The organism is Vibrio profundi, from assembly GCF_043642225.1.
GTDB lineage: Bacteria > Pseudomonadota > Gammaproteobacteria > Enterobacterales > Vibrionaceae > Vibrio > Vibrio profundi_A.
This window is the reverse complement of the sequence record NZ_JBHZSF010000002.1, coordinates 115,344-173,014: the sequence shown is the minus strand read 5'-3', so window position 1 is coordinate 173,014 and position 57,671 is coordinate 115,344. Positions and strand designations below refer to the sequence as shown.

Here is a 57,671-nt window from a genome sequence, read left to right as displayed (position 1 = left end):
AAAGAATTGCTTAATAAAATACCAAAAGGTTTAGCTGTGCCAGATAATGTGAAAGAAGTTCGTTGGATGATTGAAGAGCTTCGTGTAAGCTTCTTCGCACAGCAGTTAGGAACACCCTATCCGGTATCGGATAAAAGGGTTAAAAATGCAATAGATGCCTGTTAGGTATAAATATTGCATTCCGAATAGATATGACAAATAAATGGCTGTCTAACGGCAACGGTTGGCCTGATTAGACAGCTTATAGGGATTAAGAAGGTTAGTATGAAAAAGACATTATTAGCTCTTGCGCTTATCGGTGCATCTTCAACTGCGATGGCAGACTCATGGTTATATGGTGGTGTTCAAGGTGGGGAAAACTCACTGGGTAACGAGAGCGAAACTGCATACGGTGTACATGTAGGTACTGGAATTCTACCATTTATTGGCCTAGAGGCTGGTTACTGGAATCTAGGTTCATTTGATTCTGTAGAATACGGAAATGCAACTCGTACTAACCTTGATGCGTCTTCAGTATACTTTGCAGTTAAACCTAGTATTGATTTTGGCCCTCTTCATATTTATGCAAAGGGTGGCCTGCATTCTTATGAGCTGAAAGGTGATAGCGGCTTTTCTCAAGATGATATAGATGTTATGTACGGTGTTGGTGCTGAATACTTCATCATGGGGCCTGTGTCAGTTGGTGCTAGCTACCAAAACTTTAAAATGAAAGATGATGACGCTGGTGTATTTACTTTAAATGCGACAATTCACCTGTTGTAATCATATCTCCAAATACAAAAACGCCAGCATATTGCTGGCGTTTTTTTGTTTTCACTGATTAACTTTTCTTCGAGTTTAAAATCTTCTGAATACGTGGGTTTAAGGCTTGCCCATGTTTTTCTTCGTACTCTTCTCGTTTAAGGTCGTTTAGATTCTTAACAGAATGTTGAGCAAGTAAGTGTTGTGGCAGTTCAGTGTGTAACATGCCTTTTTCGTCTAACCTTCTTGCTTCTAAATAGTACTTCTTAAACAAGCCGTCGAGCTTATTTTCAGCGACCAGTTTCAAATCATACAACTTGTTTTGTACTAGCCACTTTTCAATGTTGTTGGAAGGCGTACGAGACAATACGCGAATGCGGCTATCTAACAGTTCTTCCGCGGTCAGAGCATCTTTTAAGATCCACAGTTCCCCCATTTGAGGCGGCCAGCTATTACCTAGTTGTATGCGCTCATGACAGTGCATTAATACTCGGTTTAAACCGTCAGAATCTATCGTGTTCGCAAATTCTATAAATTTACCGCTAGGCTCACTGCCGTACTGGTATTCCCATTGTGTTTCATAAACACTTAGGAATGACCCAAAGACGTGGATACACCAGTCTGAAAGCTCAGCGTCTTCTGCGGCTTGATCAACAACAGGCAGAGGAGAAGGAGACGGTTCTTTCTGAACGGCAACTTCTTGCTTGGCTGGCTCAGAAGGTAGGTTTTTTGCCTTTTTGGATGAGCTGCTGCCTGAAGCGTTCAGATGGGCTAAGCTTTTGTCTATACCCATTTCCTTGAGCTTGTCCTGCATTTCCTGAATATTGAGAGGTTTTCTGCTGTTGTCTTTCATTTTGTTTCTCGTTAATTAACCAGTACTGCAATTTGGATTCAATACGGGAAATAGGCATCAATTCATTCGCTTTAGCTTTGTACCATAAGACGAATTTTTTCCACACTAAATTGTGCTCGCCAGCAAGTCCTGAAAACTTGAATGCACGTTCTGCCCAGTTTGGAATCACTTCTTCATCTAGCTCGTGAGTTGAAATGGTATTTCCACTCATTGGTTGATGGCTTTGTGCTCTCACTGGTGCAGTAGACGTTTGCATTGGTGCGGGCGCTGGCTTAAATGTTGGTGCAGGTGCAGGTGCAGGTGCAGGTGCAGGTGCAGGTGAGTAAACTGGAATACTGTTGATAGGTTGGCTTTGCGTTTGCTCAGCTTCTATCGTCATTTTGAATATGTGGATTTCTTGTTTCCCACGGTGCTCAACTTTTACTTTTTCCAAGAAGCCGTTATCGACTAAAGACTTTAAACAATCGGCAAGTCCATAAATAGAAAGTGCAGTTAATGAGGCGCCAGTATTTAAGTTCAATGAAGTGAAACCTTCATCATCGGCATTATCGGCTAGCATCAGCAGAACCAACTTTTCTGCAGGGCTACTCGTATTAATCTTCCATGTCAGGTAGGTAAATTTAGCGCTCAATGTGATGCTCTTGAAAATGTACTACTAATAAATCTATTGTATGCCACCCCTTAGTGAATTTATAGCAACTTAGCTGAAAACGGTACCAGTAAGACAATTATTGACCATATAGCGAGAGCTTACGTGACCTAAGGTAGAGTCAAGACTACATTGAATTTGGTGGGATGTGCTAAATCGCTTAGTCAGAGGCGAGAAAGAGCGAAATCTTATCCACACATGGTTTGGGTGTATAGTGGTTGGTGTTGTTATTGTGTAACTGAATGATTTATAAAGGCAGAATACAATGATGCCAAGAGAATTGGTATGAGTGCGAAGGAGAGTCTATGCCAACAAGTGTTGAGTTTACAATGATGCCAGAGAACGGGACATCGTTTACGAAAACAGAGTGGGAACTCAAGAAAGAAGAAATAAAGAAGCGAAAGCCTGCAGTCTTATCGCATATCGATAAATCCATTCATATGTCTCAGGGCTTTCGTTTAGTCAATAATAAAACGTATCACCAAGCTTTAAGTGAACTGAAAGCCAGCTTACAAAGCCAATCTTATCGAAAGACGGAAGAAGGCAAAGTCGCAGAGTTGATGTACGCAATCCTTACCGATGATAATGCATTTAAAACTTATGTTAGCGATGAGCTAAAAGAGGGAATGGTTACTCAAACCGACGGAACAAGCAAAATTAGTGCGAAAGGGGCGAGTTTTAAAGCCAAGAGCCAACTCGCGAATGCCCAGCTCAAACGTAAACAATTGTTCATGATGTATCGAGAGATCATTCAGGCTCAGGAAGAGTTGAAGGAATTCTCTAAACACGTTGTTTCTATGTTCAATGGTAAATTATCAGTGCCACCAGGGGCTTATGGTGGAATTAAAAGTTTCAATGGAGCATTAGATAAAATTACCAACCGTAATCCGCTCGATGACGTGGGTGATCTGAAAGATTGCGCACGAATGACCATTGAATTTGATAACGTGAGAGCCATGTCTGCTGCAAAGGTATTTATCTCGCGAACTCAAGAGTTTAGAGATCTTGAGCACTACCAATCGGCATTGAAAGATCGCTATGGCTTTGGCTCTAAGCTTTCAGGGTTAGACAAATTTAATACTAAGGCTCAAAAGTCAGGATACAAAGACATCAAATTCTTTTTGAAAATGAAGAATGGCATTATTGGTGAGCTTCAGCTAAATACGTCGGGCATGTTGGTGGCGAAAGAAAAAGAACACGTAATTTACGATATTCTACGTGATGCGAAATCTGGCTCTGATTCTTTCACCATCAAGAATAAAGATGTCATCGATAAAGTGAAACACCATATGGATGAAAGTTGGTTTAAGTTTATCGAAACTCGTGTACCAAGCGTGAAATCGGCATTAGCGGTTGTTAGAACGATGGTACAGAGACTGAGCGGCACTGGGGTTAGTTCGCTTAGCGTAAGCAAAAATGAAAGTGAGTCACTTAAAACGATCAGTTTAGCTTTGTACGCTCAAGGCGAAAACGGCAAAGCGCTGCTTTAATCCGACTACAACTTTCTTATTAAATATGTCCCGCGAACATTTGAAGTGTTCGCGGGATTTTTATTTCCATTTATATCTTCATGCTCCTACCGAGCGGGCTTCAACGCTAACGACTCACTGTTAAATCTTGTCATGCAAAAGTTTAGATTTAGTCGCGGCTGATTAATTACACATTCATCAGGTGAATTTAATTTATAAAACCTCTTGATATGATCGATATTTGAGCTATTATGACGATACGTCAAAAATGACGAAGTGTCACAAAATGGTTAAGTACATGAGTTTTTAATTCGTGTTATTATATTGAGTAGGAGTGCAGTTAGGATACGGACTAAATAATTATGTTTGGCTTTGGTTGTAAAGGTGAGAAACAAGGTATCTTTGGTTGTAAGTCGGGGCTGTCTAAAAAGCAGCAGTCGATAGCCGACCGAGAAGTAGAATTAGTGATGTTGGCGAAAGACATAGTTCGAGAACAAGGGTTCGGGAACTTAACTATGGATAAGCTAACTGCGGCTAGCTCATACTCAAAAGGTACTATTTATAATCACTTTTGTAGTAAAGAAGATGTAGTTTTAGCTTTATGTATTCATTCTCTTAAAACAGAAGCGTTGTTGTTTGAACGCTCTGGTGCATTTGAGGGAAACACTCGGGAAAAAGTGATGGCGTTGCATGTTGCTTATCGGATCTATGCTCGAATGGAACCGGTGTTATCAACATGTGCAATCATGGCTAAGAGCCCATGGGTACTAGAGAAAGCATCTAGTTCTCGTGTGACAGAGCTGAATCAATTGGAAGAGTTAGTGATTAGCCAAGCAGATGCCTTGGTTAACCGAGCGGTAGAGGTCGGTGATCTCAAGTTCTCTTCTGGTGTAGGCTCAGATGCGATTGTTTTCGCTAACTGGTCTATTGCATTTGGTTCGAATGCCTTGTCTCAGAATGCGTCAAACAGCCACTGTATTAAACGCATTCAAGATCCTTACTCAGTGTTACACAACGCAAACATGATTTTAGATGGCCTGAACTGGCAACCCCTCTCAACAGATTGGGATTATCGAAAGACATGGCGTCGTGTTGAACAAGAACTTTTTAGTGAAGAAGTCGCTTACTTAGAATCCGTAGGCCGATAGCTTTACTGATAGCCCACTTAGGTGGGTTTATATTTAACCATTTATGACGATTCGTCACTAATCGTATTTTTATCAATGTAACCTTTGGTATAGATTGGATTTTTGACCGCGAATTGTGTTTTAAGTCAGTGCGAGCTGACTTTTTATGACACATATATGACGAATCGTCACAAATGGAGACTGTGATGGAAAACGAAAATCACAACGCCACAGCAAACCCCAATACTGAGCCTGGGTGGCAATCCCTTCCGACTAAACGTTCATTTATCGTTTTATTAGTCGTTTTTTCAATCATTATTTTGTCCGCGTTAGGCGCAAAAAATTTGTACTTTAGAGGAGATTACAACATCTTCTTTGAAGGAACGAACAAGCAATTAATGGCGTTTGATGAAATTCAAACGACATTTGCGAAAACCGATAACCTCGCCATTGTCATCGCCCCGAGCGATGGGAACGTTTTTACCCCTAAAACGCTGACTCTTATTCAAGATCTAACGCTTGATGCGTGGCAAGTTCCGTATTCTAGCCGCGTCGATTCTTTAGCAAATTATCAGCATACCGAAGCCGTTGAAGATGACTTACTCGTAGAAGACCTACTCTACGAAGAATACGCTCACACCCCGGAAAGAATAGCGAAAGTGAAGCAAATCGCGCTTAACGAACCGTTATTGAAAAACTCGCTAATCTCAGCCTCTGGTGATGTCACGGTGGTGAACATTACGGTGCAGCTTCCTGAAGTGGATAAGACTCGAGAAGTTCAAGAAGTGATCGTCGCAATCAATTCGATGATCGACAAGTACCAAGCTGAATACCCTGACATGACGTTCCACAAAGCGGGCATCGTAGCGATGAATAATGCTTTCATGACGTCGGCTCAGGAAGACAGTTCTACGCTTGTCCCGCTCATGCTACTCGTGGTTCTAGTGTTCTTAACCTTCATGCTGCGCTCGTTCTTTAGTGTGGTGGCGACGCTGGTGGTGATCATTTCTTCAATCGTCGTGACGATGGGGCTTTCTGGCTGGGCTGGTATGTTCTTAAGCACCGCGACTGTGAATGTGCCAACGCTTGTGTTGACGCTCGCGGTTGCCGACTGTGTGCATGTCATCGTCACCATGCGACAAGCGATGCAACGTGGAATGGGCAAAGCTCAAGCGATTCAATACAGCATCAAGCTGAACGCGCTTCCAATCCTGATTACTTCAGTCACCACGGCTATCGGTTTCTTGATGATGAACATGTCCGATTCTCCAGTATTACGAGACTTCGGAAACTTGTCTGCGCTCGGCGTCATGATCGCGTGTTTCTTGTCTGTCACCATGTTGCCTGCCTTGCTTAAACTGCTGCCGGTGAAAACCCTAAAAGCAGATAACAGCGCAGACAAAAAAGTCACGTTCATGGACAAACTGGGCGACTTTGTGGTCACCAACCGTAAGGCTCTGTTACCGATATCTACATTGGTGATCATTGTCGCGGCGGCGTTAATCCCATTAAACAAAGTCAACGATGATTCTGTTAAGTATTTCGACCAGAGCAGTGAGTTCAGACAAGCCGCTGACTTTATGGAAGAAACCATAAGTGGCATGACGAGCATCAGCATTGCTGTGAAAACTGACGAATCGCAAGGCATCGCGGATCCGGTGTTTTTGCAAGCGATTGGTGACTTTACAGAGTGGCTGCGTGTTCAACCTGAAACCGATCATGTGGCAACTTTGTCAGATGTTTACATGCGTTTGAATAAAAATATGCATGGCGATGACCAGGCGTACTACCAACTGCCATTAGATCGTGAATTGGCGGCTCAATACCTGCTGCTTTATGAAATGTCTCTGCCATATGGTTTGGATTTAAATAACCAAATCAACGTTGATAAATCGTCGATTAAGATGGTGTTAACCGTCGATAACCTTGGCAGCGTGGAGTTGGTGGAGCTTGAAGAGCGTATCTACGCGTGGTTTGCACAGCACGCACCGCAATATCAAGTATTGGCATCTAGCCCATCTCTTATGTTCGCACACATTGGCGAAACCAACATGACCAGCATGCTGTCGACGTTGCCAATTACCTTGGTTCTGATTTCCGCATTGATGATATTCGCACTTCGCTCGGCGCGTCTTGGCATCATCAGTTTAGTGCCGAATATCGCACCGGCAATCATCGGCTTTGGGTTGTGGGCGTTGATTTCAGGCGAAATTAACTTAGGGCTTTCAGTGGTGGTGACGCTGACACTCGGCATCGTGGTCGACGACGCAGTTCACTTCTTGAGCAAATACCAACGCGCACGACTTGAAGGTAAATCAGCGGAAGAATCCGTTCGCTATGCGTTTCATACCGTAGGTCGAGCACTGTGGATCACCACTGTGGTACTTGTGGCTGGCTTCTCTGTTCTGGCTATGTCGAGCTTCAGACTGAATTCAGACATGGGGCAGTTAAGCGCAATCGTAATCTTCATCGCACTAGTGGTTGATTTCGTGCTGCTACCAAGCCTATTGATGATTTTCGACAAGAAAACCCATTACACCTCTGAATCCGCGTCAACGAAAGACGACTCGACAAAACCAATTCACGCGGTTTCTGCTACCGCAAAATAAGGAAAGCCTTGGTCTGCTCAATAGGGCAGGCCAAGTACAGGAGTTAATTATGCTTAATACAAAACAATCCATTTTCTCACCTCTTATGGCTGCAGGTTTAGCGCTGAGTCTATTGTCGAACTTTGCTTTGGCGGATGAAGCGAAAGGGCTACAAATCGCGGAGCAACGTAAAAAGCTTGATTTAGGTTGGGGCGATTCGGTTGCCACAATGGAAATGCTACTTCGCAACAAACAAGGCGAAAGCAGTACGCGCCTTATGCGATTGAAATCTTTAGAGGTGGATAACGATGGTGACAAAGGGCTGACCATCTTTGATGAGCCACGCGACGTTAAAGGCACTGCATTCCTAAACCATTCGCACATCACTAAATCAGATGACCAGTGGTTGTACTTACCAGCATTGAAGCGCGTAAAACGTATCTCTTCACGTAACAAGTCAGGGCCATTTATGGGCAGTGAATTTGCTTATGAAGATCTAAGCTCGTTTGAACTAGAAAAGTACACCTTTAACTACATTGAGGATGCCAACTTAGAAGGCGTAGACACCTTTGTTTTAGAGCAAGTGCCGACCGACAAGAACTCCGGTTACACCATGCAAAAAGTATGGCTAGACCAAGAGCACTACCGCCCAATGAAAGTGGAATTCTATGACCGCAAAGGCGCACTACTTAAAACCCTGTCGTTCCAAGACTACAAACAATACCTAAACCAATACTGGCGTGCACACACCATGGCAATGCAAAACCACCAAACAGGGAAAAGCACGGTGTTAACGACGACAGATTTAGCGTTCCAAACTGGATTGAAAGACAAAGATTTCCAGAAGAATACGCTTAAGCGCGCGAAGTAGGATCAAAGTATGAAGAAAGTTGCGTTAACTGGCGCCCAGTTGTCACTCACCGTGGCCGCCACCTTAGGGTTAGCCCAAGTGTCTTTGTCTTGTCATGCTGTAGAGCTGGCTGGTCAGGTGAATTTGGAGCATCGACAATTCACCAGTACTGGTTTGCAGGGGCAGGACAGAGGGCAAACATCCGCTGTCCTGCAACCTGAATTCTATTGGGAGCAAGAAGAAGGCAATGGCAGCTTTACCTTTACGCCATTTTATCGACTCGATAGTGAAGATGACGAACGTAGCCACGGCGATATCCGAGAAGCACTTTATCTGACTTACTGGGACGACTACGAACTCAGAGCTGGTGTTGGCAAAGTATTTTGGGGAGTCACCGAATCAGCCCATTTAGTGGATGTGGTGAACCAAATTGATTCGGTTGAATCTGTTGATGGTGAAGCTAAGCTCGGCCAACCAATGGTGCAGTTCACCTCCGTTAAAGAGTGGGGCACGGTTGATGCGATGTTATTGCCATATTTTCGAGAGCGGACGTTCGCAGGGGAAGACGGCAGGCTAAGGCCAACAGTACCAGTTTCTGATGATGCTATTTACGAATCGTCAAAAGAAGAAAACCATGTGGATGTCGCGTTTCGATATAGCCAAATGTACGGTGATTGGGACGTTGGCCTGAGCTATTTAGCCGGTACGAATCGAGATCCCTACTATCGAGTTGAAGGTCAAGAACTGAAGCCATATTACGCGCAAATGCAGCATGTTGGCCTTGATATACAAGGTATTGTTGGCGATTGGCTACTCAAGTTAGAAAGCGTGTACCGTGACAGTTATGATCACCACACTGGGCTAGCCACCGGTTTTGAATACACCTGGGTTGGGGCGCTCGAATCCTTTTGGGATATTGGATTCATTGCTGAATACCTGTATGACAGCCGCGGAAACAACGCTCAGAACGTTGGTCAAAACGATGTGTTTGTTGGAACACGATTTGCGCTCAACGATGAAGATGGCACCGAAGTGTTAGCGGGCATTACTCAGGACCTAGACAACAGTGACGTGTACAGCGCAAAGTTGGAAGCGTCGAGCCGTATCAACAACAATATGAAATGGCGCTTGAACGGATGGATCTTTGAAAATGAAACGCCTGAAGATCTGTTGTATTTCGCGAGAAAGGATGACTTCATCGAGTTAGCGTTAGAATATTATTTCTGATGTTATTTTTGTGGAGTATTCGTGTTGAGGAATACTCCACCATTAGACTAATTGCCTAATTTAGACGATCAAGATCAGCTTTTTGTACACAGAAAGAGTAGGGATTTACTTACCCCATGTAGGATATTAATGGTTTTATAAGTTGCTATAACTTTCATCTATGTCTTTAACTTAAATAAGACGGTGTGAGTGCTAAGGGATCTATGAGTTCATTTACATGGGACAAAAATTTTGAGACTGGAATTTCGGATGTTGACGAGCAGCATCAATACCTAGTCGGTTTCATCAATCAGTACGGCAAGTTGCTATCTGAAAATACCATCTCAATTGAAGATATTCGGTTGGCACTGTTTGAGCTGACGCGTTATGCCGAGTTTCATTTCAAAGAAGAAGAATCTTTGATGAGGGAGCGTCGTGTTTACGAAACTCACATCGAAGAACACATCAAAGTGCACCGCATGTTCATGCAAGACATCTACAGCATGCAAGCTTTCATATCACAAGAAGATCAGTCTTCCGCGAAACAGCTTCTCGATTTTCTTATTCATTGGCTGGCTTACCATATTTTGGGAATTGACCAAAACATGGCTCGACAAGTCGCTGCGATTGAGAAAGGTGAAAGCCCTAAAGCGGCATTTGAACGCGAAGAAAAAGCGCAAGATACGTCTACCTTACCGTTACTTTCGGCGTTAAAAGGCCTATTTGAACAGGTATCTGAGCGCAACAAACAGCTATTGCGTTTTAATCAACTCCTTGAAGACAAAGTCGAAGAACGAACGGCTGAGCTACGCAAAGCCAACAAGCAGTTAGAAGACTTATCGTTAACCGATGCACTTACCAAACTTCCGAATCGACGTTGTGCGTTGAAGCGTTTGGCTGGTCATTGGCAAGACGCAAAACAAACCGATTCATCGTTAGTGTGCATCATGATTGATGCCGACCATTTTAAACGAATCAACGATACCTGTGGGCATGATGCTGGGGACTTAGTGCTACAGACACTTGCACGGGAATTGAAAAACGCGTTTCGTAGTGACGACATCGTATGCCGTTTAGGGGGCGACGAGTTTTTAGTCATTTGCCCAGACACTGACTTAAAAGGTGGCATGTACGCGGCAGAAATGACGCGCCAAAAAGTAAGCGAATTGAAAATCGAAACTGGCAACCAAGTATGGATTGGTAGCATCAGTATGGGCGTGGCCGAAATTACCCCTAAATTCGCCTCGTTTAACGAGCTGATCAAAGCCGCAGATGAGTCGGTCTATTTAGCGAAAGATTCGGGAAAAAACTGCGTTCGAGCCATTCAACTGTAATCCTCTCCAAAAATCACAAGCTTTTCGCGTCATTTTAGCCAATACGCTCCAGTATCTTGTTAAATTTGACGCGTTTTTAGTCAATAACTTCTTCTTTTGGTAATTCAATTTGGCATTAGTTGCCCGTTTGATTACTATGTGTAGCTATCTAAAAAAACTAATCATCCGATACGGACACTACCAACTGGTAGATGAGGAAATGATGCAACATCTAGAAGAGATCATTGCTAATGCAACGACTGCTATTGATACAGCAGATTCGTTAGTCGCACTTGATGAAGTGCGAGTTCAGTATTTAGGTAAGAAGGGTGAACTAACTCTTCAACTACAAAGCCTAGGTAAACTTCCACCTGAAGAGCGTCGCACTGCTGGTCAAGAGATCAACAAAGCGAAAGGTGCTGTTCAACAAGCGATCGCAGCTCGCAAAGACGCACTACAACGTGCAGAGCTTGAAGCGAAACTAGCTGAAGAAACTATCGATGTGAGCCTACCAGGTCGTCGCATTGAGAACGGTGGTCTTCACCCAGTTACACGCACTGTTGAGCGTATCGAACAGTTCTTTGGTGAGCTTGGTTTTAACACTGAGTCTGGCCCTGAGATCGAAGATGCATTCCACAACTTTGATGCACTAAACATCGCAGACGATCACCCAGCTCGTACTGATCACGATACTTTCTTCTTCAACCCTGATCTAATGCTACGTACGCACACTTCTGGTGTTCAAATCCGTACGATGGAAAACGGTAAACCGCCATTCCGCTTTATTGCTCCGGGTCGTGTTTACCGTAACGACTACGATCAAACTCACACGCCAATGTTCCACCAGGTGGAAGGTATGTTAGTTGATGAGAACGTAAACTTCGCACAACTTAAAGGCATTCTTAACGATTTCCTTTGTAACTTCTTTGAAGAAGAAGTTGAAGTGCGTTTCCGTCCTTCATTCTTCCCGTTCACAGAGCCTTCAGCTGAAGTTGACGTGAAACGTAAAGATGGCAAATGGCTAGAAGTTCTAGGCTGTGGCATGGTTCACCCTAACGTACTTCGCTCTGTTGGCATCGACCCTGAGAAATACTCTGGTTTTGCATTCGGTATGGGTGTAGAGCGTCTAACGATGCTTCGTTACGGCGTAAATGACCTTCGTGCGTTCTTCGAGAACGACCTTCGTTTCCTTAAACAATTCAAGTAATCCGGGGCAGTCGAAACTATGAAATTCAGTGAATCTTGGCTACGCGAGTGGGTTAAACCTGCAATTAACAGCGAAGAGCTAGCTCACCAAATCACTATGGCTGGTTTGGAAGTTGACGATGTAGAACCTGTTGCTGGTGAATTCACCGGCGTTAAAGTAGGTAAAGTGGTTGAGTGCGGTCAGCACCCAGACGCAGACAAACTACAAGTAACTAAAATTGATATCGGCGAAGAAGAGCTGTTAGACATCGTTTGTGGTGCATCTAACTGTCGTCTTGGCCTAACTGTAGCAGTAGCAACAGTTGGCGCAGTACTGCCTGGTAACTTCAAAATCAAGAAAGCAAAACTACGTGGCGTTCCATCGCACGGCATGCTTTGTTCTTTCTCTGAGCTAGGTATCGACGTAGAGTCTGACGGCATCCTTGAGCTGCCTGAAGGCACAACGCTAGGTATGGACGTACGTGAGCTTCTTGAGCTTAACGACGTAACTATCGACGTAGACCTAACAGCAAACCGCGCAGACTGCTTCAGCATCCGTGGCCTTGCTCGTGAAGTTGGCGTACTAAACCGCGCAGACGTTACAGAGCCAACAGTTGACGCTGTTGCAACAAGCATTGAAGACACAGTATCTGTTGAAATCAAAGCAACGGATGCTTGTCCACGTTACCTTGGCCGTGTGGTTAAGAACGTAAACGTAAAAGCGGAATCTCCAATCTGGATGCAAGAAAAACTGCGCCGTTGTGGTATCCGTTCAATCGACCCAGTTGTAGACATCACAAACTACGTGATGTTAGAGCAAGGCCAACCAATGCACGCATTTGATCTAGCTAAGATCGAAGGCGGTATCGTGGTTCGTCTAGCAGAGCAGGGCGAAAAGCTAACACTTCTAGATGGCAACGAAGCTGAACTAAACAGCAACACGCTTGTTATCGCTGACCACAACAAAGCACTAGCAATCGCTGGTATCTTTGGCGGTCAAGATTCAGGTGTTACGACTGAAACAACAGACGTACTTCTTGAAGCGGCATTCTTCGCACCGGATCACATCCGTGGTCGCGCACGTGCTTACGGCCTTCACACAGATTCTTCTCTACGTTTCGAACGTGGTGTTGATTCAACACTTCAAGCAGCAGCAATGGAGCGTGCAACACAGCTTCTAGTTGAAATCTGCGGTGGTGAAGTTGCGCCAGTAAACGGCAGCGAATCTGAAGCTGATCTTCCTAAAGCAAACGTAGTTGCTCTACGTCGCGCTAAACTAGACAGCCTACTAGGTCACGAAATCCCATCTACAGACGTAGTGGAAATTCTTACTCGCCTAGGTTGTGAAGTTGAGACGACTGAAGCTGGGTGGACGGCAACGTCTCCATCTTGGCGTTTTGATATCGCAATCGAGCAAGACCTAATTGAAGAAGTAGGTCGTATCTACGGTTACGATAACATTCCAAACCAAGCGCCTAAAGCGGCACTTAAAATGAATGACCACAAAGAAGCTGACCAACCGCTTAAGCGCGTTCGTGACCTTCTTGTAGACCGTGGCTACCACGAAGCAATCACATACAGCTTCGTAGAACCAGAACAGCAAAAACTTGTTGTACCTGGTGTTGAGCCGCTAATCCTGCCATTCCCAATCTCTGCGGACATGTCAGCAATGCGTCTTGGCCTAATCCAAGGTCTTCTAAACACAGTTGTTCACAACCAGAAGCGTCAACAGTCTCGCGTTCGTCTATTCGAATCAGGCCTACGTTTCATCCCTGAAGCAACTGCTGAAAACGGCATGCGCCAAGAAATGATGCTTGCGGGCGTTATCTCTGGTACTCGTGGCGAAGAGCACTGGGACATTGCAACTAACACTGTAGATTTCTTCGATCTTAAAGGTGACCTAGAAGCCGTTCTTGAGCTTTCTGCAAACGAAATCGCATACAGCTTCAAAGCAGCTAAGCACCCAGCACTTCACCCAGGTCAAACTGCGGCTATCGTAGTAGACGGCAAAGAAGTGGGTATCATTGGTACTGTTCACCCAGAACTAGAGCGTAAGTTTGGTCTTAACGGCCGTACTATCGTATTCGAAATCGAATGGGCAGCTATCAACACTCGCGTGCTTCCAGAAGCAGTAGCCGTATCTAAGTTCCCTGCAAACCGTCGTGATATCGCAGTAGTTGTTGACGAAGCAGTCGCTTCTGGCGACATCGTAGAAGCGTGTATCGCAGCGGGTGGCGAATTCCTAACAGGCGCTAAACTGTTCGACGTATACGTTGGTCAAGGCGTTGAAGAAGGTAAGAAGAGCCTAGCTATCGCACTTAGCCTACAGTCTGTAGAGCGCACACTAGAAGATGCAGACATCGCTGGTTCAGTAGATGCTATCGTAGCTTCAATCTCAGAGAAATTCGGCGCAGCACTTCGCGACTAATCTCTTCTGATAGATAGAAAAACCAAAGGCCTCGCATTGCGAGGCCTTTTTTGTTTTTGGTGCAAAGGAGTAGGGGCTAGCTCATTATTGGGCATTTCTGATATTGTAGAGGTCAACTAACATTGACTACGGTTTTGTAAGTTCAGAATGTTCGGGTTACTTGTACGCCAAGTAGAGCACCTAGGTGGCCAAATAGTCTTGGCCACTAGACTTGCACTAATTAATAACTACCTTTTCAAATTCGGGGAATGTTTCCAATAGATACTTTTCCTCATCACTAGTTACTACTTTGACAACAGTCAAATTCTTTATCGCTCGTGAACATGCTACATAAAACAGCTTCATGCTAGAAGGTGCAAAGGCGCTACAACTTTCTGTTCGATCATAGCAGAACTGAAACTTGTACTGATTCCAAAAATACTCATCAAGGACAACTAAAACGTTTTCAATACCTGATCCTTTCGTCTTATGCATAGTGACATAATCGCATTCTTCATTCTGGTATCTGTAGTAGTTTACTGCCTCCTTAAAGGGGAGCGACTCAGAGAATAATTCTTCGTAAAACCTCTCCTTCTTAAGAGAGAATTCGAGCTCATCGAATGTTTCTTTAGCCATTTCAGGGGCAATTTTTGCAATCTTGGTGAAGGTATTGGTTCCCGATTTGTACGCCTTTTTGAATTGTTGGTATTCGGTGTCAGCTTTCAATTCAGTTAGAAAAGAGTCCTTGCGATCAATATATGCAAGGTAACTGTCTGATTTGCAGATAATATTTTCTTCAAAAGCAATCTCTAGAGTTTTAGCTATGCTTAGATCCTCCGTAGTGAGCATATCAAATGCAGCGACTATCTTTTCTTTCGCCTTCAGATTGTTAAGTACAAACCCCGACTTCTTTAGTTCGGATAGTATGAAGTTGTACCTCTTTTTTGAACCGCCATAAGCTTCACATAATTCTACTATATCAATCACTTGAGTGCTTAAGAGAACCTTTTCTAGCTCATCTTTGACTTCCGTATATCTATCAGCAAACACCTTATACAAAGAAGCAAATCCAACTTTGCCTGCAATCGACTTGTTTGTAAGCATCAGCTTCTTATGAGAGGCTTCTTCACCATCAGCCAAGTCAATTAATTTGTCGACGAAATTAAGGTAGGCATGCTTTTGTTCAGGAGTACTCCTAGAATGAGGTTTGTTACTATCCCAGATTGCATAAAGCAACCTAACCTGACCTTGCCTATCTTTTAGCGTTTCTTTGATGCCATCTTCTTTAAGCTTAAATGCTGGTTCTTGCTTAAGAGCATCCTCTCTCAGAGTATTTACAAAGTTGATCACCTGCTCAGAGCATCGGTAGTTATCTTCCTTTGGTATCTCAACAAGATCACGTGAGTCGATATAAGAACGCACATCCCCAATGCCATCCGAGTATATGCTTTGCATTGCATCACCAAACAGTCCAATTGTGGTCTTTTTATCACTAGGTAGATGTTTTAAGAACACTTCAACTATGTCTTCATGTGTATCTTGGTATTCATCTATAAGAATAAAATCGTACTTATCGCACAAGATCCTTCCTAGCTTTGGGTAGCGCACAAATAGCAAATTTGTAATTTTAAGTAAGCTATCATGACCAAATGACAGGTCCTTGAATCGGTCAAAACGCGAGTCATTATATTTTATGTTTCTGTGATCCTTACCATCAATGATCTCACGAGCTTCAGCATTTAATTTAGCTATTCTTTCATTGAGTGTCTGACTGTATTCATTGGGCGCTTTGTCATAGTCTCTTTTACCAAGCTCTTTGGGTGAAGACTCGCCTTTGATGGTATTTTTTAACTTTGCATACTTCTTATGAGCACTTTTGTAATTTTCATGATTAGCTTTTTTGAGGTCATTACCAGTTAATCCTGAACTCTCTTCAGTTTCAATTTCTGCCTTATCCACTATAAATATCTCATGTATAACTTCGTGGATTGCTTTGGTGTAGTTTTTGATTAGGGCGCCAAGAAACGAATGTATTGTGGATATTTTGTAACCTTCACCTACACGATCGATGATTTCATTGACCGCTAAGTTGGTATGAGTGATACATGCAATTCTATTCTTGGGATAATCTTTGGACAGGAACTGTAGTGTTTGCTTTAGTGTTTCAGTCTTTCCACAACCAGCACCTCCCTGTAAAACAAAGCTCTTTTTTCCGGCAATACACTCTTTAATTTTTTGCTGTGGTGTTACTTTTACTTGGAGATCCACTTCAGCCCCTCCTCGATATATGGCGGGGTATTCCACTTGAGCTGCTCATTTGAGAGTGCCAGATAGAGGATAGATGATGCAAAGCTAGACTTTCCTTTGGTATCAAGCATTTCTGCTACAAATTTGTCGGGATCAGACTTGCATTCATTAAACTTATTTTTGTTTTTGAGTCCATCTATATCACGCAAATTAGTACCTATGAGCTTCATATTGGCACTTACAAATGCTTCCTCAAAGCTTCGTCCTTGATAGCCATCTTGAACATCCTGATAAGCAACTTTAATCAATGATGAAGGTTCATCATGGGTATGGTCTTTTAACTTCTCCATCCATGTAGGGAAGTTTGTCGAATTAAACTTCGGTGATTTAAAGTAATGTCGCAAGGTAGCGTTACTAGTATGTGTACCAACTTTGGCTGGGCAGGCTTGATAAGTTTTTCTTTCCGTTTTACCCACATTTTCTTTAGTTGTATCCAGATCTGTAATGATGAGTGTCTTTATCTCAAGGAAGTCGATAAAGTGTTTGAATGCTTTAGCGTTTGCCCCCACCTCTAGAATTGATATGTTCTGAGAAGTAAGCGCAACATCCCCTTTATCACCTATGCCATCTTTATCAAATTGATTGATGAAGTATGGAAGGAGCATTTTTTCAGACGTTCCTTCGATAAAGATTATCTTTTCTGCAAAGAATAGTTCCGAGGATTCAATTGTTAAGTATTGGTTGAGGAATTTGAAATTTTTCTTTTCTACCTTATCGATATCAGCATTCTTTTCATGAGCATATCTTGCTTGTAACTCAATGTAGAAATTCAGTATCTCTGTATTAGATTTGTCCTTTGAGGAGCGAAAGTAACGAATATCCTTGAAATTACATTTCTTGACGATATGCGCAGAATGAGTGGAGATGAAAGTTTGAAGCCCTTTAATTCCTTTCAGAGTCTTTGTAATTTGATCAATAAAAACATACTGTAATTGTGGATGGGTGTGAGCTTCAGGTTCTTCAATAAATAGAAGGTTTATATCCCGCTCGGCCTTATCAAAATCAGCCTTCTCAATTTCTATGTTTAGAAGAAGGTATAGTATGTTCATATACCCTAGACCATTCTGATGTTCCGGAAGTTCAGAGCCATTATTCCCATAGGTGATCTTAGAATGACTTCCCATAACCTCTTTAGACTGGAGGTCAGATACAACGTTTAGGTCGGTAAGTCCTAGAAAAGACTTGGCGTTCTCAAGGAATGGCTTAAAGAATGTTTTGTAATTATCACTAAGCTGCTCGTCCGCATTAATGATAGATGAATTAATCCCTTCTAGTTCATCATGAGAAACCTTGACTTTGCTATTGTAGAATTGAGTTGTTAGGTGTGAAAGAATTTTTCGTTCTTGAGGCTTTGCATCAGAGCTTGTTACATTTCTATTTGCTTGAATTATTTTTAAGTTGATTAGGTTATTTACATCAGATGAATCTTTTTTGATTAGGTTCGAGCGATGACTTAGCTCAAAATCACTGTAATCATTAAAGATGTAGTAACTGACTTGGATGTATTCAGAAAGGTTTTTTTTAATGAATTCGTCTTTTCTGTTAGTAATTACATCAAGATCTTTCAGTAGTCTTGATTTGTCGATCGTTGCTTCAAAGGAAATTCGTGCTGTGTTGCATTTTGGGTCAAGGTCTACGATGAATTCAGAAAGGTTCTGTAGGTTATCTTCTTCACCATACTCAATATTAAGAGATAGCCTTATTGCAAGTGAATACTCATCAGTATCATGACTGAGCTTAAGGATACTTTCACGCATGCCCAATGGGAAATCATCAAAGTAAAATTTTTTTGATTTCAGAAATTTTTCAAACAGTACAACAAAAGATGTTTTACCAGAGTTATTTTTTCCTATCAGTAGAGATAACTCATTATTTAACTCATCTTCGAGCTCTAATGTAGTATCTTTCAGTAACCTGAAATTCTGTATTCGTATATTACTTATGTGCATCTGTACTCTATATGGAAAGAGAGGCGTTGTAATTCCTGTCTCTCCGAACACTTCAATCGTTAGTATAATTCCTAAATATACGTATAAAGTTTCATATTTTCAGTGAGTTAAATCAAACTTAAATGTAACTTCTCTGCCCTCGTTAAGTGATCTCAAGAAAAGGGAGAGTCGCCGTAATTAGTCAGGCGGGATTACGTTTGCAAATGTAGGTCAAATCATGACAAATGAAGTGTCGCCCAAAACTTGATTTAACACAAAGCCGCGTAGAAACGAGTCAATTGGAGTGGGCTCTTGCGTTCTTCAACGTTAATTCGGCTATCTTTAGAACAGTATTGACCCGTCTACTGCTTCACACTTTATAGTGACTATATTGATTGAGAGGGGCGCTTGCTGTGTTCCCTCTAAAGTAAGTAGAGAGACACTATGAAACGTTTAATTCTTAACATCACACTCTTGGTATTCATGGCGCTTGGTAGCTTTAATGCCATGGCTCATGATTCAACGGTTAAGTACGGTATTGCGATATCTCACGATGGTGAGCAAATTGCGTATGGCAAAAGTGGCAGTGGGGAGACGGCGCTGATCTTCATTCACGGTTGGAGCTTAGACAGCAGGCTGTGGCAAAACCAAGTGAGTGAGTTTTCAAAACAGTACCAAGTGATCACTATGGATTTAGCTGGGCACGGTAACTCATCGTTCAACCGAGAAGAGTACACCATGATTGCGTTTGCTGAAGACATCAAAGCAGTCATCGACAAAGAACAGCTCGAATCTGTCATCTTGATCGGACATTCCATGGCAGGTGGTGTGATTGCAGAAGCCGCTAAACTGATGCCGAAAAGAGTGAAGGGCATTATTGGTGTCGATACATCGCAAAACGTCGCACTAGCGGTTTCACAAAGCCACCTAGATGCAATGACCAAACCATTTGAAGCAGACTTCCAAGCGGGTATCACTACGTTCGTGAAAGACTCGCTACCAAAAGACGTAGACGCGGATTTACTTTACTGGGTAACGCAAGACATGGATTCAGCACCACCAGCTATCGCGATAAACCAGTTCCGCCATTATCTAGGCCAATATGTTACAGGCGAAGCCCACCGCGTGTATGAGAACGTGAATGTGCCAGTAATATTGGTTAATGCTCGCCTATGGCCAACGGATTCAGAAGCGAACAAGAAACACATCAAGGATTACAGCATTTACTACATTGAAGACTCAGGCCACTTCCCAATGCTAGAGCAACCACAGCAGTTCAACACAACGTTGATGAAAGCGGTTAAGTCAGTGAAATAGGGTGCTGTCGTTGTTAAAAGATGGATGTAACCGTTGATAGAAAAACTAAGGCTTCGCGTGTACGAGGTCTTTTTGTTAGTTGGAGGTTTTGCTAGCTACATTCATTTCAATTTGCGAGTAATGATCGCATCGTTCACTCATTTATGGTCCTTAAACTTGTGCCTCATAGTTATATAAATGCTCTACCAACCACCCCTAGATACGTAATCAGCAATACTGTTATTAGTAAGGGCTGACCAAATCTAGTGGTGCTTTCTACTGATGATAACTTTAACTATGTGTTTAGGACGTCCTGCTATGGCTAAGAAAATAATATTCATTCATGGTCGCGCTCAAAAGCCCGATAAAGCTCCCCTGCAAGCACTCTGGTACGAGGCTATAGAACATGGCTTGCAGCGAGATTGTGGAGACTCAAGTTCATTACAAGCTTTTAAAGATGTCGATAAACGGTTTGTCTATTACGGTGAACTATCAAATACATTGTTAGAGAAACCAACGGAAGACCCTGCAAGTCGACAGCAAGCGTTGTCTGAACTCAAAAAATACAAGACAAGCCAGTTCAATAAAACAATCTATAACAAGGTATCCAAAATTGGTTTTCTAAAAGAGGCGTTAGCAGATACTTTTTCATCGCTATTTGGAAAACTGGGTGTGGCAGAGACACTCATAACGAAGGTCGCGCCGGACATGGCGCATTATTGGAATGAAGATACCTATTTCGGCAGTGATGTCAGGTATAGGCTAATGGTTGAACTGAAGGAAGCGCTTGATAATCAAGATGATGTGATGATCGTATCACACAGTCTCGGGTCGATGATCAGCTATGACGTGTTATGGAAGTTGTCTCATTACGGTGAGTATAGACACGACTATGGTGCAGACAAGAAGGTCAACTTATTGCTTACGCTTGGGTCACCGTTAGGAGATGAGAACGTAAAAGACAGGCTAAAGGGGAGTCGCTTGAAAGGTGAGAAGAAGTACCCTTTAAACATTGAGCAATGGATAAACATATCGGCAGAAGACGATTTTATCTCTCATGACAGCAAAATTAGAAATGACTTTAAAGATATGCTCAAACTGGATCTGATACCCGGCGGAATGAAAGATATCCACCCGATTTACAACCTCAATATTCGCAACGGAAAAAGCAATCCACATGCTTCTATCGGTTATCTAATTAACCCTAAATTCATTGCAGTACTGGATGAATGGCTCTCTAGTTGATTGGGTTGTACCATCGTAAATTGCTGTCTACTCGTTGGTTGAAACTTAGATAAAACAAGGCCTCGCGTGTGCGAGGCCTTTTTGTGTTCTGTAGAGCGAAACAAAGTGGCAGATACATGTGAGAATTGGCTACAAATCTCTTGCTAGCCTCCCCTTGGTTTACATCTCCAATCTCTTGTTGGTAGCGGGAAGGGGGGTAACTGAATACCGATCGTTGCCAGTGGATCTGTATGTTCAGTGAAAAATAACAATCTCAAATGAATTTCTCAAAGAAGTAAAATCTCTCTGAATACTTACCAATCTCAAAAAATAACATTCTAAAAATGATCGTTTAACAATTTATTAACGAGTTGTATTGTCTCTGTGTTCTTTGTCTTAGTTGCATATCGTACCAAGCTCAGAACATACCATTATTTTTGAGGATCTGAATATGAACGGAAAACTAAGGACGGCTTTATTCATGCGCGATCATATTCAAGACTTTCTTTTAGAATCGGCGGCTTAAATGACTCTCTGGCTTAGGATTTTAACATCGCGGAGCTCATTCACGATGTTGGTTATCATCGCTATCGCGTCAGTGATAGCGAATACGGGGTGGCGAGTCGTGATGAATAACTTCGCTGTCGATACTGTTGGTATGACGGGTGCTGATGTGGGTGTATTGCAGAGTGTTAGGGAAATCCCAGGCTTGCTCTCATTTACTGTTTTGTTTCTGTTGTTCATCGCTTCAGAACAAAGAGTCGCGGTATTGTCGGTAGCAACATTAGGGCTCGGCGTAGCAGTGACGGGGTATTTACCTTCGATCTATGGCTTCTATTTCAGCACGACGATCATGTCTATTGGTTTCCATTATTTAGAAGCGGTGAACAAATCACTCTCAACACAGTTGTTAGCGACTGAGAACTTCAGTGAATCAATGGGGAAAATTCGCTCTGCTGCCTCGTTTTTCTCGATGGTGACTTTTCTGTGCATTATGGTCGCGAGCTATCTTTTTGACGTTTCAGATAAGGCGATTTTCTTTACGTGTGGAGCAATATGTTTTTGGCTGGCAGTTTACTTGGTCACGTTTAAAAATACTCATACAGAGGTTAAACAACACACCAAACTCATTGTTCGACGTGAATACACGACCTATTACATTCTTACTTTTTTGAGTGGGGCAAGAAGACAGATCTTTGTGGCATTTGCTGGTTTACTGATGGTGACTAAATTTAATTATACGATTGCGATGATGGCCACTTTATTCATGGTATCCAGCTTAGCAGCGACTCTTGCTCTACCTTATGTTGGGATATTTATCGATAGAGTAGGAGAGAGACAAGCTTTGATCATTGAGTATGCCGCGTTAGTGTTGGTGTTCCTATCTTACGCATTTGTGGATGATCATTATGCGGCCGCGGGGCTGTATGTTATCGACAGTATTATTTTTAGTTTTGCGATAGCTTTAAACACGTACTTTAAAAAGACAATTAGGGAAGATGAAGTGGCTTCAACGGCGAGTTTGTCGTTCACCATCAATCATATTGCAGCGGTGTTCCTACCATTTTTGTTGGGAATTATCTGGATGTCTGGTTATCAATGGGTATTTGTTACAGGAGCAGTAATTGCTTTGATTAGCCTGTTGGTATCGCTGACCATGGGCACTACGCTGCACCAGCGGATTAATGGGTTTGATAAGCTACAGAAACTATAGCGGCACTCATTAAGAGCTACAGTATTTACTAAATTGAAGACTCAGAGCACTTCCCAATGCTTGAGCAACCTGAGCAGTTCAACACAACGTTGATGAAAGCGATTAAGGTCAGTGAAGTAGGGCAGTTGCACGTGAGAATAGGTTGATAATCCCCTCCTAACCTCCCCTTGGTTTACATCTCCAATCTCTTGTTGATAACAGGAAAGGGGAGGAACTGAATACCGAACGTGATAAGTGCAGCTATATGTTTAACCGCAAAGAATGTTGAAATTGGCAAAGGACGAATGTAAACGCACCAACTCGGTGCTCTTGTGTTGCTATGCGCTCACCAACATAGAGCAGAGAAAATGTAAGTTTAGCTAAACCATATAAAAACCAATGAATTATAAAATGGTCCAATTCTTGATGCTTATTTGAGTATATCCCTCAAACGTTAAATCAGAATCAAGGATGACGACTATGCAAGATGCACTCACAATAATACTTGCCGGAGGTATGGGCTCTCGCCTGTCTCCGCTTACCGATAATAGAGCAAAGCCTGCGGTACCGTTCGGTGGTAAATACAGAATCCTTGATTTTACTTTATCCAACTGCCTCCATTCAGGTTTGCGACGTGTACTTGTTCTCACTCAGTACAAATCGCATTCGTTACAAAAACATCTGAGAGATGGTTGGTCTATCTTCAACCCTGAACTTGGAGAATATATTACAGCCGTACCTCCGCAAATGCGTAAAGGTGAAAATTGGTATGAAGGAACGGCAGATGCTATTTACCAAAACTTATGGTTACTGGACAGAAGTGAAGCCGAATATGTGGTGGTGTTATCTGGCGACCATATCTACCGTATGGACTATGAACCTATGCTTGCTCAACACAAAGCAACGGGGGCCGATCTTACTATTGCGTGTATGGAAGTCTCTATTCGGGAAGCGAGTGCGTTTGGTTGCGTTGGCACCGATAGTGAACGAAAAATTGTGGCCTTCGAAGAAAAGCCAGAAAACCCACCAGCGACACCGAAGGACCAAACCAAAAGTTTAGCTTCTATGGGGATCTATATTTTTTCAATGAAAGCGCTGGTTGAAAGTTTAGAGTTAGATGCAGGGAATGATTTATCTAGCCACGATTTTGGCAAAGATATCATTCCTAAGCTCATCGATAAACAGTCTGTTTATGCCTACCAATTTGGTGACGCACAAGGCCGCGTTAGTAGAGACTCTTATTGGAGAGATGTAGGAACTATCGATTCATTCTATCAAGCAAACATGGATCTTTTGGAGGCCGCTCCCCCAATCGATCTTTATCAGCCTAATTGGCCAGTGAGAACCTTCGAACATCAATACCCACCGGCTAGAACCGTGTCATCAGATACGGGAAATGAAGGTATCTTTATTAACTCTATTATTGCTAACGGTGTCGTGAATTCTGGAGGTTCGGTTCATCGTTCCATTCTATCCGCTAACGTGAGAATTAATGACGGGGTAACCATCGCTGACTCCATCTTATTTGATGGTGTTCAGGTCGGAAAAAATAGCCAACTACAAAACTGTATAGTGGATAAACACGTGATCATCCCACCTAATACTAGAATTGGCTTTAATCCTACTGTCGATGCTCAGCGTTTTCATATTTCAGAAAGTGGGGTAGTCGTTATTCCTGAAAGCTACCGTTTTGATTGACCAAAAAACGAATCAGTAGAAGAGAGTTTTCTTTTGGTTTCGTTAAAAATCGAATAGCATGTCGGAAAAGAGCTGCCTCGATTCTGAACTATTGTCACGATGTGTCACGTATTCGACATGGTCGTCCGCACTTGCTGATGGTGACAGCTTTACGCTCCATAGTGCGTTGAATTGATTTGGTACCATTGAATATCGTACATCTATGATATGTAGCTCGTCGTTAGGGGAGCTCGCTAGAAAGCCGTTTGAAAAGTGTCTGAAACGTTCAATGTCTTTGCCTTGTTGGGAATTAAGGTCGAGCCAAGGAAAATCCCGGCTTAGGTTTAGCTTTGCAATGGACTCGCCGGGATATGTTTTTATTGAACGAGACACTCGAACGGCATCAACATGGTAGTCCTCCTCCGTTTCGTAAATGACCTTCCAAACCAAAATATTCGCGAAAGTCGGCTTGGCTTCTAATCGAATCGGTACGTGTTGTCGTTCTTTCGCAAGTTGCCATCCTACCGCCTCTGCTCGGTCTCTTTGGATCATACCGAGTGTGGGATAAGTGAAAGCCCAAACAACGGCAATACGTGCCAGCCAAGCGTTTCGTTTTAGCATAGAGAATACGAGTAATATCAATATGGGAAGGGTGAAGGCTGGGTCAACCACAGGCACGGCGTTCCAAGCGTAACGCTCATTGGTTAAAGGCCAAAACAGCTGAGTACCATAAGAGGTACAAGCATCTAGCAATGCATGAGTACTATAACCCAGTGCGCTATAAAACCAGCTCTGTTGAAATGATAGTTGGAGTTTTTTGCCAAATAGCGGGTATAAAAGCAGAGCACATAAGAAACTGCCAAAAGGGATGAAAAAGAGTGAATGGGTAAACTGTCGGTGGAACTCTAAAAAGAGCAAAGGATCGCTTTCAGACCGGATGAAAACATCAAGGTCTGGCGTCATTCCAGCGACTAGCCCGAAAAAGCCGGCGACGAGTAAGTGCTGTTTTTTGCTCGTCGATAGAGAGAGGGACGCGCCCAGTACACCTTGCGTTAGTGGGTCCATCATTAACTCATTGATTATGTATTATTTAATAGTAGATGATTCGCTGGGCTTCACCACCCAAATTGCCAGTAATGCTAGAGCAACGTTAGCAGTTCAATGAAAGTTTTTGAAAGCGGTTAGGTCAATGAAATAGAGCGGATGTAACCGTTGGTAAGGTAAAGTTAAGGCTTCGCGTGTGAGAAGCCTTTTTGTTTCTGTACGTGAAATTGTCCATTCGCTTAGGCCGAACAGAAATCGGTTCGGTAATATGCCCGGCTAAGAGAGTTTTTTAGTAAAGAACTCCAGTGTACGAGCCCATGCTAACTCTGCTTCTTCCTCGGCATATCGGCCAGTGGAATCGTTATGGAAGCCATGGTTCACACCATCGTAGATATGAGCGGTGTATTCAGCTTTAATCTCTTTGAGTTCAGCCTCATAGTCTGGCCAAGTCGCATTCACACGTTTATCGTTTCCAGCAAATTGGATGAGCAATGGCCCCTTAACGTTCTTTCTTAAATCAGGTGCAGCAGGAGTACCATAAAATGGAACCCCAGCATTCAGCTGGTCTGGCATGACCGCCGCTAACATATTCACGACATAGCCACCAAAGCAAAACCCGACTGCGCCCAGCTTGCCGTTACTTTTCTCATGAGATTTCAGAAAGTTCGCTGCCGCTATAAAGTCTTCTTCAATTTTTTCTCTGGATAATGATTTCTGCATCGCTCGACCTTCATCATCATTACCGGGATACCCGCCAAGTGAATAGAGAGCATCAGGTGCAAACGCAATAAACCCTGAGGCCGCGAGTCGTCTTGCTACGTCCTTTATATAGGGATTTAAGCCTCGATTTTCATGAACAACTAAGACAACAGGCGCATTACCCGCTAGCTCTTTTGGGACCACTAAGTATCCACGGCCTTCTCCGTGTCCTTTAGGTGAAGGGAATGTCTCATAGGTTGCTTTGATAGAAGGGTCATTGAAAGAGACTTGCTCTGCCTTCGCATAATTAGGAATAAGAGCAGAAGTTAACGTGGTCATGGTGAATCCAAGTACTGCTAATCCAGATAAGCGCGCCATGAATTCTCTGCGGTCAATTAGGCCATGAGCATATTCGTCATACCAATCAAATGCTTCTTGAGGAATAGACCGAGACGGTGCTGATTGAGATTCAGTATTTTGATTCATAACGTTTCCTTGTAGTGAATGGTTTACCCAATCAACTATAGTGGAAATTCAAGAGGTTCGAAGGATCGCTCAATAGCTCACTTTTGTATCAAAGCAAAAACGAAAGGACAGTGAGACAAAACGATAACTTTAAAGTGATACCCCAATCCATTATTTCTGGGCGCTGCAAGTTGGCCTAGTGAATGTAGCATATGGCACAGAGGTACTGCTTTGAATCACTCAATTTCTCCAACGTATTGCCACTGATAATGATAGAATCCCTGCATCAGAATTATCGAGAAACTAGGTATTTATAAACAATGTTTATCCATCATGTTAATGGTATTGACTGGCTGGTGATTACCGCTTTTGAAGAACTGAAACCGATGTTTATCGAAGATGCCGGTCCAATCCCATCTTATTTCTCTGCCACCAGTGAGTTGAGCCTGATCGATCAAGCTAAGCGCTGCTATGGATTTTTACCGACACTTCGTGGCGTGATCACCGACACTGGCACGTATCAAAGTAAAGATCTTGAAGAAGATCTAAACCCGCAGCTCGCGTGTATCGTTGAGGGAAGAGGGCGTGTGTTTATCTATCACGGCGACTATGTGGCTTTTGTCGATGACGAGCAAACCTTTATTACCCGAATGGACTGAAGATTATTAAAAATGAAGTGATATAACTTTTACCCTAAGAACTCACGATTTAAAGGATTCATACGATGGCAAAAACGATCTCTCTTGTACTTGGCAGTGGTGGAGCAAGAGGCTTAGTTCACGTTGGAATCATCCGCTGGTTAACTGAACATGGCTATCAGATCAAATCTATCTCTGGCTGTTCAATTGGCGCACTTATCGGTGGTGTTTACGCTGCGGGTAAGTTGGATGAATTTGAAGAATGGGTCACGAGTATCAACCAAACGGATATGGCTATGATGTTGGACTTTTCATGGCAATCGAGTGGTATGTTCAAAGGGGACAAGATCATCGACACACTACGTGAGCTGATCGGCGATATTTCAATTGAAGAGCTGCCTATCCCTTATACCGCAGTAGCTGCCAACGTCGCCGATGAAAAAGAGGTGTGGTTGCAATCGGGTTCTCTGTTTGATGCCATTCGCGCCTCTATATCTTTACCATTGTTCTTCACGCCTCATGTCATCGGAGGTGAAGAACTCATTGATGGCGGAGTGCTCAATCCTGTACCGATTGCTCCTACTTTTGGAGACAAGACAGACTTCACGCTGGCTGTGAACTTAGGTGGCGAACCTGAAACGATTAAACCGGAATCGACACCAGCTTCCCTGCCAATCAAAGAGAGTAACCTGCATGAGAAGGTTGTCCATTTCATCGATAATTTAGGGAGCAGCGTAAAAAGCAAAATGACCTTCAATTTTGCTGCCTACGACATCGCCAACCAAGCGTTTGATGCGATGCAATCGACCATTGCTCGCCAAAAATTGGCAGCTTATCCTGCCGATATTACACTTGAGATCCCACGCAATGCCTGCGGTACCTTAGAGTTTGAACGCTCACAAGAAATGATAGATAGAGGCTACTATTTGGCACAGGCTAAATTGGGCAACCAGCTTTAATGCGTAGAGCACTGACTTGACGAGTAAGGTATTTATACAAACTGAACTCAAACCACTGTTCGAAGAAAGGCCTCGCGCAATTGCGAGGCCTTTTTGTGTTCCGACCAAAACTTAATCATAGGAAGAGTCAAATATTCAATAAATCTTATCTAGAGGTTAACGAAAGCTTGGGATAATCGCTGGTATCCCTGGTAGAAGGCCAACCAACGCCATCACACTCGTTAGCACAATAAACATGATGCCAGGCAACACCCAACGGCTCATTTTACTTAGTTCGCCACTACGTTCTTTACAACCTACCAAGCCTAAGTTGTCCAACAGCATAGTGAGAGACCAACCAAACGCAGGGTTAACCAGCGCTGAAGAAAAGACAACAATCGCTGCTGACTGGGTGGTTTTCCCTTCACGTGTCATTTCCATTCCCGCTTCTAGTAATGGAACAAATACCCCAACAACAAGCGCAACACAAAGTACCGGTTGCCAGATAGCTAAATCCATTGGGTAGCCCCAAATAGCAGCGATGATACAGAATAGCGCCGTTAATAAAGCGCCTGCAGGAATAGGGCGTTTAGCAATCGCGGCTGGCACGATGTAAGTACCCCATGAAGACGTAAAGTTAGTACCGCCAAGCAGAGAACCGAACGTTTGACGAATGGAAGCCGTGGTCATGGTGTCGTCGATGTTCATGTGTACTTTTTCGGTTCGGTCTGGATAGCTGATTTTTTGAAACACTTGATGCCCTAAGAAATCTGGCGACCACATCGCCACCGCTAAAATAGCAAACGGCAATACCACCATGAAATGTTCAATCGTTGGTAGGCCTAGCATCCAGCCTGTATTTTCTCCCCACCAATACATAGGGTTCATATTGGGTAAACCAGGCTCGGTTTGGAAAGAGAATGGAGCACCCATGGCGAACGCTAACGTACCACCTAGCAAGCAACTAAGAGGAACGGCTAGCCAACGCTTACGGAAATGTTCCAATAACGCATACAAAATAATGGTGCAGAAGATCACGACAAAAGCGATATGGCTCATTCCGATCCCTTCAGCCCATGCGAATAGCTTTTTAACTTGAGAGACGGTTCCAACAAAGCCAAGGTAAAGCAATAAACCGCCACATACGCCTTTACTGGTGAGGTTAGCCAACATGCTGCCACCTTTACTGATGGCCAAGAGTAAACCAAACGCGCCGATCAACAAGCCAAAGGCCATAGGGTGTCCGCCGGCAGCAACTACGATAGGGATCAAAGGGATAAGTGGACCGTGTGTACCCGCGAGGTTTGCGGTCGGCAATAAAAAGCCAGAGAAAAGAATGATGAAAACAGAGGCGATAAGTAGCTCATAACGGACATTTTCTAAAATAAAGCCTTCATTTAGCCCTAGCGCCCCGGCAAAGGTGGCTGCAATGGCGCCCACCATCACCACTTTACCAATGGTAGCGGCCATCGCTGGAATAGTGTCTTCTATCTCAAATCGATAATCTTTAAACGGCAAGTTGGGACGCCAGCGTTTAGGCGACATGATCTGCAATTCGTGCTCTAAATATTGTTCTCGGGAATCAAATTCCGATCTTGGTTTATGTTGTTGTTCATAGGTGAGTTCATCCTCATTGGCTTGAGGCTTATTTGTTCTTATATCTACGGACTCTAAAGTACTGCTCATTTTGATTCCTTTCGTTCACACTCTAAGGTGTGTTATTCCATCACACGTTATTGACTCTCGGCACGAATATTTAGCTATATATTTCTGCCACAAAGAGCTCGATAGCTCTATTTTATTTATAAGTAAATTTATTATTAATAAGTTAAGTTAGCTCGCTACTAAATAATAAGAGCGAATTAACCTAGTTCTCAAAATAGTCACTGAAATTCAGTTGCTAGTACCTTATATCAAGCGAAAAAAAACAAACAGTCTCAATTGGTTAGACATTAGTCGTAGTGTGCGAGGGCTAGTGTGAGAAACGGTCGATAATATTTATCAATACATTTATAAATAATTCATTTCAAGAATGGTCAAATAAGGTTCTAGATGAAGCAGTGTTTTGAAAGTGGACTTATTAGGGCCGGAAGAAAAATAGATTAGTTAAAAATATTAACTCGATACATGGCTAACTCGAATGAATCGAGTTAGCCTTTTCCCAACTGTCTAGCAGGCTGCTCAACGAACTCAACTATTTATTTGTGCTAGAGGTCATGCACAAATATCAAGGTTAATAATCATCTAGTTATCGTTCTGTTGTACCTTCATAAGATAAAAATATTTTAGAGTGCATGTCGAAAACGGCGAAGCGCAAACGTCCTTGAGTATGAAACAATAAACAAGAAGGAAATTTAAGATGAAGTACATGCTTTTACTCTACGCGGCACCTGATCAAGAACCGGTATTTGGTACCCCTGAGTTTGACAAAATGATGGAAGATTTTGCGGCTACAACAGCGACTTTCGAAAAAGATGGGGTATTCGTTGGTGGTGAGGGGTTACAGGAAACTGAAACTGCGACTTCACTGCGAATTAAATCCGGTAAGGTAGAAACAATGGACGGCCCATTTGCTGAAACGCGCGAACACTTAGGTGGTTATTACATCGTTGATGTTCCTGATCTGGACGCAGCTCTGCGATGTGCAGAAATTATTCCTGTGGCTAAGTTTGGCACGATTGAAGTCCGCCCTTTACTGGATTACAACGAAGCAGGTTAATGTATGAATAATGCCTCGTCGAAAGCAATCGCTGTTAGCCATGTTATTAATGATGTCTTGAGTAAAGATAGAGGACGGCTTTTGGCTGGGCTTATTTCACGCCTTGATGATTTCCAAATAGCCGAGGACGCTCTACAAGAAGCATCAATTTCCGCGTTGAAGCACTGGGTACGATCTGGCCCACCTGACAACCCTACAGCTTGGCTACTAAGAGTGGGTTTAAATAAAGGGATAGACCAGTTTCGAACCGTGCAACGAGAGCAACGCAAAGCAGAGGATCTCGCTAGTTTTTCTTGCGATAACACGGTGTATGACGTTCCTGAAACGATTCCGGATGAACGCCTGCGCCTTATCTTTACCTGCTGTCACCCAGCCTTGGAAGAAAAATCGCGTATTGCTTTAACTTTGCGTACGGTCTGCAATTTAACCACAAAGGAAATTGCTGCCGCTTTTCTTGATAACGAACAAACCATGGGACAGCGTTTATATCGTGCAAAGGCAAAGATTAAAGCCAAAGGCATTCGCTTCTCTATCCCAGAAGCAGATAGATGGAATGACAGGTTAGATACGGTGTTAAAAACGGTGTATTTGATATTTACCACTGGTTACATTGTGGAGGCTGAGTGCTCGCGCTCGTTATGCCAAGAGGGTATTTTTTTGGCCAGACTACTTATAAAACTGCGACCTAATGACCCAGAAATTGAAGGTGCACTTGCATTAATGTTGCTTACTGATGCGAGAAGCCATGCTCGAATAAATAGAGATGGAGCCATGGTGCCCGTTGAAGAACAGAACACTTCTCTATGGCAGAAAAATAGTATTGATGAAGCTCAGCACCTCCTTTCCAATGCGTTAGAAAAAAGAGAACCGGGACCATTTCAGATCAAGGCTGCTATTGCAGATTGTCATATGGCCAAGCCCGCCCCGGATTGGCATCAAATGTCTCTACTTTATCAATCCCTATGGCAATTCGAACCGACGCCAATAGTCGCCTTGAACTGGGCTGCCGTGATTGCGGAAACAGGGCACCCAAAACTTGCGCTTACGAAATTGGACGAGTTAGAAAAAGACCTTAAAGATTATCAACCTTGGTATGCGGCACGTGCGCATATTCTCAGAAAGTTAGGACGAAAAGCAGACGCTAGAATTTTCTACAAACTGTCAATTGAGAAGGCGGCAAGTACAGCAACACGAAAACTTTTGGAATTGAGATTAGTAGAAGTCACCAGTTAATTTTAATTTCGGTTAACCTTCGATAGAGAAAACTAAGGCCTCGTATTTGCGAGGCCTTAGTTTGGGTGATTACGATAGTCCGAACTCGAACTAAATATTGAGCAACAGCCTTACTCGAGTGTCACCAAATGGCAATTAAAGCGCTTTGTGGGTAGGTAAGATGGCATCAGATTTCAGAGCACCACTACTAACTAAGAGAGTATTTTATGTTCAAGAAAACACTGATTGCCGCTTCTTTGGCGATGACAGCCACTCGGTGGTTGTAACTGGCAACAAGAACACCGCCATCACTAAAGGCGAGGCTGACATTCCAACGGGCGCGGAAGTGATTGACGGTGAAGGTCGTACATTGATGCCAGCATTGGTTGACGCGCACATGCACCTAACCATTCCAGTGGTACAAGATCCTTTGATTCAGAAGAAACTCGCATCGGCACAAGCGGCGTTTGGTAGCTACCAGAAAGAGATGAAAGCGGGGGAAGAGGCTGGGTTTGATCGCCGTGCGTTTAACGTAGACTGTGTCGGTGTTGCTGATACGTGTGCTAAGCAAATAGCTCATGAAATTTGGTGAACGCAGATATGTTCGGTAACTTCTCGGCTCTGCGTGCCATGACATCGACATCGGGTCGTATCTCTGCTGAGCTGATGAAACCTTGGATTGACCCATATTCAGACGCGAAACTAGGTGTCATTGAAGTGGGCGCATACGCGGATATCCTACTTATCGACGGTAACCCATTGGAAGATATTACACTTTTTGGTGGTCGTGGTACGTGATTCGGTGAAGCGAACGATGCGAAGAAAGATGGTTCTCACCTGACGGAAATGGATCTCATCATGAAAGACGGTAAGATCTTTAAGAATGAAATTTAAGCGCATTTCTTCAGATTATTTTTCAGATTGAATGCTTTAAAGTCCGGCGGATTCGCCGGACTTTTTGTCTTTGATCTGGTTAACGAAGCGTATGATTATCTTTGTCTAATCTCGGTAAAACGCTTATATACATAGCGTTGCGAATACTTAAAAATATGACTTTATTTTTTCTCTCAGCCACATATTGGATGGGCTACGTCGTTCTCGATTATGGGTTAATAAGCGATACCTGACTGGCTTAGATGTAAATGGGCAATCTAACATTTGTATATCCAGCTTATCAGCAAATGCTGTTGCGATACTTTCGGTCACCATTGCAATGCAATCGCTCGCTGCGACCATCGACATCAATGACACTAGAGATGTACATTCTGCTGCGACTTGCCGTTCGCTGAGGCGTTCCTCAGTAAAATAATCGGCCATGTAGGTATCTTCACGGCGTAGTTTCAAAGTAATGTGTTTCTCACCATAAAACTGCTCACGTGTAACACTGCCTTTTAGTCTTGGGTGTCCTTTTCGGGCAATAAGCCGGAGCTGATCATCAAACAGATCTTCGGTAAAAAACGAGCCCGTAGAATAGTTAGATATTTCAATGGCAAGATCGGCTTGATGTTGATTGAGTGCCTGAATTAGGGCTTCTTCATTAGAGTGGGTTGGCTGCAACTCAATCGTGACATTACCCAAGGTGCTGTCTGCTTCTAACTTAGGTAGCAGCATTAACATGACCGGTTCAGATGTGTATATAACAAACTTACGTGGGTACTGGGTCGAAAAACCTTCCAACCCTTCGAGTGCGTTGTTGATTTGCGCCAATGCAGGCTCAACATGACGAATTAATTCTTGTGCATGTTGGGTGGGTGTGATCCCTCGGCCAGATCGAATGAATAGCTGGCTTCCCACTTGCTGCTGCAAACGCTTAAGTAAGCCGCTGACTCCCGGCTGAGTTAACCCCATCTCTTCCGCAGCCAATGTAATAGATTTATGGCGATAAACCACCACAAACACTTTTAACAAGTTTAGATCTATGTTCGACACTACTTCCCCTTAAACATAACAATTCATTATGTGTTAAATACAGTTTCATGGATGTATTGCTATGTGTCAATACGCTAAATTAACCCCATACCAAATACGAATTCCCAAGAGGTTCCCTATGAAAACTCGTTTTACTCCTTCAATTCTTTCCCTTGCAGTCATGGTGTCGTTCGGCGCTGTCGCTAATGATTATGCATCTATTGATACTTACGAGGGAAAACCGGCCTCAAAGTTCACCGAAAGCGCAAATGCAGCTGTGGCGAAAACGCTTCCTTGGGAAGATACATCGGCGTTTGAACGTACTAACCGTGGCCTTATTGCTGAGTTTGGTACTCACGAAGCAGGCGAGCTAAAAAACCGCTTTGAATACATGGCTGACAGATCGGTAGAAGATTTACCACCCTCTGTTAACCCATCAATTTGGCGTCAAGGAATGCTAAATTATGCGGCAGGCGGTCTATACGAAGTGACGGATGGAGTCTATCAAATTCGTGGCGCTGACTTATCAAACATGACTATCTATCGCACAGACAACGGTTATGTGATTCACGATCCGCTATTATCGCGTGAAGCGGCTGCCGCTTCTTGGGAATTTGCGAAACAACATCTACCTGCTATCAATGGTGAACACAAAATTACAGGGATGATTTACTCACACATGCATGCTGACCACTTTGGTGGGTCTCGTGGCGTGTATGAATCAGGTGATTTTGCGAAAGGTGCTGAGATCTACGCGCCAAAAGACTTCATAAAAGAACTGGCTGATGAAAACGTCATTGCCGGTACCGCAATGGGTCGCCGTGCAAACTACCAATACGGCACGACGCTAGACAATAACGCGAAAGGTATTGTTGATAACGCGCTTGGCTTAGGTACGTCTCGTGGTGAAGTAACACTCGTTGCTCCAACAACAGAGATTCAAGAACGTGAAAAGGTCATTAACATCGATGGGTTAGAGTTCCATGCGATTAATATGCCTGGCGCAGAAGCTCCTGCAGAAATCGTTCTATACGTGCCGGAATACCGCTCGCTGAATACCGCAGAACTGACTTATGACGGTATGCACAACATCTATACATTCCGTGGGGCAAAAGTTCGCGATTCTCTTGTTTGGACTAAATACCTAACTGAGCTAAAAATGCGCTTTGTGGACAGTGGCTTAGTGGACAACATTCACGCCGCACACTCCGCGCCAGTTTGGAACAACGCTGATACTGACGTGAATGAAATTTCTGATTACATGACACTACAGCGTGACAACTACGGATTCATTCATAATCAGTCAATGCGCCTAGCCAATCACGGTGTTACCATCCACGATGTGGGCCGCCAGATTGAAGAGATCGTTCCGCAATCTCAAATCGATACATGGCACACCAATGGTTATCACGGCTCATACAGTCACAACGCACGTGCGGTTGTTAACCTGTATCTTGGCTACCATGATATGAACCCTGTGAACACGAATCCTCTACAAACTAAAGATAAGTCGTGTGTGTATGTGAATGCAGCAGGGGCAGACGTGCTATACAAAGCTGGTATGAGTCACTTTAATGCAGGTGAATACCAAGAAGCGTCTCAGCTGTTTAACGACTTAGTTCAATGTGACCCAAGTAACATTGACTACCGTTTTGCACTAGCAGACAGCTTTGAGCAGCAAGGTTACCAGTCTGAAACGATGGCATGGCGTAACAGCTACCTGCAAGGTGCGGTTGAACTGCGTACTGGTGAAATTCGAGAGTCAATTAAGCTTGCTTCATCTGACGTAATTGCCAACACACCAACAGGCCTGTTCTTAGACTTTATTGCGGTTAGTTTGAATGCGCCAAAAGCGGAAGCAGCGGGTCTTGACTTCAACTTCGGTGTTTACCACCCAGATCTTGAAGAGCGTTACTACGGTGAAGTGTCTAATGCGAATATGTCTAACATTGAAGTAGATAAGCTACCAAAGGTCGACTTTGAGCTCATCATCCATAAAACAGACTTTACTAAAGTCGTGCTTGGAGAAACGACATTAGAGGCACTATTCAAATCTGGTCAAGCAGGTGTGAAAGGCGATGCATCGCTACTGGGACAATTGGCTGGCACATTAGATAAGTTTGATGGCATGTTTGAAATCCTACCAATGCCAAATAAGTAAATCTCTTTAAATGATAAAACCTCCCTTTACGGGAGGTTTTTTGTTTAAAGCTAAGAGTCGGAATTGGGAAGGCATTATTGCTCAATTTGGACCTGTGTATTGGTCATCATCGCGATGATTTTCGCCACTCGTTTACGCATATCACGCCTATCAACAATCATATCTAAAGCGCCATGCTCTAATAGAAACTCGCTCTGTTGAAAATCGTCAGGCAATTTTTCTCGTACCGTTTGTTCAATCACTCTTCGGCCCGCAAACCCAATTCGTGCTTTGGGCTCACCAATGTTGATGTCGCCAAGCATCGCAATACTTGCCGAGACACCGCCAAAGGTTTGGTCGGTTAGCACTGAGATATAAGGCAATTTTGCCTCAGATAGCCGCTTTAATGCGGCACTGGTCTTCGCCATTTGCATTAACGCCATTAGCGACTCTTGCATTCGCGCGCCACCGCAAGCAGAAAAGCAGACTAGCCCACAATTGGCCTCAATGGCCGAGTTAACCGCATCAACAAAGCGAGCGCCCACAACGCTGCTCATTGACCCTGCCATAAAAGAAAACTCGAAAGCGCAGGCTACAACAGGTAACCCCAATAGTTCACCTTTCATCGCGACTAATGCATCTTTCTCGCCCGTACTTTTTTGAGCAAGTGCGAGTCGCTCTTTATAGCGTTTCTGATCTTTAAAATTGAGTAAGTCTTGTGGTTCGTGCTGGTGGCCGATTTCAGTCCGCGTACCTTTATCCAGAAAGCTGTCTAAACGATAGCGCGCTGTCATCCTCATGTGGTGATCGCACTTTGGGCAGACTTCCAGATTTTCTTTAAGTGCTATTCGATATAAGACTTGATCACAAGAAGAGCACTTGGTCCATACTCCTTCGGGAATGGAAGCTTTACGGGTACTGATTAAGTTCTTCTTATTTAATAGCTTTTCTAACCAACTCATGCTGGAACCTTATTATCGTTACTCTGATGATGAGTATTGTATAAGCCAGATATTGGTAATAAAGTGTCTAAAATTGGCTTTATAATCCAACTTGATGGGATTATAAGGGGTGGCAGGATTAATGAGTATGCTTGAAAAGATTGACCAACAATGGCTAAAAAGCTTTCACTGCGTTTATGAGAACAATAGTTTTAAAAGAGCCGCAGAGTTCTTGTGCTTGCCGACATCAAATGTTAGTCGCCATATAGCGCTATTAGAAGAGCAATTAGATGCTCGATTGTTTGATAGAACAACTCGCCGTATTGCTCCGACAGAGGCAGGGGAGCGCCTGTATTTACGTACTCAACCTCTGTTGGACAAACTTAATGACGCGCTTACGGAGGTGACCCAACACTCTCGCCAGGTGATGGGGCAGCTCAATATTCTAATGCCAGATTCGCCAGAACTCGCCCAAGCGGTTGTTTCCTTTTGTACGCAACACCCTTCTATTTCATTGTGCTGCGATACAAGTATCAGCCCTAAAGAAGACTTACTCGATGGGTTTGACGTTATTTTGAGTTTTCATCGAGGAAAGCTAGAAGACAGTAACTGGATAGCGAAAGAAATTAAGCGTTGGTCGAGTGTTGTTGTGGTTTCCCCAAAGCTTCTTGAAACAACCTCCAAACCTTTTCAAGTTACGGATTTGAAACATGTGCCGTGTATTAATAGCTTTACCGCATTAAATGGTACGCCTTGGGTGTTTAAGAACAAAGCAGGAGAGCTGGTCACTCAAAGGGTACAATCGGCCTTTAAAGTAAACAGCGGACAGCTCGCGAAAACTGGTGCATTGGCTGGATTAGGGTTTGCGATACTCCCAACGGAGTTCTGTCGTGATGAGATTGAGACAGGCAAGCTAGAGGTTATCGAACTTGAATATCAACCAGAAGACTTAGTCTTATACGCTTTTTATGCATCGAGAAAGCACATAGCGAAAAAGGTTCCGGCACTCATTGAGCACTTACAGCACCAAGCGAACTAATTTGCAGCAATAACAGAAAATGAGCGGAGCTAAGGCCTGGGTAGATGAGGCTTTGTTTGTACGGTAGTGCTATTTTTCTTTCTTTATACGATCGAGCACATCTCTGTTCCGCTAGGTATATACTTCAACATAGGGTCAAGCGACCAATCAGTAACGGCTTAGTTCGAAACTGAAACACTCACCACCTTGGTTACCGACTGAAAAATTGCATGACAAAGCACGATGGTTCATGAGTAAGAGGAGCAGGTATGGTTTTTACAGAAAAGGGAAAGGCAAATCTCAATGTGATGAATAATCAGAGTCGGCTACCGCGCTTTTAACATGAGATGTAGGTTCGGCCACGCGTTCAACCGTGGTGTATTAAAGCCAATGATGAAGCTGATTACTTTGTTTTTGTTTGCTGTTAGCTTCGGCTCAAAAAGTGAAGTGATCAACATTTATACTGAACACTTTCCTCCTTATAACTTCCAACATGAGGGAGAAATGGCTGGCGTTTCGTTAGAGATCATACGTGAAGTTATGGACTCGACAGGCTTTGAATACCAAATCATGTTTAACCCTTGGATCAGGACCATGACGGAAGCTCGTAGAGATCCAAACGGTTTGATATTTTCAATAGCAAGGCGAGAATCCAGAGAAAAGCAGTTTGTGTGGGTATCAAAGCTGGTACCTGCGACTCAGTCTGTGTTTGCTTTAAGTGAAAGAAACGACATCGTCTTGGAAACTATCAGCGACATTTCAAAATACAGCGTGACAACCGAGATTGATGACTCCCGAGAAATTCTGCTTAAAGAGCAGGGCATCGACATTGATCAATTTATTCGGCTCTCAGGGCCCAACGCTCGGTTCATTCAATATGAGTTGCTAAAAAAAGGCAGAGCCGAGCTCTGGCCTATACCTGATGCCGTGGCGTTCTATATCGTAAAACAACTTGGCGAACCTTCTTCTAGCATTGCAAAAAAGTTAGAACTCGACGGTGACGGTGATTATTACTTGGCGGCCAATCTTAAGTTCCCAGAAGATAAGTTAACGGTCATAAAGGATTTATTGGAGTCTTATAAACAAACGGAACAGTACCGAGCGCTATTGAGTGAGTGGGGGCTAGAAACTACTGACGAAAGATGACTTCCAAGGTGGGATTAGGGTACTTACGCTCGCTGTTGCTGCTAGTGTTTAAGCCAGTGACGTTGCATAGTGTTCAACCATGTAAATAAAATTAAGGCCTCGTGGTGACGAGGCCTTTTTGTATATCGTAGTTTTAGCTTGCTTTCACAGCAGCGTGTTGTTCGGCGATGAATGCTATTGCATCATCGTTCAAGTACGACTTACTGATGTATTGGCGTTGGTTACCAATATGGATGATAAAGCCTAGATCGGTCTGCTCAAGTTGGTCGATTTGATCCCACGCAATAGTGTTAGTCGCTTTATAGTTTTTGTAGCTCACGCCATTTGAATCAGCTTTAAAAACCACCTTGCTGCCTGCGCCAGAACTAATTCTTTGTCGCCATAGCCACCAGGTTCTTTTGCAGTACACACTGAACGCTTCAATAACACTTAAAACAATAAAGAACCAACCAACGTAGCCATTGGGCAGTAGTTCAAACTCCAACAGAGTCACACCAAAAATAAGAAAGAGTATTCCTTTGTAGTAGGCATTTGGAAATTTAACTGGCTGACTAGTTTGATCATAACACTCGGCAAAAAATGCCTTATCGAGGGTGTATTCAAAGGTGAAACCGGAATCTTTAGACATGTGTGGCTACTTTAAGGTTTTCTGTGAGTGGGTTTTCCATGCTGCATTCTAGCAACTCAAGCATTGTATCGTTTCTTCGCGACTTTCTTTAGCGATTTTGTTCCTGATTTGTAAATCAATACTACCGACAATGCCGACTTGTTACTTAGGGTGTCATTCGCCAATTTTCCGGTATTCACTGGGAGTCATCCCCACAATTCTTGAAAACTCTCGGTTAAAATTAGACTTGGTTTGAAAACCCGAATTCATAAAAATCTGTGTGATTGTGTCTTGTGAAGTACTCAAAGAATGTTTGGCATGTTCTATTCGATATTCATTGATGACTTTAGAAATATTTTGTTTATGCGCGAGGTTCACCGCTATCGAGATCTGTTTCGCTGGAATACCTAACTTCCGCGTTAGCTTAGATAGGGTTAATTCAGGATCGAGGAAGAGTAAGTCTTGTCGAATTTTAGTGTCTAGCATCGATGCGATTGCTTTTGCTCGCTCGTTTGTCATGGTTGGCGAGTTCGTTGGTTCATCGCCAGTGTTCGTCACTTGGCTTGGTTTTGGATCTTCAGTACTTGGAGTATTGATACCCGCTAATACCACCGCTAACGATAACACTGGCAATAGAATTAAATGTGCGCCCGTCAGTATATAAGGAGAGAGTTGACCTTGGTTGAAGGTTAAATCCAACGACATGAAAGCATCAACGAACGCAGAAAAGATCAACATCCACCCTGCGAGCGTCTCTGCTTGCTTTACTGCTTCCCAATTCCCTAGTGAGACGTTAATAAATACCGTTTCTTTTGATGAAATTCGGATCAGTGCAATTCCATAAAAGACATAGATCAAGGTCAGGACTTCATCTAATGGTAGCGCGAACCATGATTGAGTGGCTGCGCTAATTAGGATAAATAGTGGTGCAGCAAAGTGTTTAATTGGCAACGACCCTAAGTCGCGACGTGCGTGTACAAACGCATACCAAGCAGCAATCGGGATAGTGGCTGCCATAATGGGTTGTGCGATGATGAAGACGTCAAGTTCAAATGTCCAACGTAAACCAACCATCGCGGTTGTCGCTGAGCATAGTGCTAAAAACATGCCAGCGACACGGGTTTGTTGAGAGAACCGGACGTAAAGGGTTATCGCCAGTAACCCTAACAACATAGAAACAATAAACGGAACGGGAATCGCAAGCATAGCTGGTCCTAGATGAGCACTTAACTTAGGTCGAACCAAGTGTAACTCGATGAAATATAAATAAAAAGTGAACATAGGCCAAAACCCATTTTAGAACGACCTAAAACCTGTTTTGGGACGCTTATTACCCAAGGGGCGTAGCAAAATGTCACCATCAATTCGTTATTGTGGAGACATATATGAAGTTCTATTTTCAAGCTTGGAGACGAAGCTTAGACTTTTCCGGCCGATCGTCCCGTGAAGAATTCTGGATGTTTATTTGGGTGCATACATTGGTGACGATAGGGTGTATTGCAATAGATATCGTCATGGGTATGGCGACCTGGTTTGACGCTGTTTATGGTTTGTTAAGTTTGATTCCTATGCTTTCCGTCATTGTCCGGAGGCTGCACGACATAAACAAATCTGGCTATTGGACTTTTGTGTTTTTCATACCTGTCATTGGTCCATTTTGGTTAATCTACTTGTTAGTGCAATCGACTCATAATGGCGCTGATGGGGAGGCTCTCGCATGAAAAAATCCACTCTTTTTAATGTGTTTTTATCGGCTTTTGTCTCGGCATATAGTGTGGCAGGAACAATATCGCCTGCAGGTTCACTTGGCACGCTTACCCTAGATAATATGACACAAGGGCAGCTCTTTTGGTTAAAAGGAAGGGTAGGGGAAGCGAATTATATATTTACTCGTCAGGGTGAGAAGGTATGCAGTGTAAAGGTGCCTGTTGCGGTGGGCAGCTTCTCGGAGCCAGATTTGGGATTCAGTGAGACGACGGGGCTGACAATCTTTGTTATCAGCCGACGTCTCAATGATGCTCTTATTGAAGGGGAAAGGATAAGCAGTCGAGACTGGCGTTTTTCAACAAAAGAAAATGTGCCAAACACCGACGGACTGATAGCCAGTGGTATCAGTTTGAAAGAGGGCTTCGTTTTAAACTCGAAACGAAAATGGGTTTCTTGGTTCCTAAGAGAGAAACCAAGCGTTGTTTGTCAGTAAATTCATCGTCGGAATATAGAAGCTCATTTGGGTATCAATGAGCTTCTAGTCAGTCATTCGAATGTCGGTCCGTGCTAATAAAACTGTCTTCGACTTTACATAGTGAAGACTGGAGACATGCCGCTACTTTGCCCGTTCATCAACAGCAGGCCGATCAAGACGAGTAAAATGCCGCCGAGTAGCTGTAAGTAGTGACCTGAGGCTTTTAAGGATGCGTTGCTGTTCTTGCTACCTGCCGTTAAGTAGCGCTTCACTAAATGTTTACCTGTAAGTGTCATCATTGCGATTAATGAGGTGGTTAAAGCTGTGCCGATTGCCATTGCAAAAGCGCTAAGAACCCCCATCCAATAAAGACCAACCATATTAGCGAAAAGTAAAACCATAATGGCACCCGTACATGGCCTAACTCCAATAGTGACGATGATCCCCGCATACTCACGAAGCGTTGAGGCTTTATTTATCGCGTATGCATCGGCGACGTGTTGATGTCCGCATCCGCAGTCAGAATGAGAGTGCTCTGCTGGTGGTAATCCACGACTAGATGCGAGTATCGGAGACACGTCAGATAGCGATGAGCGAAGAGGCATTGTCGAACGAGTAGCTATAGGTGAAGGTGAATTGGCCGCTAATGTGGTAATAGTATTCACTTTGAGTGTTGGTTTGCGTCGCTTATTTTTACGGAGTGACCTGTAGATGTTTCGTAGTGCTTTCCAACAGATCAATGAGCCTACCAGTGCAACTAAGGCGAAACTTAACGACACAAACAGGTTGGCTTTGTCATTAACCACTCGCATTGAAGCACTAAACCCCCACAGCAAGACACTTACCAATAAGATCGCTACCAGTGCCTGCAATAAAGCAGAGACAACAGTAAGCACTAAACTGGCTTTCGCTTTAGTTGGGTGAGTCGCTAAGTAAGTAGACACGATAACTTTGCCATGTCCTGGACCGAGTGAGTGAAGCATGCCATAGATGAAGCTGAATCCGATTAGGTAACCACCTGCACTCCATGGGTTAGATTTTGCTTGATAAAGAAGATCGGCAAGCTCTGAATTGACTTCTTTTTGCCACTGTATGCTGGCCATAACTAAAGATGGCCACATTACCCATAATTGATATGCACCAATTGCGATCAGTATCAGAGCGGTGATAGCGATGAGGGCTTGGGATGATTTGAATTGATTTTTCTGCATTTAACAAAAACCTGTATCAGAGTTCATTCATATAGTGAGTAGAAGGTTTAATGAGCTGGGACGTTTAATCGTGAAACCTTACATAGTCGAATTCAGCTGTTGTGACTAAGAAGCCGGAAGCGCAGCACAATGAAGCTTGACCGATTGAGTAAAAAGTTGCCCTAGCGTGTTATCTGGATCTGCATCGGCGGGGAGAGAGATCGCATAGCTCATTTGCTCTGGGGTCGGGTTGGGTTCAACGAGTTCTAACTGACACTGTCTCGCTAAGTCGGTAGATAAGCTGACATCGTTATTCGACATCCATGACATGTCGACGAAGTAGCTTGGGTCAAATATCAATACGCGAAGCGTGTCACGTGTGACTGGTTTTGGTTGTGAAAGCGGTAAATCAAACGTGAGTACCATCTTGGCTTTATCTCGTTTAAATGACGCATGCTCAGCTACCTGATATTTGATTGGTTCTTCGCCATCATAGAAATACGTGAAGTAGTGCTCGTACATCATATTTTTGATGACTGAGGCCGCAAGATTTTTGAATGTCTCAGTCTCTTTTTCCGGAGATACGTCTTCTCCATCGAGCATATACATTGATGTCATCGCATCGAAAGACCACTCCATAGAAAAACCGGTGATCATGCCATTTTCTCCCTCTATGTGGGTTTTCATTTCGACCCAAGAGTGGGGGTGGGCAGATATACTCGGAGCAAAAGCCAGCATTACCAACCCAAAAGGCACTTGTGCAAAAGAGCGCCAACTTGAGGGAAAAATGTGTACATACCATGAAGAGAGGTGGCTGAATGTGTTGGCTAGAAGAAATCGCTGTTTCATGAGGGCTGATGGTTAATTAATGTAATGTTATAATATAACAATTATATTTCTTGTTCACTTCAAAATTGCTGTGTTTTTTGTGCCTTTCAACCATACATGCTCTTTCTAACAACTCTGTTTATTGATTTCTTGCCTGACATTGAGTGGCATGATGTTAAGCCAATCATCGGAACCTGATGATTGGCTTAGGGGGGACACATAGAACCGGGTTACTTATCTGCTAGAACGCACCAATGTTGCTAATATTGCCATCGCGCTACATGCGATAAGGGAAACACCTAAATGTTGCACTGCGCCCACAAGTGCAAGCCCTCCACCAATCATCAGGTAATACATTAGCCCGAATAACGCGCCGGCACTTCCTGCTTGCTGTTTATAGTTCACCAAAGCGACACTTAAGATATTCGGTATTGCGATACCAAACGACATGACCACTAACATCATCGGTAAAATAAACCAAATGGAGTTGATCATGAAATAAACCCCAATGGCTCCGGTTGTTAATAGCAGAGCCGATAATCGTAATAAGGTACTCTGTAGGACGTTTTTGGAAAGGCCGTGTTTGTTAACGTAACTGCCAAGTAGTGTACTAAGGCCGAGTAAGATCCCACTGTAACCAAATTGTTGAGCGTCCAAGCCCAGATCGATAAAGATGAATGAACCCAGTTGGTAATAAGAAAACAGTGCAATGTTGTACATCGCGACCAGTAACGCTGATAACCATATTTGGCTATCTTTCAACATACGAATGCTTAATGAGTGCAGCCGTAAAGGTTGGGTTTCTTTTTGCGTTTCTGGAAGCTTAAAGAAGTTATAGATAAACATGACTAACGCAATGACAAAAAGGGCAAGGAAGACAAAGTTATGCCCCCCAAATGATGTCAGGTAGCCGCCCAGTAGCATGCCGATGACTGGACTTATCGAGATTCCCATTCCCATCAGGCTAAACACTTTCGCGAGCTCTTCGCCATTGAATGCATCACGGAGCATGGTTTGGGTCACGACCGAACCTACGGCAATGCCAAATGCGCTTAGGATTCGAGCGACCATCAAGATCATGAAGCTCTCTGTTTGCATAGCAATGAGTGCAGCGCAGCCATAAATAAACAAGCCAGCGATCATGGTTGGTCGTCTGCCAAATTTGTCCGCCAGTATGCCCCAAGCGACGACGCCAACAGCAAATGCTAGAAAATAAACAGACAGGGTTTGAGCCGCTTGTGCATCTGCCACTGAGAATGATCGAGCAATTGACCCGAGGGCCGGGCTGTAAATAGTTTCGACGATTTGCGGAAGCATGAGCATGATGATCATGAGCCATAAAGAAGGTTTGGTATTCATGTGGAGTCCTCAATATGAATTTACTTGGCACGCAGTGTAAATGGGACTATCATTTTCTTATTAACAACATAAAAACCAAAAACATCAAAAATCGGACAAATGGCGCTAATTAACGAACAAACTCAATTTGAACCTGATCACTTAGCATCTTGTGTTGTAGGAATTGCCGCCGACGTTGGTCAACATGATTCAGGTTTGCATCAGCACGAAAAAGGGCAGTTGTTGTTCGCTCCTCAGGGGTGTATGAGCTTTGCATTAACGGATTCGATTTGTATATTGCCCCCCACTAAAGCGGTATGGATCCCTGCGCGCACCCCACACCAAGTGGTGATGACCAATGTTGTCGCTTATCGTTCTTTATACTTTGATTGTGCGGCATTTGAGTGCCCAAGCGAGATGACAACGATTGAGGTAAATGCATTGTTAAAAGCCTTGATTGATAAAATGGCAATGTGGGGATGGGATAAGCCGGAGCATGAAATGAGGGCGACCATCGCTCTTTTCTGGGAAGAGTTTTATGCGGCTAAGCGAGAATCCTTTACCTTACCCTTGCCTTTGAACCGTCGGTTTGAATCGCTACGAAAACAAATGCTGCAAGAGTCCTATCTAGTGCCAAAACTCACCGTATTGGCCCACTCGATTGGGGCGAGTACAAAAACGGTTACGCGCATTTTTAAAGAAGAAACCGGTATGTCTTACCAAGACTGGCGATTGCAATGGCGCTTGTTAAAGGCGATTGAATTGCTCGCTAGAGGTATGCAAGTAAGTGAGGTTGCTTGTTGGTTAGAGTTCTCATCAGACAGCGCCTTCATCGCTTTTTTCAAAAAACAAACCGGTCAGACGCCTTTAAATTTTAGAAACCATTCGTCTGCCATATCTATATGAACGGGTGTTGATTCGTTTCATTCAACGTCCGACTTCTCGAAAGAACAGGGGTGACATAGATACTGGCTTTCGTGGCTTTGGACTGATACAAAGCCACGAAAGTAACAGGCTCACGCGTACTAATTGCGAGTTGGGTTTATGGTCAACGGCTCTAACGTAGATACGGCATTGCCGCTTGCTGCTGGGTGGTCGACGTAAGAGGTGTCTTGCATCAAGGTGTAATAGACATCGACAAAATCGTCATCATTGGTGAGCGCGCCATCTGGAATCGCATCGATGATTTTCCCTGTAATTTGTGGAATGATCGCGTAAGCCTGAACTTCTGGATCAGGAATGGCTTTTAATACTTCCTCCGCTACCTGAACGAGCAGTTTTGCTAGTTGCTTGTAGTCGGTGCCATCATCCTGCTCCATTAAAATCATATCGGCAGCGCCCCAACGGTAGCGAGACCAATGGATCACCACTTGGTTTGGGTAGTAATCTTGATTGTCATAATCTAAGTAGGGCATTTCGACCAAATCTAAGGTCGGTTCGTCTCGGCTTGGGTTGACTCCGTTTACAATCGCGTAGACTTCTGCCTTACCGGAAATCCATGGTTCTTGATCGTCGGCTAAACGAATCTTTTTTAAGACCGTGGTTGAAATGGGCGCTACTTCGACAGTGGACTTGCTCATTGAGCGAGCACTCATTTCAGATGAATCATTATAACGTTGAATGGTTGTTTGCTGCCCTAGTGAACGCATTTCAGCTTGCATGGCTTTCATACCAGCTTGTAATTCAAGTTCACTATTGTTGTCGACGACGATGACAGGCACATCGGGCATCTGATACACGTCTAACTGGTGAACCTGACCATATACGTCGTAGGCTTCAATGTATTGCCAGTTTTCATCATCCCCTGTTGGTTCGAACGCGAATAGAGGGGATTGGCCTTCTTGCCAATCTTCTAACATGTCAGACGAGGCTAGACGCAATTCTAAGAGCTCGTCGGTATAGTCTGAAATGCCTTTCCATTGGCGAATTTGGCTGTCTGCGGTAATTAACCTCTGGCTAAATGCAGCAGTGGGTTGTTCAGCTGTTAACTTGGAAATAGGGACGGATAGGGTATCCGCTGCGATGTTGTCTTTCAGAGTGGACTCGATAGACGAGTAACTTTCGCTAAGCTGTCTTGCAAGCTCTTGCTTAGTTTCTGAAATGTTCCCAGCATTTGCGTTGGCAATGCTGGTGGTTTCTGCTTCTTCTGATTGGCAACCGACGAGTACAAATGCACATAACGCCGAAAGAGCGACTGTATTCTTCATTATGTAACCTTATTTTATTATGAATGTTATTAGAGCTTAAACTCTACATTTTCATAAATACCCCAGAGGTTACACATTGAACAAGTTGATTTTATAAATTTGATTCATTGTTGCCAGCAAGATCAATTCATCCATAAGCAAACCCTGATGGATGAAATGTCTGTGACGTTGTTTTCTCTATTGGTTGGTCGTGATAAGTCAAAAAATTAAAGGCCTCATCAACATGAGGCCTTTACAGAGTATTAGTGGTTTGAACCTTTACTCATTGTAAGCGAAAGCATGATGAGGATAAGTTTTGAAAACTTCTTTAAATCTCTATATAGAGCCGCAGCATATCCTTGTGCTGTATTCCGTTTTCAAATATTGGCTCGGGATAATTTTGTAAAAAGTGATCTTTAAGGACAGAATCAACACGAAACCCCGCCCGTTGATAATAAGTCAGCTGATAACCAAATGTACCTGTACCAAGCTCAACTCTGTTAATCCCTTTACAAGGCAATTCGGAAAGAACGAACTTCAGCAGCTTACTGCCAATCCCTTTGGCTTGATGGACAGGAACGACCGCAAGGTTATAAATTTCAGCCAATGTTGAGCTTAAAGGTTTTACGACGCACACACCGACGATCTGGCTTTGCTCCACGGCAACAAAGCACCAAGAATTGGGCAAGTACGAGACAATACTTTGCTCTGAAGGATCGGCTTCAAGAAGCAAACTTAATGGAACGTCACTACTATCTATTTGTTTAAAATCCATAATCTACCATTAGAAGGTTAGGCGTGTGTTTGACTTATAGGTCGGTTTTATAGCGCCCTTGTACTGCGAGATCCGTTTCCCGAATAAACGATTGGTCCGCGTTGGTGTTGTCTGCGATTTCTTTGCCAAAGGATACTTTTAACGGTTCTTGATGCGTTGAGTTGTCCCATGCTTTACTGCGTAAAAACGCTTTACCGCAGTGGAAATAGGCGTTTTGTACCGATATCTCGAGCACCATTAATGCACGGTGGGTTGAACCAGAAACTTCGTCACAGATGCCGCCTTCGATGAGTTTACAGCTGCCGTGTACTCGCAAAGTTTCGACGGTTCCAGGACGCAGAAAAATCAGGCCGACCTTGTTATTTGATGCCACAATATTTTGAAGAGAAAATGCCAATTTATTTCCACGTAACTCGGGCAATAAGAGTGTATTTTCGTCATTCACTTTTACAAAGCCTGGTCGGTCTCCTTTTGGGGAGATAGTCGGGAAACCTGCTTCATCAACAGTGGAGAGCATGGCCAACGGAGAAGTGTTAATAAACTCCTGCATTCTACTGTTTAACTTCGTATAGATTTTCTTACTGGCGAGAGGGTTTGGTTCACCAATAACTTCTTTAATCTGCTCTAACGAGGCTAACTCGTTCATGATTCTTCCTTGAAGTCATTATGTTACAAGAGGGAACTAAGCGTGTGCTTTCACGTACTTTTTGACTTTCTTCATGGCCATTCTTTGCTTTAACGGTGATAGATAGTCAATAAATAGGTTGCCTAGTAAGTGGTCAATTTCATGCTGCATGACAATGGCTAGAAAGTCATCGCTTTCAATGATTATAGGTTTTCCATCGCGATCTAAAGCAGACACTACAACAGAAGTGAACCGCTCTACATCCGCGTAGTAATCGGGAACGGATAAGCAGCCTTCTTGGCCTAACGCTTTATTGGAACCATTAACTACTTCTGGGTTAACTAAAATCAGTGGATCGTCTCGACTGTCAGAGAGATCGATAATTACCACGGCTTCCTTACGACCGACCTGAGTAGAAGCTAAACCTATACCATTGTCTGTGGCATATAGGGTTTCAAGCATATCGTCGATTAACGTTTGTATTGTTGATAAATCCTGCACTTTTTCTGCCTTGACCTTAAGTCTCGGATCGGGCGCAGTTAGAATTTCTAAAACAGCCATATGTTCCTTTGTTTGGTTCTATTTCATTTAGGTAAGTGTTTTCAATGAGGTAGGGACGATGAGTTTATGTATCGGGGCTACTACAAACATGTAAGCTTTGCCAAACCAATTATGTACATGCACGACGGTGGTAGCGTGAACATTGACTTTGTCACCTTCGATGTCTAGAAGAAACGACACTCTGACATCTAGGTGCTTGTCACTGTCCTCTAATACTATTTCAGTCGCGCTATTGCTCAGCAATGTGAAAATGCCAATTCGTTCACCAATCGTGACGTTTGTGTGGTTTTCTGTAGAAGTTGCGTCCTGAAGTCGACCTAAATGCTTTAACCCAAGCATGGATACAATTCTGTTTCTCGTGGCCATCAAGAAAGAGACCCAAGCTGGTGTCTGCTTTGCAATCTCGAGGTAAACATCTAGTGCAGTTTGATTTTTATAGGCAATTTTTCGTGAGAAGGTATCGGCGAAGTAAGCGCCTTTAGAATAATCAAACAGTTTGGAGTGTTTTGGAATAGCCATCTATTTTCCTCAATGTGGTTAAGCAAAAACAACGAATACGATTGGACTTAAGCTAGTATGTCACCTAAATCTCACTCAAATCCTGGATGCCAAGCATTATAATTCTTTCACTGTGTTTATTGCGGTACTGTTCTCATTAACGACTGAGCAAATTCCTTCATGTGTAGGGCATTGTTCGCTGTTCCCTCATCGCCACAGGCTTTGCCATAATATTTGATGTGTGGAGATGAGTAGACAGGCAACGACTTCTCTGCATACGTCATTATCGTGCCAGCCTCGCGGCACAGAGCACCGAAAGCGTAAGGTTTGATATGTTTGTGATGCTCCGATAACAGTTGACCTTTAAGCCAATGTTGCGGCGTATCATTGTGCCAAGCCCACGCAAGGTGGCCCAACTCATGCTCTAACACGTGAACTTCTGCATCCTCAGATAAAACCAAGAAACTGCGACTGAAATTAACGTGGGCTGTTCCGGCTGCTCCATCTTGTGAGAAGGGGTGTGTTGTGGGTAGCACAAGCACATAGTAGCTCCCATCACGCTGCATTGGTTTTAGCGTTGACTCTCCGACATTGTTGATGAGATGTTGATGCAACTTGCCACTACTTTGACCGTCAAAATTAGAGAGGTCGAGCTTAGTGATACCGGCTAAGGTTCGCTTCATTGGAACGCAAGAGTTCTCAAGAACAAGGTTGGAATAGTTTAACAACTCGTGAATTTGATTATCGTTAAACGATTCTCCGACGAAGAAGTGGATAGGTGTTTCAACCGTTTTAGCGATATTACATGCTGGCAGTGTTAGCTCTTCTCCGGTACGTTTCCCAATAAAAAATAGGCTGATAACACCTAACAGCGTAAAACTAACTATCAGTTTTTTGTTCATTAAGTTTCCCGCGATATAGACTCAATAGCTTGATGAATGGACGTGAATTGTATTTTTGTGAGACACATCTGTGCCTTTGAAAACTCATGCTCTTGAATAAACTGGGTAATGAGCTCTAGTGAGAGTGGGGAACCTTGTTGTTCGAAAACATACCCATCTTCCGTTGAACGGACGATATAACCTTGCCCTGTACTATCAATCAAGCGATCTAAACTATCCCAAATGAGATCGTCTAACTCGATATAGAGTTGAGGTTCGGCGGCGAAAAACATGAGCTCCGCATCACCGTTTAACTTGAACATACATGGCCACTGAATCATGTTCTTCCTTTAAAAATTTCATATTGGCTACGGTTGTTACCGAGGACTGACTGATTCACTACACTAGCGACTCTTGATAATTATTGATAGTGCCGGACTTGTAGGTTAGCGCTGAACGTTTTGCCTCGAAGTTAGTGCCTTCGGACTTCATTGAAGATTTCACAAGAGATTTGATAGTTATACTGACGGGCTATTTTCTGAGAAAAAAACAGTTGTGGTAGCTCATAAATAACGAGCAATACAAGAATGAAAAGCGCACTAGAGTGATCGAGGAAAAGGCCAATTACACTCACGATTAATAGCGTGATTTCGATTACGAATAATGCATACTTGCGTAAATAACAATGGTGGAAACCACCTAGAAAAAACCAGTTTAACGTGGCGTAGGTATCTGGGTCTTTCAGCATTTTTGACTGACGGTGATAGAACTCTTTTTTTTGGCTCTCAGGTAACGCATTTACCTGTTGCCTTAGTAGCTCTTCGTTTTGTTCGAGTTGTTCAATTGGTTCAAGTATGCGCATTAGGGTACCTCATCATATATTTTTTCAACGAGATCGGGTTGATTGCATCGCTTGATTCGTGCCAAACCAAGTTTCCAACCTTTTAGCGCCCCATACTTCGTAATACATTGTTTTGTGTACTCTGAGCAAGTGGGCTCAAAATTACATTCGATATTTAGTAACCGTTTTGAGCCACCGCTAGCTTGATAGCGGTGGATCAACTTTAAAGAGATAAACTTAATCAAGCTTAACGACCAAGCGTAATGATCACAGCTTCTCTTTTCCAAAACAGCATAAAGCGTTTTTGTTCAACAATCTGAAACACTACTTGCCAGCCGTCTTGCACGTACTTATTTAGCTCGGCTTCCATTTTTTGTACTGGTAAGCCACTTGCGCCGAGTAAGATTGTTCCACAGCCGCCTTCTACAATATGGACGACTTTATATTCTGAAAACTTTGTCATTTTTTAACCAACTAATTTAATAAAAACAGCATGTTACATTGATAGTGGTTATGCATCAAGGTGTGTAGTGGTATTTTTTATAAAAGAGAAGTGCTTTGTAAGGAGAGGGCGGCTTGCACCTACATGAAGAGTATCTTCCCAGCGTGACGATTAGGGCAAGTCCCTTAATTTACGCGCTGGGTTCCCTGCATAGATAGCCTTTTCGGTAATGTCTTTTGTTACTACGCTTCCTGCACCAATAACTGCGCCGCTGCAAATGTTCACCGATAAGATGGTGGCGTTTGAACCTATAGTTACGTTGTCGCCGATAACGGTACGCCCCCAACTTTCGGGATTTGGTTCGGGACGGCCGTCCTTGAAAAGATCGTTGGCAAACATAACCCCATGACCGATGAAGCAGTCGCTGCCAATGGTGACGTATTCGCAAATAAAACTGTGTGATTGAATCTTTGTTCTTTCACCAATTATTGAGTTTTTTTGAATTTCAACGAACGGACCAACAAATACACCGTCTTTGAGTTCGCATCCATAAATATTCGAAGGTTCGATAATGGTGATGTTGTCGCCGCATATTAAGTCTCTAATTTGAGCTTTTAGGAGCCGTGGGTTTTCCATATTACCTCTGAACGTTCAGTGCGTTACTAAAGTGATAGCCGCACCACTGAATATTTGTCCTTCAGTTATTGCTGCGACAACGGTGGGCGACAGGCAGAGGTCGAAAGTATTAGTTCGAACTTGCTAGCAAAAACATATGCATTTCTCAGGGCTGAAAAACACTACATGGACACTAGGTTGCACATAATGTAAATCAGTTCACAGGGAGCGTCACGCGATTTCACGCTTTAACAGAACTTATCGATTGTATTTGGCTTTGTTTAAAACCTCTTTTAATTCATGGGTTTGCTCAAGGTCAATACCGTGAATATTGGCAAGGGCGCAAACATAATAGAGAACGTCATATAATTCTTCGGCTGCGGAACCTTTGAGTTCACCTAGCGTCGGCTGTCCAGTTTTTCCTTTGCGAAGCGCTTCAGACAACTCACCGACTTCTTCTATAAGCTTTAAAAAGTAGTGTTCGGGTTGCTCTGGAGCGTGGTCAAATTCTTTAATGTGACTTTGTAATTCAGATAGTTTCATAATTTTCGGTTTGTATTATTTTTCCGTTGGCGTGATACGCCCTTCAGTGTAAGCGGGGAGGGCAGGCTGCAATTCACACCAGTTAGCTTTATCGCCAGTGAAAATCTGCGCATCGACTTTTACTGGAATGTCGGTATCAAATGTCGATATTGCGAGCTCGACTCTTTCTAGCGGTTCATCTTTTACTCTGAACCCTAAACTGGAACCGCAGTGGGAACAGAATGTTCGTGTCGTGCCATTCTTGGCAACGAAGTGTTTAAGTAAGTCCAGCCCTGAAAGCCAAGCTAACCCTTGAACTCCGACGAGCGTACCGAAGGCTGCTCCGTGAAACTTCCGACACATGGAGCAATGGCAATTGGCGACATTTTTGCTGAAACCGTCTACGGAAAAGCGAACCTTTCCACATAAGCAAGATCCCTTAAATTTTATACTCACCCTGAGTTTCTCCTTAGTGCAAGCCCCGATAAGACGGACCTGAGTAGGAAGTTACATGCCTACTCAATGAGCGTATGAACATAGTGGTAATATCTACAAACTTGTTATTGCTCTACCAAATCAGATGTAATTCTTTTCTTCGCGGTAGGCTTCTTTTTCCATCGGTGCATTTTCGTATCCGTAGATAAATAGCTGTATCAGGTATTGCCTCGTCTGCTCCTTTAACCCCATTTTTTCTGCTTGTCTGACGTGAATCAGTTCGTGTGATAACAAAACTTGATTGCCCGCGCCAACTCGCTTGATCCAAATACCATAGCCATAGGTATAGGCAACCATAAGTGGTGAGCTATATCCGTATTCTGTCGCTAATTTGGCGAGTTCTGGATCTTCAGGAAATGGCAACGTATCAACATAATACAACCTGACCTTTTCAGGGTGCTTTAGACCTACTCTTAACGCCAACTTCATCTGCTCTTGATTGAGCTGAATGCCGCGCTCTAATGCTACTTGTTCATTTTCAGAAACGAATTGCTCAGCGGCTGGAAGAATTTGATCTACGTAATTAATAAGTTCAGCAGGAGGGTTGGCGTAAATTTCGTCTCGATTTATGCAGCCGGAAATAAGAAAAACCAATAAAACTAAACTGAAAACTCTTTTTAACATTCCGTGTTTCCTAAAATTTCATCCTTTGCACACAGTGAATCCGTATACAGTAAAAGTGCCACGTCTACTGATTCGCTATGTGTTAGTGAGTTGCTTTTTTATTGAGGCGCCTGTCTATTGAGGTGCTTTAATCACAAAACCTTTCTCAATACCGGATTGAAAGCCCACTTTTTCATACAGCCTATGAGCTGAAGTTCGAGTTTCTCCAGAAAGCAGGACAACTTGATAGCAACCTTTGCTCCAAGCTAGTGTAAGGGCTTCTTCTAGAACCTTTTGGCTGAGACCTTTACGGCGGAAGTTTTCACTTGTAATGACATGCTCTACGATTCCAAATGGCTTTCCGGCATTTGTTACCGTTGGTACTAGGGCCAATTGGCATGTTGAAGCCAAAGTCCCATTTACCTCTGCTACAACCACCAAAATATCTGGGTTATGTTGCATTTTTTCCCATGCTGTAGTGAGTTGCTCTACTGTTCTCTCTGGGTCGTTTCCACGTAGTTCTTTATAAAGTTTTAATACACCAGCGAGATCATCCTGATTAGCGATTCGAATAAGTTCCATTTTACTCTCTTTAGTTTGCGTTTAATTGTGGTGTTTAGTGAACTCCGCAATAAGGCGTGAGTAACACGAGTTATTTGTGCGGATTGTTGTTAGGGAGTGAGAAGTGGATAGAAAGTGACCCATTCCATACCTTGGTAGTTCTATAAAACTCGCCTTGATTAGTCAAATCAAAACTACCTAAAGTTCGTAATAACAGACACTTATTACTAAGCCCAATCAAAAGTAAGGCAAGTTCGCCAATTTTGTATTTGGTTAGCTACAAATTGTTATGTTATAACATTGCAAATTGCCGTTTGATTTAAATGGTTATCGTAGAGAACAATAGCAATGAGCGAGGAAAAATAAGCGATGAATGCAGCATTGGCGGAACAGAGAGCTCCGAATACCATTAGTGATTTTACTCCAACCCGTTTTTGTAGTTCGGCTGAACACCCAACGGTGTTGGCGGATATTTATGAGAGCGATATAAACATCGCAATTTGGAGACGCAGTTTCAGCCAGGAACTGACCGATTCTATTAGCCAGTTCATTGCAGCTAACCCAAGTTTTAGTAAGTCGCTAAGCCTTACCCCTGAAACGGCCTACAAGAAATTGGAAAATGCGATAGATGACCCTGATTTTAAACCGCTGATAGAAAACATGGCGCAGCTTGTCGATATGTTTTGCTGCTTATTCGACCTCGAACATGTCGGGTTACGCTTAGCTGTGCTGAATGAAGCGATGTGCCCAAGATACCATTTCGATCGAGTCCCTTGTCGGCTAGTGACAACGTATCATGGTGCCGCAACGCAGTGGTTGCCGAATGATGTGGTTGACCGCTCGAAGCTTGGCCATGGAAGTAATGGATTACCCGATGCTACTTCCGGCTTGTATCTCCACGAATCCGATGTGCAGCGGCTTGCGTGCGGGGATGTGGCTCTTCTTAAGGGAGAGCTGTGGGAGGGTAATGAAAACGCCGGATTGGTTCACCGCTCTCCGGAGTCGTCAGCACTTAACCCAAGATTAATACTTACTTTAGATTTTGGATAATCGATAAAGATTAGTAACTTCGGTAAGTGTTTACCTGTGTTGCTTACGAGCTTTTGTTTGAACTGACACTACTCTAGCACTCTATATATTTTCCGTACGTCGTATTTTAATGTTACGATTGCTATGTGTGAATTGGGGTAGCAAAGTGATGAAAGCCGATCGATTGAAAAACGCGAAAGATGAAGCGATAACTGTATTAACACAATTGCATGGTAGCCATGTATTTAAAGACATTGAGTCAGCTAAGTTAGAATTGGAGGCGATCGAAAAGCGCTACGCTTTTGATTTGCCGCGTATCTACAATGATTACATTGAGGCTGTCGAGAGCTTCCGGAATGATGATCTGGAAGCCGCTTTATCACAATTTGAAGCATGCATAGAGATTATTGATGAACCATCTTTAGAAGTGCTAGAAGCTTATTGTTGTGTTTACCTAGGCACTATTCATTCCGCGACACAAGACTTTCACCACTCATTACATTATTTCTCTCTGGCTGAAGTAAAACGCCGCGAACATGACCATAAGCTAGCGCTGTTCCTTAATGTAAATTTGTCCGCTATTTATTTTGGCTTGGGTAATTATGAAAAGGCTAAAATATGCAGCGAAAGTGCGATTTCTCATGGTAACAAACTCGAAAGCCCACCAACTTATGGAATAGCGTTGTGTAATCTCGCGTTGGCTCAGGTCAATCTTAATGACGTTTCCGCTGCGGCTGTAACCATTGAGCAGGCGATAGCCTATTCACGAAAACACGGTTTTGAACGAGCGCTAGCTTACGCGCTTTTTTATCATGCACATATCACTTCATTAGCCGGCGATATCAAACAAGCATTTATACTTTATAAGAGCGCGTTTGAGGCGGTGAAAAAGCACGACGACTCGTACTTACGAGGTGAGTTTTATGAGTATTACTCTGCTTTCTTACTCAGTGTTGGGCATTTTGAATTTGCTATCAAATTTTGTAGAAGTGCTTTGAATTCCGGTTTGCTTGAACGAAATAGTAAGGTGAAAACAAAGATCTATCAGATCATCGCGGATAGTTATCATCAATTAGGTCAAGTGAAAGAAGAGGCGTTTTTCTTACGTAAAGTGAGTGAGCTTTATCAAGCTAGTTTAGCGCAATGTGAACAAAAGGAAGCGTACTATATTGAGTCGGTGCTCGACTTAACTCGAGTGGGGAATCAGGCTAACTCTTCGGAAATCTTCACCGATAGCCTTCAGCAGCTCAATGCGATAGGGCAACATTTAATGGGGTTTGACGGCAATACTTCGACAGTATTAGAAACCTACCATTTAATTTCTGACTTGATCCCGTGTAGTGCAATGAGCTTAGCCTTCTACCATCAAGATACGAACTCTTTGGAGTATCGTTACCTAATCGAAGAGGGAAATCTAGTCGAAGGCTTTGAGATTTCTTGCGATGAAATATCGCGTATTGGCGTGTATTGCGCAGTAAATCAAGAAACCGTTCTACTTGATACGTCGACAC

Annotated in this window: 56 protein-coding genes and 1 pseudogene (2 of these 57 cut by a window edge); 28 read left to right on the top strand and 29 right to left on the bottom strand. The window is 43.3% G+C overall.

What is annotated here, in order from left to right:
• On the top strand, window positions 1-165 hold the 3' end of the coding sequence (gene hrpA / locus ACHUFI_RS04300) for an ATP-dependent RNA helicase HrpA (RefSeq protein ID WP_394247125.1). Its footprint begins 3,789 nt before the window's first position; the window shows 165 of its 3,954 coding nt (coding positions 3,790-3,954); the start codon falls outside the window, past its left edge; it ends in the stop codon at window positions 163-165.
• A gap of 99 nt (window positions 166-264) precedes the next feature.
• Complete coding sequence (locus tag ACHUFI_RS04295; RefSeq protein WP_394247124.1) at window positions 265-762, top strand: outer membrane beta-barrel protein; 498 nt, start codon at window positions 265-267, stop codon at window positions 760-762.
• Window positions 763-820: 58 nt separating this feature from the next.
• Here ACHUFI_RS04295 and ACHUFI_RS04290 read toward each other — a convergent pair whose 3' ends face one another.
• Both ACHUFI_RS04290 and ACHUFI_RS04285 read right to left on the bottom strand, forming a co-directional pair.
• Entirely contained in the window at window positions 821-1,534 is a 714-nt protein-coding gene (locus ACHUFI_RS04290) for a hypothetical protein (protein ID WP_394247533.1), read from the bottom strand.
• Window positions 1,455-2,225, bottom strand: a complete 771-nt coding sequence (locus tag ACHUFI_RS04285; protein WP_394247123.1) for a hypothetical protein — start codon at window positions 2,223-2,225, stop codon at window positions 1,455-1,457. Before ACHUFI_RS04285 ends, ACHUFI_RS04290 begins: the two co-directional genes overlap by 80 nt.
• 323 nt (window positions 2,226-2,548) lie before the next feature.
• Between ACHUFI_RS04285 and ACHUFI_RS04280 the strand changes: the two genes are divergently transcribed.
• The 8 genes and pseudogenes from ACHUFI_RS04280 (at window position 2,549) to pheT (ending at window position 14,409) form a co-directional block, all read left to right on the top strand.
• Window positions 2,549-3,733 carry a hypothetical protein gene (locus ACHUFI_RS04280; protein WP_394247122.1) on the top strand — a complete coding sequence of 395 codons (1,185 nt, stop codon included), beginning with the start codon at window positions 2,549-2,551 and terminating at the stop codon, window positions 3,731-3,733.
• Window positions 3,734-4,074: 341 nt separating this feature from the next.
• Window positions 4,075-4,860 (top strand): TetR/AcrR family transcriptional regulator, encoded by a 786-nt coding sequence (locus ACHUFI_RS04275; protein WP_394247121.1) that lies wholly within the window; start codon window positions 4,075-4,077, stop codon window positions 4,858-4,860.
• Between the two features lie 185 nt (window positions 4,861-5,045).
• The gene (locus ACHUFI_RS04270) at window positions 5,046-7,448 is read left to right on the top strand and encodes an efflux RND transporter permease subunit (protein ID WP_394247120.1); all 2,403 of its coding nucleotides are present in this window, start codon (window positions 5,046-5,048) and stop codon (window positions 7,446-7,448) included.
• 121 nt (window positions 7,449-7,569) lie between these two features.
• Window positions 7,570-8,298: pseudogene (locus ACHUFI_RS04265) on the top strand (outer membrane lipoprotein-sorting protein); the annotation flags it as partial.
• A 9-nt stretch (window positions 8,299-8,307) separates the two neighbouring features.
• Window positions 8,308-9,504 (top strand): hypothetical protein, encoded by a 1,197-nt coding sequence (locus ACHUFI_RS04260; RefSeq protein WP_394247119.1) that lies wholly within the window; start codon window positions 8,308-8,310, stop codon window positions 9,502-9,504.
• A 203-nt stretch (window positions 9,505-9,707) separates the two neighbouring features.
• Window positions 9,708-10,817 (top strand): GGDEF domain-containing protein, encoded by a 1,110-nt coding sequence (locus tag ACHUFI_RS04255; RefSeq protein WP_394247118.1) that lies wholly within the window; start codon window positions 9,708-9,710, stop codon window positions 10,815-10,817.
• A 202-nt stretch (window positions 10,818-11,019) separates the two neighbouring features.
• Window positions 11,020-12,003, top strand: a complete 984-nt coding sequence (pheS, locus tag ACHUFI_RS04250; RefSeq protein WP_004741591.1) for a phenylalanine--tRNA ligase subunit alpha — start codon at window positions 11,020-11,022, stop codon at window positions 12,001-12,003.
• An 18-nt stretch (window positions 12,004-12,021) separates the two neighbouring features.
• The gene (gene pheT / locus ACHUFI_RS04245) at window positions 12,022-14,409 is read left to right on the top strand and encodes a phenylalanine--tRNA ligase subunit beta (protein WP_394247117.1); all 2,388 of its coding nucleotides are present in this window, start codon (window positions 12,022-12,024) and stop codon (window positions 14,407-14,409) included.
• A gap of 216 nt (window positions 14,410-14,625) precedes the next feature.
• Here the strand turns inward: pheT and ACHUFI_RS04240 are convergent, their stop codons facing one another.
• Together ACHUFI_RS04240 and ACHUFI_RS04235 are read right to left on the bottom strand one after the other, a co-directional pair.
• Window positions 14,626-16,656 (bottom strand): UvrD-helicase domain-containing protein, encoded by a 2,031-nt coding sequence (locus ACHUFI_RS04240; protein ID WP_394247116.1) that lies wholly within the window; start codon window positions 16,654-16,656, stop codon window positions 14,626-14,628.
• Complete coding sequence (locus ACHUFI_RS04235) at window positions 16,641-18,644, bottom strand: ATP-dependent nuclease (RefSeq protein WP_394247115.1); 2,004 nt, start codon at window positions 18,642-18,644, stop codon at window positions 16,641-16,643. Before ACHUFI_RS04235 ends, ACHUFI_RS04240 begins: the two co-directional genes overlap by 16 nt.
• Before the next feature lie 423 nt (window positions 18,645-19,067).
• Between ACHUFI_RS04235 and ACHUFI_RS04230 the strand changes: the two genes are divergently transcribed.
• From ACHUFI_RS04230 to glgC, 4 genes are all read left to right on the top strand, one after another.
• The gene (locus ACHUFI_RS04230; protein WP_394247114.1) at window positions 19,068-19,940 is read left to right on the top strand and encodes an alpha/beta fold hydrolase; all 873 of its coding nucleotides are present in this window, start codon (window positions 19,068-19,070) and stop codon (window positions 19,938-19,940) included.
• A gap of 297 nt (window positions 19,941-20,237) precedes the next feature.
• Window positions 20,238-21,164, top strand: coding sequence for a hypothetical protein (locus tag ACHUFI_RS04225; protein ID WP_394247113.1), 927 nt, complete (start codon window positions 20,238-20,240; stop codon window positions 21,162-21,164).
• A gap of 550 nt (window positions 21,165-21,714) precedes the next feature.
• A complete protein-coding gene (locus tag ACHUFI_RS04220; protein ID WP_394247112.1) occupies window positions 21,715-22,857 on the top strand; it encodes an MFS transporter in 1,143 nt (380 codons plus the stop codon).
• Window positions 22,858-23,307: 450 nt separating this feature from the next.
• Window positions 23,308-24,534, top strand: a complete 1,227-nt coding sequence (glgC, locus tag ACHUFI_RS04215; protein ID WP_394247111.1) for a glucose-1-phosphate adenylyltransferase — start codon at window positions 23,308-23,310, stop codon at window positions 24,532-24,534.
• Between the two features lie 42 nt (window positions 24,535-24,576).
• On the opposite strand, the gene ACHUFI_RS04210 is transcribed toward glgC, so the two are convergent.
• Together ACHUFI_RS04210 and ACHUFI_RS04205 are read right to left on the bottom strand one after the other, a co-directional pair.
• Entirely contained in the window at window positions 24,577-25,578 is a 1,002-nt protein-coding gene (locus ACHUFI_RS04210) for a metal-dependent hydrolase (protein ID WP_394247532.1), read from the bottom strand.
• A gap of 255 nt (window positions 25,579-25,833) precedes the next feature.
• A complete protein-coding gene (locus ACHUFI_RS04205) occupies window positions 25,834-26,742 on the bottom strand; it encodes a dienelactone hydrolase family protein (RefSeq protein ID WP_394247110.1) in 909 nt (302 codons plus the stop codon).
• Between the two features lie 299 nt (window positions 26,743-27,041).
• Here ACHUFI_RS04205 and ACHUFI_RS04200 point away from each other — a divergent pair, with 299 nt between their 5' ends.
• The gene (locus ACHUFI_RS04200; protein WP_394247109.1) at window positions 27,042-27,380 is read left to right on the top strand and encodes a cytosolic protein; all 339 of its coding nucleotides are present in this window, start codon (window positions 27,042-27,044) and stop codon (window positions 27,378-27,380) included.
• Window positions 27,381-27,445: 65 nt separating this feature from the next.
• The gene (locus tag ACHUFI_RS04195; RefSeq protein WP_394247108.1) at window positions 27,446-28,318 is read left to right on the top strand and encodes a patatin-like phospholipase family protein; all 873 of its coding nucleotides are present in this window, start codon (window positions 27,446-27,448) and stop codon (window positions 28,316-28,318) included.
• A gap of 156 nt (window positions 28,319-28,474) precedes the next feature.
• Here the strand turns inward: ACHUFI_RS04195 and ACHUFI_RS04190 are convergent, their stop codons facing one another.
• The gene (locus ACHUFI_RS04190; RefSeq protein ID WP_394247107.1) at window positions 28,475-29,983 is read right to left on the bottom strand and encodes a DUF3360 domain-containing protein; all 1,509 of its coding nucleotides are present in this window, start codon (window positions 29,981-29,983) and stop codon (window positions 28,475-28,477) included.
• Window positions 29,984-30,656: 673 nt separating this feature from the next.
• On the opposite strand from ACHUFI_RS04190, the gene ACHUFI_RS04185 reads away from it, so the two are divergent.
• The 4 genes from ACHUFI_RS04185 to ACHUFI_RS04170 all read left to right on the top strand — a co-directional run bounded on the left by ACHUFI_RS04185 (window position 30,657) and on the right by ACHUFI_RS04170 (window position 33,026).
• Window positions 30,657-31,016, top strand: a complete 360-nt coding sequence (locus ACHUFI_RS04185; RefSeq protein ID WP_394247106.1) for a YciI family protein — start codon at window positions 30,657-30,659, stop codon at window positions 31,014-31,016.
• Window positions 31,017-31,019: 3 nt separating this feature from the next.
• The gene (locus tag ACHUFI_RS04180; protein WP_394247105.1) at window positions 31,020-32,249 is read left to right on the top strand and encodes an RNA polymerase sigma factor; all 1,230 of its coding nucleotides are present in this window, start codon (window positions 31,020-31,022) and stop codon (window positions 32,247-32,249) included.
• Between the two features lie 160 nt (window positions 32,250-32,409).
• Entirely contained in the window at window positions 32,410-32,820 is a 411-nt protein-coding gene (locus ACHUFI_RS04175) for a hypothetical protein (RefSeq protein ID WP_394247104.1), read from the top strand.
• A complete protein-coding gene (locus ACHUFI_RS04170) occupies window positions 32,817-33,026 on the top strand; it encodes a hypothetical protein (protein WP_394247103.1) in 210 nt (69 codons plus the stop codon). Before ACHUFI_RS04175 ends, ACHUFI_RS04170 begins: the two co-directional genes overlap by 4 nt.
• A 243-nt stretch (window positions 33,027-33,269) precedes the next feature.
• On the opposite strand, the gene ACHUFI_RS04165 is transcribed toward ACHUFI_RS04170, so the two are convergent.
• The gene (locus tag ACHUFI_RS04165) at window positions 33,270-34,157 is read right to left on the bottom strand and encodes a LysR family transcriptional regulator (protein WP_394247102.1); all 888 of its coding nucleotides are present in this window, start codon (window positions 34,155-34,157) and stop codon (window positions 33,270-33,272) included.
• A 118-nt stretch (window positions 34,158-34,275) separates the two neighbouring features.
• On the opposite strand from ACHUFI_RS04165, the gene ACHUFI_RS04160 reads away from it, so the two are divergent.
• Window positions 34,276-36,297 carry an alkyl/aryl-sulfatase gene (locus tag ACHUFI_RS04160; RefSeq protein ID WP_394247101.1) on the top strand — a complete coding sequence of 674 codons (2,022 nt, stop codon included), beginning with the start codon at window positions 34,276-34,278 and terminating at the stop codon, window positions 36,295-36,297.
• Window positions 36,298-36,371: 74 nt separating this feature from the next.
• Here ACHUFI_RS04160 and accD read toward each other — a convergent pair whose 3' ends face one another.
• Window positions 36,372-37,238, bottom strand: coding sequence for an acetyl-CoA carboxylase, carboxyltransferase subunit beta (gene accD / locus ACHUFI_RS04155; RefSeq protein WP_394247100.1), 867 nt, complete (start codon window positions 37,236-37,238; stop codon window positions 36,372-36,374).
• Window positions 37,239-37,359: 121 nt separating this feature from the next.
• Here accD and ACHUFI_RS04150 point away from each other — a divergent pair, with 121 nt between their 5' ends.
• Together ACHUFI_RS04150 and ACHUFI_RS04145 are read left to right on the top strand one after the other, a co-directional pair.
• A complete protein-coding gene (locus ACHUFI_RS04150) occupies window positions 37,360-38,256 on the top strand; it encodes a LysR family transcriptional regulator (protein WP_394247099.1) in 897 nt (298 codons plus the stop codon).
• Window positions 38,257-38,577: 321 nt separating this feature from the next.
• Entirely contained in the window at window positions 38,578-39,381 is an 804-nt protein-coding gene (locus ACHUFI_RS04145; protein ID WP_394247098.1) for a substrate-binding periplasmic protein, read from the top strand.
• Window positions 39,382-39,514: 133 nt separating this feature from the next.
• On the opposite strand, the gene ACHUFI_RS04140 is transcribed toward ACHUFI_RS04145, so the two are convergent.
• Window positions 39,515-40,009, bottom strand: a complete 495-nt coding sequence (locus tag ACHUFI_RS04140; RefSeq protein ID WP_394247097.1) for a YcxB family protein — start codon at window positions 40,007-40,009, stop codon at window positions 39,515-39,517.
• A gap of 153 nt (window positions 40,010-40,162) precedes the next feature.
• Window positions 40,163-41,194: a helix-turn-helix domain-containing protein gene (locus tag ACHUFI_RS04135; protein WP_394247096.1), complete on the bottom strand. Its 1,032-nt coding sequence runs from the start codon at window positions 41,192-41,194 to the stop codon at window positions 40,163-40,165.
• Between the two features lie 179 nt (window positions 41,195-41,373).
• Here ACHUFI_RS04135 and ACHUFI_RS04130 point away from each other — a divergent pair, with 179 nt between their 5' ends.
• Together ACHUFI_RS04130 and ACHUFI_RS04125 are read left to right on the top strand one after the other, a co-directional pair.
• On the top strand, window positions 41,374-41,709 hold the full coding sequence (locus ACHUFI_RS04130; protein ID WP_394247095.1) for a DUF805 domain-containing protein: 336 nt from the start codon (window positions 41,374-41,376) through the stop codon (window positions 41,707-41,709).
• The gene (locus ACHUFI_RS04125) at window positions 41,706-42,188 is read left to right on the top strand and encodes a hypothetical protein (protein ID WP_394247094.1); all 483 of its coding nucleotides are present in this window, start codon (window positions 41,706-41,708) and stop codon (window positions 42,186-42,188) included. The genes ACHUFI_RS04130 and ACHUFI_RS04125 overlap by 4 nt, the downstream gene beginning before the upstream one ends.
• Before the next feature lie 95 nt (window positions 42,189-42,283).
• Here ACHUFI_RS04125 and ACHUFI_RS04120 read toward each other — a convergent pair whose 3' ends face one another.
• The 3 genes from ACHUFI_RS04120 to ACHUFI_RS04110 form a co-directional block, all read right to left on the bottom strand.
• On the bottom strand, window positions 42,284-43,381 hold the full coding sequence (locus ACHUFI_RS04120) for a nickel/cobalt transporter (RefSeq protein ID WP_394247093.1): 1,098 nt from the start codon (window positions 43,379-43,381) through the stop codon (window positions 42,284-42,286).
• Between the two features lie 105 nt (window positions 43,382-43,486).
• Window positions 43,487-44,098, bottom strand: a complete 612-nt coding sequence (locus ACHUFI_RS04115; RefSeq protein WP_394247092.1) for a DUF1007 family protein — start codon at window positions 44,096-44,098, stop codon at window positions 43,487-43,489.
• A gap of 324 nt (window positions 44,099-44,422) precedes the next feature.
• A complete protein-coding gene (locus ACHUFI_RS04110; RefSeq protein ID WP_394247091.1) occupies window positions 44,423-45,547 on the bottom strand; it encodes a multidrug effflux MFS transporter in 1,125 nt (374 codons plus the stop codon).
• 99 nt (window positions 45,548-45,646) lie between these two features.
• Here ACHUFI_RS04110 and ACHUFI_RS04105 point away from each other — a divergent pair, with 99 nt between their 5' ends.
• Window positions 45,647-46,432, top strand: coding sequence for an AraC family transcriptional regulator (locus tag ACHUFI_RS04105; protein WP_394247090.1), 786 nt, complete (start codon window positions 45,647-45,649; stop codon window positions 46,430-46,432).
• A 119-nt stretch (window positions 46,433-46,551) separates the two neighbouring features.
• Here the strand turns inward: ACHUFI_RS04105 and ACHUFI_RS04100 are convergent, their stop codons facing one another.
• The 15 genes from ACHUFI_RS04100 to ACHUFI_RS04030 form a co-directional block, all read right to left on the bottom strand.
• Complete coding sequence (locus ACHUFI_RS04100) at window positions 46,552-47,733, bottom strand: DUF3103 domain-containing protein (protein WP_394247089.1); 1,182 nt, start codon at window positions 47,731-47,733, stop codon at window positions 46,552-46,554.
• 307 nt (window positions 47,734-48,040) lie between these two features.
• A complete protein-coding gene (locus ACHUFI_RS04095) occupies window positions 48,041-48,487 on the bottom strand; it encodes a GNAT family N-acetyltransferase (protein ID WP_394247088.1) in 447 nt (148 codons plus the stop codon).
• Between the two features lie 34 nt (window positions 48,488-48,521).
• On the bottom strand, window positions 48,522-49,133 hold the full coding sequence (locus ACHUFI_RS04090) for an MSMEG_1061 family FMN-dependent PPOX-type flavoprotein (RefSeq protein WP_394247087.1): 612 nt from the start codon (window positions 49,131-49,133) through the stop codon (window positions 48,522-48,524).
• A 36-nt stretch (window positions 49,134-49,169) separates the two neighbouring features.
• Window positions 49,170-49,673, bottom strand: a complete 504-nt coding sequence (def, locus tag ACHUFI_RS04085) for a peptide deformylase (protein WP_394247086.1) — start codon at window positions 49,671-49,673, stop codon at window positions 49,170-49,172.
• 27 nt (window positions 49,674-49,700) lie between these two features.
• Window positions 49,701-50,192, bottom strand: a complete 492-nt coding sequence (locus tag ACHUFI_RS04080) for a DUF2867 domain-containing protein (RefSeq protein ID WP_394247085.1) — start codon at window positions 50,190-50,192, stop codon at window positions 49,701-49,703.
• 116 nt (window positions 50,193-50,308) lie between these two features.
• Window positions 50,309-51,073 (bottom strand): hypothetical protein, encoded by a 765-nt coding sequence (locus ACHUFI_RS04075; RefSeq protein ID WP_394247084.1) that lies wholly within the window; start codon window positions 51,071-51,073, stop codon window positions 50,309-50,311.
• A complete protein-coding gene (locus ACHUFI_RS04070) occupies window positions 51,073-51,393 on the bottom strand; it encodes a DUF4144 family protein (RefSeq protein WP_394247083.1) in 321 nt (106 codons plus the stop codon). Before ACHUFI_RS04070 ends, ACHUFI_RS04075 begins: the two co-directional genes overlap by 1 nt.
• Before the next feature lie 131 nt (window positions 51,394-51,524).
• Entirely contained in the window at window positions 51,525-51,914 is a 390-nt protein-coding gene (locus ACHUFI_RS04065) for a hypothetical protein (RefSeq protein WP_394247082.1), read from the bottom strand.
• Window positions 51,914-52,114 carry a membrane protein insertion efficiency factor YidD gene (yidD, locus tag ACHUFI_RS04060; protein WP_394247531.1) on the bottom strand — a complete coding sequence of 67 codons (201 nt, stop codon included), beginning with the start codon at window positions 52,112-52,114 and terminating at the stop codon, window positions 51,914-51,916. Before yidD ends, ACHUFI_RS04065 begins: the two co-directional genes overlap by 1 nt.
• Window positions 52,115-52,140: 26 nt before the next feature.
• Complete coding sequence (locus ACHUFI_RS04055) at window positions 52,141-52,356, bottom strand: DUF4177 domain-containing protein (protein ID WP_394247081.1); 216 nt, start codon at window positions 52,354-52,356, stop codon at window positions 52,141-52,143.
• A gap of 150 nt (window positions 52,357-52,506) precedes the next feature.
• The gene (locus ACHUFI_RS04050; RefSeq protein WP_394247080.1) at window positions 52,507-52,971 is read right to left on the bottom strand and encodes an acyltransferase; all 465 of its coding nucleotides are present in this window, start codon (window positions 52,969-52,971) and stop codon (window positions 52,507-52,509) included.
• A 237-nt stretch (window positions 52,972-53,208) separates the two neighbouring features.
• Window positions 53,209-53,493, bottom strand: a complete 285-nt coding sequence (locus tag ACHUFI_RS04045) for a MazG nucleotide pyrophosphohydrolase domain-containing protein (RefSeq protein ID WP_394247079.1) — start codon at window positions 53,491-53,493, stop codon at window positions 53,209-53,211.
• A gap of 15 nt (window positions 53,494-53,508) precedes the next feature.
• Window positions 53,509-53,928: a GFA family protein gene (locus ACHUFI_RS04040; protein ID WP_394247078.1), complete on the bottom strand. Its 420-nt coding sequence runs from the start codon at window positions 53,926-53,928 to the stop codon at window positions 53,509-53,511.
• 120 nt (window positions 53,929-54,048) lie between these two features.
• Complete coding sequence (locus ACHUFI_RS04035; RefSeq protein WP_394247077.1) at window positions 54,049-54,591, bottom strand: hypothetical protein; 543 nt, start codon at window positions 54,589-54,591, stop codon at window positions 54,049-54,051.
• Window positions 54,592-54,705: 114 nt separating this feature from the next.
• Window positions 54,706-55,152, bottom strand: coding sequence for a GNAT family N-acetyltransferase (locus ACHUFI_RS04030; protein WP_394247076.1), 447 nt, complete (start codon window positions 55,150-55,152; stop codon window positions 54,706-54,708).
• Window positions 55,153-55,500: 348 nt separating this feature from the next.
• Between ACHUFI_RS04030 and ACHUFI_RS04025 the strand changes: the two genes are divergently transcribed.
• Window positions 55,501-56,181 (top strand): DUF1826 domain-containing protein, encoded by a 681-nt coding sequence (locus ACHUFI_RS04025; protein ID WP_394247075.1) that lies wholly within the window; start codon window positions 55,501-55,503, stop codon window positions 56,179-56,181.
• Between the two features lie 148 nt (window positions 56,182-56,329).
• On the top strand, window positions 56,330-57,671 hold the 5' portion of the coding sequence (locus ACHUFI_RS04020) for a diguanylate cyclase domain-containing protein (RefSeq protein ID WP_394247530.1). Its footprint extends 797 nt past the window's final position; the window shows 1,342 of its 2,139 coding nt (coding positions 1-1,342); it begins with the start codon at window positions 56,330-56,332; its stop codon lies beyond the right edge, outside the window.

Excerpts from the sequence above, each read along its gene's own strand:
- ACHUFI_RS04295 (WP_394247124.1), top strand. The coding sequence starts at position 265 with ATGAAAAAGACATTATTAGCTCTTGCGCTTATCGGTGCATCTTCAACT.
- ACHUFI_RS04290 (WP_394247533.1), bottom strand. The coding sequence starts at position 1,534 with ATGGGTATAGACAAAAGCTTAGCCCATCTGAACGCTTCAGGCAGCAGC.
- ACHUFI_RS04280 (WP_394247122.1), top strand. The coding sequence starts at position 2,549 with ATGCCAACAAGTGTTGAGTTTACAATGATGCCAGAGAACGGGACATCG.
- ACHUFI_RS04275 (WP_394247121.1), top strand. The coding sequence starts at position 4,075 with ATGTTTGGCTTTGGTTGTAAAGGTGAGAAACAAGGTATCTTTGGTTGT.
- ACHUFI_RS04270 (WP_394247120.1), top strand. The coding sequence starts at position 5,046 with ATGGAAAACGAAAATCACAACGCCACAGCAAACCCCAATACTGAGCCT.
- ACHUFI_RS04260 (WP_394247119.1), top strand. The coding sequence starts at position 8,308 with ATGAAGAAAGTTGCGTTAACTGGCGCCCAGTTGTCACTCACCGTGGCC.
- ACHUFI_RS04255 (WP_394247118.1), top strand. The coding sequence starts at position 9,708 with ATGAGTTCATTTACATGGGACAAAAATTTTGAGACTGGAATTTCGGAT.
- pheS (WP_004741591.1), top strand. The coding sequence starts at position 11,020 with ATGCAACATCTAGAAGAGATCATTGCTAATGCAACGACTGCTATTGAT.
- pheT (WP_394247117.1), top strand. The coding sequence starts at position 12,022 with ATGAAATTCAGTGAATCTTGGCTACGCGAGTGGGTTAAACCTGCAATT.
- ACHUFI_RS04235 (WP_394247115.1), bottom strand. The coding sequence starts at position 18,644 with ATGCACATAAGTAATATACGAATACAGAATTTCAGGTTACTGAAAGAT.
- ACHUFI_RS04230 (WP_394247114.1), top strand. The coding sequence starts at position 19,068 with ATGAAACGTTTAATTCTTAACATCACACTCTTGGTATTCATGGCGCTT.
- ACHUFI_RS04225 (WP_394247113.1), top strand. The coding sequence starts at position 20,238 with ATGGCTAAGAAAATAATATTCATTCATGGTCGCGCTCAAAAGCCCGAT.
- ACHUFI_RS04220 (WP_394247112.1), top strand. The coding sequence starts at position 21,715 with ATGTTGGTTATCATCGCTATCGCGTCAGTGATAGCGAATACGGGGTGG.
- glgC (WP_394247111.1), top strand. The coding sequence starts at position 23,308 with ATGACGACTATGCAAGATGCACTCACAATAATACTTGCCGGAGGTATG.
- ACHUFI_RS04210 (WP_394247532.1), bottom strand. The coding sequence starts at position 25,578 with ATGGACCCACTAACGCAAGGTGTACTGGGCGCGTCCCTCTCTCTATCG.
- ACHUFI_RS04205 (WP_394247110.1), bottom strand. The coding sequence starts at position 26,742 with ATGAATCAAAATACTGAATCTCAATCAGCACCGTCTCGGTCTATTCCT.
- ACHUFI_RS04200 (WP_394247109.1), top strand. The coding sequence starts at position 27,042 with ATGTTTATCCATCATGTTAATGGTATTGACTGGCTGGTGATTACCGCT.
- ACHUFI_RS04195 (WP_394247108.1), top strand. The coding sequence starts at position 27,446 with ATGGCAAAAACGATCTCTCTTGTACTTGGCAGTGGTGGAGCAAGAGGC.
- ACHUFI_RS04190 (WP_394247107.1), bottom strand. The coding sequence starts at position 29,983 with ATGAGCAGTACTTTAGAGTCCGTAGATATAAGAACAAATAAGCCTCAA.
- ACHUFI_RS04185 (WP_394247106.1), top strand. The coding sequence starts at position 30,657 with ATGAAGTACATGCTTTTACTCTACGCGGCACCTGATCAAGAACCGGTA.
- ACHUFI_RS04180 (WP_394247105.1), top strand. The coding sequence starts at position 31,020 with ATGAATAATGCCTCGTCGAAAGCAATCGCTGTTAGCCATGTTATTAAT.
- ACHUFI_RS04175 (WP_394247104.1), top strand. The coding sequence starts at position 32,410 with ATGGCATCAGATTTCAGAGCACCACTACTAACTAAGAGAGTATTTTAT.
- ACHUFI_RS04160 (WP_394247101.1), top strand. The coding sequence starts at position 34,276 with ATGAAAACTCGTTTTACTCCTTCAATTCTTTCCCTTGCAGTCATGGTG.
- accD (WP_394247100.1), bottom strand. The coding sequence starts at position 37,238 with ATGAGTTGGTTAGAAAAGCTATTAAATAAGAAGAACTTAATCAGTACC.
- ACHUFI_RS04150 (WP_394247099.1), top strand. The coding sequence starts at position 37,360 with ATGAGTATGCTTGAAAAGATTGACCAACAATGGCTAAAAAGCTTTCAC.
- ACHUFI_RS04145 (WP_394247098.1), top strand. The coding sequence starts at position 38,578 with ATGAGATGTAGGTTCGGCCACGCGTTCAACCGTGGTGTATTAAAGCCA.
- ACHUFI_RS04140 (WP_394247097.1), bottom strand. The coding sequence starts at position 40,009 with ATGTCTAAAGATTCCGGTTTCACCTTTGAATACACCCTCGATAAGGCA.
- ACHUFI_RS04135 (WP_394247096.1), bottom strand. The coding sequence starts at position 41,194 with ATGCTTGCGATTCCCGTTCCGTTTATTGTTTCTATGTTGTTAGGGTTA.
- ACHUFI_RS04130 (WP_394247095.1), top strand. The coding sequence starts at position 41,374 with ATGAAGTTCTATTTTCAAGCTTGGAGACGAAGCTTAGACTTTTCCGGC.
- ACHUFI_RS04125 (WP_394247094.1), top strand. The coding sequence starts at position 41,706 with ATGAAAAAATCCACTCTTTTTAATGTGTTTTTATCGGCTTTTGTCTCG.
- ACHUFI_RS04120 (WP_394247093.1), bottom strand. The coding sequence starts at position 43,381 with ATGCAGAAAAATCAATTCAAATCATCCCAAGCCCTCATCGCTATCACC.
- ACHUFI_RS04115 (WP_394247092.1), bottom strand. The coding sequence starts at position 44,098 with ATGCTGGCTTTTGCTCCGAGTATATCTGCCCACCCCCACTCTTGGGTC.
- ACHUFI_RS04110 (WP_394247091.1), bottom strand. The coding sequence starts at position 45,547 with ATGAATACCAAACCTTCTTTATGGCTCATGATCATCATGCTCATGCTT.
- ACHUFI_RS04105 (WP_394247090.1), top strand. The coding sequence starts at position 45,647 with ATGGCGCTAATTAACGAACAAACTCAATTTGAACCTGATCACTTAGCA.
- ACHUFI_RS04100 (WP_394247089.1), bottom strand. The coding sequence starts at position 47,733 with ATGAAGAATACAGTCGCTCTTTCGGCGTTATGTGCATTTGTACTCGTC.
- ACHUFI_RS04095 (WP_394247088.1), bottom strand. The coding sequence starts at position 48,487 with ATGGATTTTAAACAAATAGATAGTAGTGACGTTCCATTAAGTTTGCTT.
- ACHUFI_RS04090 (WP_394247087.1), bottom strand. The coding sequence starts at position 49,133 with ATGAACGAGTTAGCCTCGTTAGAGCAGATTAAAGAAGTTATTGGTGAA.
- def (WP_394247086.1), bottom strand. The coding sequence starts at position 49,673 with ATGGCTGTTTTAGAAATTCTAACTGCGCCCGATCCGAGACTTAAGGTC.
- ACHUFI_RS04080 (WP_394247085.1), bottom strand. The coding sequence starts at position 50,192 with ATGGCTATTCCAAAACACTCCAAACTGTTTGATTATTCTAAAGGCGCT.
- ACHUFI_RS04075 (WP_394247084.1), bottom strand. The coding sequence starts at position 51,073 with ATGAACAAAAAACTGATAGTTAGTTTTACGCTGTTAGGTGTTATCAGC.
- ACHUFI_RS04070 (WP_394247083.1), bottom strand. The coding sequence starts at position 51,393 with ATGATTCAGTGGCCATGTATGTTCAAGTTAAACGGTGATGCGGAGCTC.
- ACHUFI_RS04065 (WP_394247082.1), bottom strand. The coding sequence starts at position 51,914 with ATGCGCATACTTGAACCAATTGAACAACTCGAACAAAACGAAGAGCTA.
- ACHUFI_RS04055 (WP_394247081.1), bottom strand. The coding sequence starts at position 52,356 with ATGACAAAGTTTTCAGAATATAAAGTCGTCCATATTGTAGAAGGCGGC.
- ACHUFI_RS04050 (WP_394247080.1), bottom strand. The coding sequence starts at position 52,971 with ATGGAAAACCCACGGCTCCTAAAAGCTCAAATTAGAGACTTAATATGC.
- ACHUFI_RS04045 (WP_394247079.1), bottom strand. The coding sequence starts at position 53,493 with ATGAAACTATCTGAATTACAAAGTCACATTAAAGAATTTGACCACGCT.
- ACHUFI_RS04035 (WP_394247077.1), bottom strand. The coding sequence starts at position 54,591 with ATGTTAAAAAGAGTTTTCAGTTTAGTTTTATTGGTTTTTCTTATTTCC.
- ACHUFI_RS04030 (WP_394247076.1), bottom strand. The coding sequence starts at position 55,152 with ATGGAACTTATTCGAATCGCTAATCAGGATGATCTCGCTGGTGTATTA.
- ACHUFI_RS04025 (WP_394247075.1), top strand. The coding sequence starts at position 55,501 with ATGAATGCAGCATTGGCGGAACAGAGAGCTCCGAATACCATTAGTGAT.